Annotated in this window: 45 protein-coding genes and 2 pseudogenes (1 of these 47 running past the window's edge); 34 read left to right on the plus strand and 13 right to left on the minus strand. The window is 39.8% G+C overall.

The window, feature by feature from the left end; all coding sequences use genetic code 11:
* The first annotated feature begins 386 nt into the window (after positions 1–386).
* The 14 genes and pseudogenes from H7J92_RS14540 to H7J92_RS14610 all read left to right on the plus strand — a co-directional run bounded on the left by H7J92_RS14540 (position 387) and on the right by H7J92_RS14610 (position 16,945).
* On the plus strand, positions 387–1,193 hold the full coding sequence (locus tag H7J92_RS14540) for a YihY/virulence factor BrkB family protein (RefSeq protein ID WP_221837617.1): 807 nt from the start codon (positions 387–389) through the stop codon (positions 1,191–1,193).
* Complete coding sequence (locus H7J92_RS14545) at positions 1,190–1,861, plus strand: response regulator transcription factor (RefSeq protein WP_078817679.1); 672 nt, start codon at positions 1,190–1,192, stop codon at positions 1,859–1,861. Before H7J92_RS14540 ends, H7J92_RS14545 begins: the two co-directional genes overlap by 4 nt.
* Positions 1,858–3,237: a sensor histidine kinase gene (locus tag H7J92_RS14550; RefSeq protein ID WP_078817678.1), complete on the plus strand. Its 1,380-nt coding sequence runs from the start codon at positions 1,858–1,860 to the stop codon at positions 3,235–3,237. The genes H7J92_RS14545 and H7J92_RS14550 overlap by 4 nt, the downstream gene beginning before the upstream one ends.
* Before the next feature lie 74 nt (positions 3,238–3,311).
* Positions 3,312–3,713, plus strand: coding sequence for a hypothetical protein (locus H7J92_RS14555; RefSeq protein ID WP_078817677.1), 402 nt, complete (start codon positions 3,312–3,314; stop codon positions 3,711–3,713).
* 174 nt (positions 3,714–3,887) lie between these two features.
* Complete coding sequence (locus tag H7J92_RS14560; protein ID WP_078817676.1) at positions 3,888–4,541, plus strand: hypothetical protein; 654 nt, start codon at positions 3,888–3,890, stop codon at positions 4,539–4,541.
* Between the two features lie 393 nt (positions 4,542–4,934).
* Positions 4,935–5,261 carry a hypothetical protein gene (locus tag H7J92_RS14565; protein ID WP_139365980.1) on the plus strand — a complete coding sequence of 109 codons (327 nt, stop codon included), beginning with the start codon at positions 4,935–4,937 and terminating at the stop codon, positions 5,259–5,261.
* Between the two features lie 118 nt (positions 5,262–5,379).
* Positions 5,380–5,718: an LPXTG cell wall anchor domain-containing protein gene (locus H7J92_RS14570; protein ID WP_221837619.1), complete on the plus strand. Its 339-nt coding sequence runs from the start codon at positions 5,380–5,382 to the stop codon at positions 5,716–5,718.
* A 242-nt stretch (positions 5,719–5,960) separates the two neighbouring features.
* Positions 5,961–6,869 carry a sensor domain-containing diguanylate cyclase gene (locus H7J92_RS14575; RefSeq protein ID WP_078817673.1) on the plus strand — a complete coding sequence of 303 codons (909 nt, stop codon included), beginning with the start codon at positions 5,961–5,963 and terminating at the stop codon, positions 6,867–6,869.
* Positions 6,870–6,893: 24 nt separating this feature from the next.
* Positions 6,894–7,967: a glycosyl hydrolase family 8 gene (locus H7J92_RS14580; protein WP_221837622.1), complete on the plus strand. Its 1,074-nt coding sequence runs from the start codon at positions 6,894–6,896 to the stop codon at positions 7,965–7,967.
* Positions 7,951–8,802, plus strand: a complete 852-nt coding sequence (locus H7J92_RS14585) for a diguanylate cyclase domain-containing protein (RefSeq protein ID WP_221837625.1) — start codon at positions 7,951–7,953, stop codon at positions 8,800–8,802. The genes H7J92_RS14580 and H7J92_RS14585 overlap by 17 nt, the downstream gene beginning before the upstream one ends.
* A 292-nt stretch (positions 8,803–9,094) precedes the next feature.
* Positions 9,095–10,488 (plus strand): annotated as a pseudogene (locus tag H7J92_RS17725) (DUF2334 domain-containing protein).
* Entirely contained in the window at positions 10,481–11,749 is a 1,269-nt protein-coding gene (locus tag H7J92_RS14600; RefSeq protein ID WP_221837631.1) for a glycosyltransferase family 2 protein, read from the plus strand. Before H7J92_RS17725 ends, H7J92_RS14600 begins: the two are co-directional and overlap by 8 nt.
* Positions 11,750–13,861, plus strand: a complete 2,112-nt coding sequence (locus H7J92_RS14605; RefSeq protein ID WP_221837634.1) for a cellulose biosynthesis cyclic di-GMP-binding regulatory protein BcsB — start codon at positions 11,750–11,752, stop codon at positions 13,859–13,861. It abuts the gene before it with no gap.
* A gap of 39 nt (positions 13,862–13,900) precedes the next feature.
* Entirely contained in the window at positions 13,901–16,945 is a 3,045-nt protein-coding gene (locus H7J92_RS14610; protein WP_078817668.1) for an ATP-binding protein, read from the plus strand.
* 29 nt (positions 16,946–16,974) lie between these two features.
* Here H7J92_RS14610 and H7J92_RS14615 read toward each other — a convergent pair whose 3' ends face one another.
* From H7J92_RS14615 to H7J92_RS14625, 3 genes are all read right to left on the minus strand, one after another.
* Positions 16,975–18,108: a response regulator gene (locus H7J92_RS14615; protein ID WP_221837637.1), complete on the minus strand. Its 1,134-nt coding sequence runs from the start codon at positions 18,106–18,108 to the stop codon at positions 16,975–16,977.
* A 485-nt stretch (positions 18,109–18,593) separates the two neighbouring features.
* Positions 18,594–19,856, minus strand: coding sequence for a DUF5068 domain-containing protein (locus tag H7J92_RS14620; protein WP_078817666.1), 1,263 nt, complete (start codon positions 19,854–19,856; stop codon positions 18,594–18,596).
* A 307-nt stretch (positions 19,857–20,163) separates the two neighbouring features.
* A complete protein-coding gene (locus H7J92_RS14625; RefSeq protein WP_078817665.1) occupies positions 20,164–21,630 on the minus strand; it encodes an MDR family MFS transporter in 1,467 nt (488 codons plus the stop codon).
* Positions 21,631–21,875: 245 nt separating this feature from the next.
* On the opposite strand from H7J92_RS14625, the gene H7J92_RS14630 reads away from it, so the two are divergent.
* Complete coding sequence (locus H7J92_RS14630; RefSeq protein WP_078817664.1) at positions 21,876–22,478, plus strand: class I SAM-dependent methyltransferase; 603 nt, start codon at positions 21,876–21,878, stop codon at positions 22,476–22,478.
* Positions 22,479–22,574: 96 nt separating this feature from the next.
* Here the strand turns inward: H7J92_RS14630 and H7J92_RS14635 are convergent, their stop codons facing one another.
* Positions 22,575–24,725 carry a type IA DNA topoisomerase gene (locus tag H7J92_RS14635; RefSeq protein ID WP_078817663.1) on the minus strand — a complete coding sequence of 717 codons (2,151 nt, stop codon included), beginning with the start codon at positions 24,723–24,725 and terminating at the stop codon, positions 22,575–22,577.
* Positions 24,726–24,941: 216 nt separating this feature from the next.
* Between H7J92_RS14635 and H7J92_RS14640 the strand changes: the two genes are divergently transcribed.
* Positions 24,942–26,003 carry a flavin-containing monooxygenase gene (locus tag H7J92_RS14640; protein WP_078817662.1) on the plus strand — a complete coding sequence of 354 codons (1,062 nt, stop codon included), beginning with the start codon at positions 24,942–24,944 and terminating at the stop codon, positions 26,001–26,003.
* 306 nt (positions 26,004–26,309) lie between these two features.
* On the opposite strand, the gene H7J92_RS14645 is transcribed toward H7J92_RS14640, so the two are convergent.
* From H7J92_RS14645 to H7J92_RS14665, 5 genes are all read right to left on the minus strand, one after another.
* Positions 26,310–27,746: a flavin monoamine oxidase family protein gene (locus H7J92_RS14645; RefSeq protein ID WP_245799493.1), complete on the minus strand. Its 1,437-nt coding sequence runs from the start codon at positions 27,744–27,746 to the stop codon at positions 26,310–26,312.
* Between the two features lie 276 nt (positions 27,747–28,022).
* A complete protein-coding gene (locus H7J92_RS14650; RefSeq protein WP_078817661.1) occupies positions 28,023–28,610 on the minus strand; it encodes a LysE family transporter in 588 nt (195 codons plus the stop codon).
* Between the two features lie 148 nt (positions 28,611–28,758).
* Positions 28,759–29,664 carry a LysR family transcriptional regulator gene (locus H7J92_RS14655; protein WP_078817702.1) on the minus strand — a complete coding sequence of 302 codons (906 nt, stop codon included), beginning with the start codon at positions 29,662–29,664 and terminating at the stop codon, positions 28,759–28,761.
* Positions 29,665–30,203: 539 nt separating this feature from the next.
* Entirely contained in the window at positions 30,204–30,674 is a 471-nt protein-coding gene (yiaA, locus tag H7J92_RS14660; protein WP_078817660.1) for an inner membrane protein YiaA, read from the minus strand.
* A 265-nt stretch (positions 30,675–30,939) separates the two neighbouring features.
* On the minus strand, positions 30,940–31,521 hold the full coding sequence (locus tag H7J92_RS14665) for a TetR/AcrR family transcriptional regulator (protein ID WP_078817659.1): 582 nt from the start codon (positions 31,519–31,521) through the stop codon (positions 30,940–30,942).
* Between the two features lie 599 nt (positions 31,522–32,120).
* Here H7J92_RS14665 and H7J92_RS14670 point away from each other — a divergent pair.
* Together H7J92_RS14670 and H7J92_RS14675 are read left to right on the plus strand one after the other, a co-directional pair.
* Positions 32,121–33,044: a DsbA family protein gene (locus H7J92_RS14670; protein ID WP_245799490.1), complete on the plus strand. Its 924-nt coding sequence runs from the start codon at positions 32,121–32,123 to the stop codon at positions 33,042–33,044.
* A gap of 16 nt (positions 33,045–33,060) precedes the next feature.
* Entirely contained in the window at positions 33,061–33,369 is a 309-nt protein-coding gene (locus tag H7J92_RS14675) for a monooxygenase (RefSeq protein WP_221837640.1), read from the plus strand.
* A 366-nt stretch (positions 33,370–33,735) separates the two neighbouring features.
* Here the strand turns inward: H7J92_RS14675 and H7J92_RS14680 are convergent, their stop codons facing one another.
* The gene (locus H7J92_RS14680; protein ID WP_221837643.1) at positions 33,736–35,172 is read right to left on the minus strand and encodes an S-layer homology domain-containing protein; all 1,437 of its coding nucleotides are present in this window, start codon (positions 35,170–35,172) and stop codon (positions 33,736–33,738) included.
* Positions 35,173–35,465: 293 nt separating this feature from the next.
* Here H7J92_RS14680 and H7J92_RS14685 point away from each other — a divergent pair, with 293 nt between their 5' ends.
* The 9 genes and pseudogenes from H7J92_RS14685 to H7J92_RS14725 all read left to right on the plus strand — a co-directional run bounded on the left by H7J92_RS14685 (position 35,466) and on the right by H7J92_RS14725 (position 46,617).
* Complete coding sequence (locus H7J92_RS14685; protein ID WP_246603031.1) at positions 35,466–38,552, plus strand: hybrid sensor histidine kinase/response regulator; 3,087 nt, start codon at positions 35,466–35,468, stop codon at positions 38,550–38,552.
* 533 nt (positions 38,553–39,085) lie between these two features.
* Positions 39,086–39,838: an ABC transporter ATP-binding protein gene (locus tag H7J92_RS14690; RefSeq protein ID WP_221837647.1), complete on the plus strand. Its 753-nt coding sequence runs from the start codon at positions 39,086–39,088 to the stop codon at positions 39,836–39,838.
* On the plus strand, positions 39,831–41,450 hold the full coding sequence (locus H7J92_RS14695) for an ABC transporter permease subunit (protein ID WP_221837648.1): 1,620 nt from the start codon (positions 39,831–39,833) through the stop codon (positions 41,448–41,450). Before H7J92_RS14690 ends, H7J92_RS14695 begins: the two co-directional genes overlap by 8 nt.
* Positions 41,451–41,467: 17 nt before the next feature.
* A complete protein-coding gene (locus H7J92_RS14700; protein ID WP_246603032.1) occupies positions 41,468–42,457 on the plus strand; it encodes an extracellular solute-binding protein in 990 nt (329 codons plus the stop codon).
* Between the two features lie 19 nt (positions 42,458–42,476).
* Entirely contained in the window at positions 42,477–43,571 is a 1,095-nt protein-coding gene (phnW, locus tag H7J92_RS14705; RefSeq protein WP_221837650.1) for a 2-aminoethylphosphonate--pyruvate transaminase, read from the plus strand.
* Positions 43,568–44,395 (plus strand): phosphonoacetaldehyde hydrolase, encoded by an 828-nt coding sequence (gene phnX / locus H7J92_RS14710; protein WP_221837652.1) that lies wholly within the window; start codon positions 43,568–43,570, stop codon positions 44,393–44,395. The genes phnW and phnX overlap by 4 nt, the downstream gene beginning before the upstream one ends.
* A gap of 804 nt (positions 44,396–45,199) precedes the next feature.
* Positions 45,200–45,532, plus strand: coding sequence for a hypothetical protein (locus H7J92_RS14715; RefSeq protein WP_221837654.1), 333 nt, complete (start codon positions 45,200–45,202; stop codon positions 45,530–45,532).
* Entirely contained in the window at positions 45,516–46,154 is a 639-nt protein-coding gene (locus H7J92_RS14720) for an O-methyltransferase (protein ID WP_221837656.1), read from the plus strand. Before H7J92_RS14715 ends, H7J92_RS14720 begins: the two co-directional genes overlap by 17 nt.
* Positions 46,155–46,309: 155 nt before the next feature.
* A pseudogene (locus tag H7J92_RS14725) lies at positions 46,310–46,617 on the plus strand (tRNA-binding protein).
* Between the two features lie 280 nt (positions 46,618–46,897).
* Here the strand turns inward: H7J92_RS14725 and madM are convergent.
* Together madM and madL are read right to left on the minus strand one after the other, a co-directional pair.
* On the minus strand, positions 46,898–47,662 hold the full coding sequence (gene madM, locus H7J92_RS14730) for a malonate transporter subunit MadM (RefSeq protein WP_078817653.1): 765 nt from the start codon (positions 47,660–47,662) through the stop codon (positions 46,898–46,900).
* Between the two features lies 1 nt (position 47,663).
* Positions 47,664–48,074 (minus strand): malonate transporter subunit MadL, encoded by a 411-nt coding sequence (gene madL / locus H7J92_RS14735; protein ID WP_078817652.1) that lies wholly within the window; start codon positions 48,072–48,074, stop codon positions 47,664–47,666.
* A gap of 189 nt (positions 48,075–48,263) precedes the next feature.
* Here madL and H7J92_RS14740 point away from each other — a divergent pair, with 189 nt between their 5' ends.
* The 7 genes from H7J92_RS14740 to H7J92_RS14770 are packed head-to-tail and all read left to right on the plus strand — an operon-like array spanning position 48,264 to position 54,897.
* Complete coding sequence (locus H7J92_RS14740; protein WP_221837659.1) at positions 48,264–48,914, plus strand: GntR family transcriptional regulator; 651 nt, start codon at positions 48,264–48,266, stop codon at positions 48,912–48,914.
* A 9-nt stretch (positions 48,915–48,923) separates the two neighbouring features.
* Positions 48,924–49,850 carry an ACP S-malonyltransferase gene (locus H7J92_RS14745; protein ID WP_221837664.1) on the plus strand — a complete coding sequence of 309 codons (927 nt, stop codon included), beginning with the start codon at positions 48,924–48,926 and terminating at the stop codon, positions 49,848–49,850.
* A 2-nt stretch (positions 49,851–49,852) separates the two neighbouring features.
* The gene (mdcA, locus tag H7J92_RS14750; protein WP_221837667.1) at positions 49,853–51,499 is read left to right on the plus strand and encodes a malonate decarboxylase subunit alpha; all 1,647 of its coding nucleotides are present in this window, start codon (positions 49,853–49,855) and stop codon (positions 51,497–51,499) included.
* A 13-nt stretch (positions 51,500–51,512) separates the two neighbouring features.
* Positions 51,513–52,382, plus strand: a complete 870-nt coding sequence (locus H7J92_RS14755; protein WP_343228094.1) for a triphosphoribosyl-dephospho-CoA synthase — start codon at positions 51,513–51,515, stop codon at positions 52,380–52,382.
* On the plus strand, positions 52,333–52,629 hold the full coding sequence (locus tag H7J92_RS14760) for a malonate decarboxylase subunit delta (RefSeq protein ID WP_078817649.1): 297 nt from the start codon (positions 52,333–52,335) through the stop codon (positions 52,627–52,629). Before H7J92_RS14755 ends, H7J92_RS14760 begins: the two co-directional genes overlap by 50 nt.
* Positions 52,622–54,304, plus strand: a complete 1,683-nt coding sequence (locus tag H7J92_RS14765; RefSeq protein WP_221837671.1) for a biotin-independent malonate decarboxylase subunit beta — start codon at positions 52,622–52,624, stop codon at positions 54,302–54,304. Before H7J92_RS14760 ends, H7J92_RS14765 begins: the two co-directional genes overlap by 8 nt.
* Before the next feature lie 2 nt (positions 54,305–54,306).
* Positions 54,307–54,897 carry a malonate decarboxylase holo-ACP synthase gene (locus tag H7J92_RS14770; RefSeq protein ID WP_221837673.1) on the plus strand — a complete coding sequence of 197 codons (591 nt, stop codon included), beginning with the start codon at positions 54,307–54,309 and terminating at the stop codon, positions 54,895–54,897.
* 82 nt (positions 54,898–54,979) lie between these two features.
* On the opposite strand, the gene H7J92_RS14775 is transcribed toward H7J92_RS14770, so the two are convergent.
* Positions 54,980–57,671: the 3' portion of an efflux RND transporter permease subunit gene (locus tag H7J92_RS14775; protein ID WP_221837675.1), read on the minus strand. It continues 395 nt past the right edge of the window; 2,692 of the gene's 3,087 nt are visible here — the last part of the coding sequence; its start codon lies off the right edge, out of view — the gene reads right to left on this strand; it ends in the stop codon at positions 54,980–54,982.

Consider the following 57,671-nt stretch of genomic DNA (forward strand, 5'->3'; position numbering starts at 1 on the left):
ATGGTCATCATAGTGAGTGGCTTTTTTGTGTTTTTATATAATTAAAATAAATTAGTAAAAAGGCTGTTAATGGATACAGTAAAAATTAGGAAGAAGATGTGTCAGTTGCGCTCATCACCCCTTCCAGAGTCTCAACGCAGTAATGCCCGGTGAGGTAGTCGAGTCTTCCCCCAAGACGGCCGGACGTTGCTACGTATACAAAGCCATTCACTATGGTCCTCATAGCAAACGGCTTTTCTGTGTTTTCATTAATTCGCATAATGAATAATCAAATGACTGTCTCATAAGATAACCAATAGAGCCCATCGAAATGAGACCAATAATATTTAATTTATATTAATTGAGAGGGCTTCATTAGGGTATATTGGTAGTAAGGGGAGAGTGTTATGATCATTACTATCGTACAGCGCTTTTTTAAAGAACGCTTTTTTGATCAAGCTGCACAGAATGCATATTACTTGCTGTTATCCGTTTTGCCTTTTTTACTGGTCGTGTTATCTCTAGTTCAATTTTTGCCGGTTCAAGAGGCAAGTATATTGGCGTTGCTACGACCCTTTGTTCCTGAGGAGTCATTTCAACTAATCGAGCAAAGTGTCCAGTCGATGATTTATAAAAGCCATGGGAAGCTACTTCTATTAAGTGTGCTGGCTGCACTATGGACATCATCTATTGCGGTTCAGTCATTTGCCCGGTCATTGGATCTAACGAACGAAAAAAGGCCACGGCAGCTCTTCTGGATTAGTTTAATACGGAATATAGGTGTGACGGTTCTTTTTATGTTGGTCGTGCCGTTGTCCTTATTTTTGCCGTTACTGGAGAAGTTGCTGCATACGGTGATTGCGTATTATGACGTGTTAGAAGATTGGCAGGGCTGGCTATATATTTGGCCGAATATTAAGTGGGGACTCGGAACAATTTTTTTGCTGCTATTTTTCTTGTTATTTTATCAACTTGTTCCGACGGGTAAAATGAAATGGAAAGAGGCGCTGCCAGGTGCTGTTTTTTCAGCTTTCGGGTGGCAGTTGGTTTCTTTGCTGTTTGGTGATTATGTATCCAGGGTGGATTATTCTAGATTGTATGGTCAATTGGCAGGTATCATTATGCTTGTGTTATGGTTTTATTTGACGGCGGTTATTATTTTACTATCGGGATTGTTGAATGCTGAATGGAAAAGGAGAGGGCGTTTCAGATGAAGATTTTAGTGGTCGATGATGATATACATATCCTAGAGCTGGTAAGCATTCATTTGAGACAGGCGGGATATATCGTGGTGAAGGCGATGAATGGACAACAAGCCTTAGAGTTGGTTACAGAGGAGTGGCCGGACTTGGCGGTAGTGGATGTCATGATGCCGGGGATGGATGGCTATACGTTGACGAAGAGGCTGAGAGAGGATACGGAAATCCCAGTATTGCTCCTGACGGCGAAAGGTGAGTTGGAGGATAAGGAGCGTGGTTTTTTGGCAGGTTCCGATGATTATCTTGTAAAACCATTCGAGCCAAAGGAATTGTTGTTTCGTATTCATGCAATTTTGCGGCGCTATGATAAAGCGGTTGATCGAATGATTCAAATCGGTCCTTTGCTGATCAATCGTCAAAGTTATGAAGTAGTGCTTGGAAAGAAGTCTTTATTATTGCCTCTGAAGGAGTTTGAGTTACTGTCGGTGCTGGCATCCCGGCGCAATCAAGTATTTACACGCGAAGTATTGGTGGAGCGTGTATGGGGATTTGATTATGAGGGTGATGAACAGACGTTAAGCGTTCATATTAAGCGCTTGCGAGACAAGCTTGGAAAGCTGACAGAACAAGTGAAAATTGTGACTGTGCGTGGTGTAGGGTATAAGCTAGAGGTTTCAGAATGAAGTCGCTCTATGGAAAATTTCTTGTGATGACGGTCGGAATTATGCTGACGAGTGCGTTGGTCGCGTTTTTAGCGGTTAATACGTATTATCATCGCTATTTGAAAGAACAGAATGATACGAAGAATGTTGCTGTTGCCGAGCAGATCGCATCGTTTATTGAAGAGGAAAACGGACTTGATTTGACGGCTTATTTTGACATGCTTGCCGCAGCAGGTTACAAGCTAATGATTATTTCGCCTGACAACACCCCTACTTTGTACGGTGAAGCGTTCCGGGTAAATAATTTGGAGATAGAGGCAATTGAACAGGTAAGGAACGGACAAGTGTACCATGGTATGCGGGATTTAAAGGCAGAAACATTTGTGACGGGGTATTTTTCGAATGAATCTGCGAATACAGTCGGAGTGCCCTTTAGCCGTGAAGGCGATACATATGCGCTATTTTTGCGTCCTGATATTAAAATGCTATTCACCGAAATTCATTACTTATTAGGCGGCATGGTAATTGTTATGGCCATTATCAGTTTACTGGCTATGCTCGTTGTTGCGAGAAAGCTGATTGAGCCAATTGTCGTGCTGACAAGAGCAACAAAACGGGTTGGAGAAGAGCAATTCAGCGGCGATATGGCAATTGACCGAAAAGATGAGATTGGTCAATTGGCGAAAAGCTTTCAACAAATGATCAATCGATTGAGTGAGAACGATCAGATACGAAAGGCTTTCATTAGTGATGTGTCGCATGATTTTCAGTCCCCTTTATTAAATATTAAAGGCTATGCAGACTTGCTGTCAGATGAAAATTTACCTGCGAATGAACGCAAGCATTATGCAAACATTATCCAATCGGAGACAGAGCGCTTATCGACGCTGACGAAACAGTTGCTTCTATTGACTTCACTTGATCAGCTAGTTTCCCCATTACAGAAGAGAGTGTTCCGTGTCGATCAGCAAGTGAAGGAGACGGTACGCAAATCACAATGGCTTTTGCAGGAGAAAGAGATGTCGCTTATGCTGGAGATTGATGAAGTGACATATGAAGGGGATCCAGCTTTCCTAGAGAAAGTATGGGAGAATTTATTGTCGAATGCGTTGAAATACACACCTGACGGAGGAACAATTGATATTCAGCTGACAGAACGAGAGAATGAAGTATATTTTTCTATTGAGGATTCAGGAGTCGGTATGTCGGAGGATACGAAAGCACGCGTATTTGATCGCTTTTATCGGGCAGATCACTCCCGAACGCGCGAAGTTGAGGGAACTGGTCTAGGTCTCTCAATTGTAGAACAAGTAGTGCGCCTTCATGACGGCAGGATAGAAGTGATTAGTGAACTTGAGGCTGGTACGACATTTATTGTGCATTTGCCAAAACTGTAATCAGTTGTTCATCTTCCGTTCATCTTGCTCAGGTAGTATAAAGATAATAGAAAGACGATGGGAGGAAATATAAAATGCAAGATAAATGGAGTTTACGTTTGATACGCGTTGCTGCAATTTTTGGTTTAATTGGTACGGTGCTTGGTTCTCATATGGCGGGGGCTGGTTCGTATGCATTTCGTCCAATTCATGCGCATATTTTGTTAGTGGGTTGGCTGTCCGTATTTTCATGGGGCGTATTCTACAAAATTTACCGAGTGCGTGCAAAGAAGCTTCTGACAGTCCAAGGTTGGACAGGAATCGTCGGGGCGATTGGATTGACTGCCGGTATGTGGTTGCAATTCATGCAGCCGTTTAATATTAATGAGACATTTTCGCTGATTTTCTATATTGTCGGTGGAACAGTTCTGCTCGTCAGCTTTGCGCTATTTGTCATCGTGACTTTTATGGTAGAGAAAACAAAAGCAGTTCGTTAATTAGTCGAGAGTCCAAGAAAGCGGTTATTCCGTGTTCTTGGGCTTTTTGTGTTTTGGGGGGAGTGTCTGTCGAAACGTAAAGAACGTTTTTTCTCGATAGTCAGTGTTTTCAACAAAAAAAACAGTTGGGTTATGGCATACTGGATGGACTTATAGCATAAAGGGGCCATGACAATGACAGGAAATAATCGCTTTACACTGACGATGATTTGCTTTGGGTTAGTGATCGCCGCAAGTGTGCTGATCAAGCAGTCGGCTAGTTCGGAGCAGAATGAGCCGAAGCCGGAACTTACAGTGCACGATTATGCGCAGATGAACGTGGCAGTTGAAGACGTGCTGAAGGAGATGCCGGAAATTACAGAGGAGTTGGAACGGATTCATTTGGGGCATATTGAAGATGGGATGGAAGAGCTGCTTTCTGTGAAGAAGGCGGAATTCCGTATACGTGTGGAAAATAATTTAACGAAGCAGGAACATTCAACAGAGTTCATGCGGGCGATGGCAGAGAAAGAGACAGGTCGATACGTGGATGCGCTTCGTGTTGCGAAAGAGGAATATGGAATTCGTGTAGCAGAGGAGGAAGTGACGGAATTCATTAAAAAAAATGTAGCCAATGTTCGCAGTAAGGAGAAGAAGAACTATGCGGAAGCGCTCGGTTTGACGCTTTACCAACTAGATTACCAATTCGATCGGGACTTTTATGTGATGGATGTGCTGTGGGAGAAATTGACGCCACTTGTGATGGAGAAGATTCCGAAGCAGGATGGAGAAAGTGAGAAAGCGTATGGTGAACGGTTGAAGGTCGAGTTTTTAGATCAAGAGGAATGAATACTATAAGGCTAGTGATGCTATGTTTTTTAAAATCTCACTTTAACTAGTGGGGCTGATGAATAGACGGGTAAGAGGATATTACAGGCAGTAGCAATCATGTAAAGTATGGTGTTTATACTCAAACTGATTTTATCGTATGAAAAGGAGCTCACTTAATAGACTCTAGTTTAATTAAGACAAAGATAACATACGTTCTTGTTGTTGGAGACTAAAGATAAGAGAGTGTTAAGTTACTAATTACTATACTAGTTCTGCAAAAAAATAGGAGACTAAGACCGATTTTCATTTGGTTTCAGTCTTTTTTTCTTAGTTTTTTTCTTTAAGAGTTTTGTAAGAGCTGATTTCTACAATAGATTAGTACTGAACTTTTATTGGAGAGTGGATGGTATCGTGCGTAATTCGCTAGGGTGGATACTTGTCATTGCTGGATTGCTACTAATTGGCTATCCATTTTACGAAAAAATCACATATGACCGACAGCAACAGGAACTTCTTGCCGCTTTCGATCAGTTGGGCGAAATGGGTGGCATGTCGTTTCCGGCTCAGCAAAAAAGTGTAAAAGCATCCACAATTCCCAATGAAAAAAATAGTTCTCTATTAAACGGAACTCGCGGTATTATCAAGACGGATGTTTCAGTACTTGAAGACAAAGAAACACCGCAGCTAATACTCGTCACGTGTACACTGCTTGAAGCTGGCAACCGTCCGACCGGCTGATTGTGCAAGTAGAACTAATCGGCACATCGCCGTATTAAATTTGTTATTTATTATTTTATATAAATAAAGTTGCAAAGTACTATTCGTTTGATGAATCGGCAAACAGCGAACCAACGGAATGCATTCAGAAGAGTCTGATAATCCCGGCACCCCAGGTAATCCAGAAGATCCGAGCAACCCGGATGAACCAGGAATACCGGGCAAACCAGATGATTCAAACAACGCGAGTAAGCCTAGCACGCCAGGCAACTCAGGTAATTTGAACAAGCCGGACAATACGAAAAAGCCGTCTGACATTGGTTCTGCTAACATTTCAGACAAAAACGAAGTTGCTAAGGTGGCGGGAGGAAAGAATCTTCCACAAACAGGCGAGGCATATCCAATTGTTTCACTAGCTGCAGGCTTTGTGTTGATACTTGCTGGCTTTTGGATGATACGTAGAAAAAGGCACGCATAAGGAATTACTGAAGAATAGCGCATTTTAAATATTGAATGAAAGCAGCGAGGAATATTTCTATATTCTTCTGCTGCTTTTTTTGGCAAATTTTTATAATTACCAAATATCAACACTATATGCAGGATATTTATGCGAAAGGAATGATTTATTAGACTTATAAGTTTAAGAGTTTTGTAAGAACAATCTCATATACTATTTATACCAATACATGACATTGATACTAAGTGAAGGAGGAATAATAAATGCCTAGCCCTTTTCCTATTAAAAATTCTCAAGTAAGTAATAAAAAATTTATAAATATGATAAAAGAAAGGTTGAATTCGTCTTTTATCTTAGCTATGGCAGATTCGGAAGGGACTATTTTAGAACTAAATGAAAACTTCCAGAACATATTTGGATATGAACCGTCAGAGCTCCATCTATCTGACTTCCAAGTATTAGAATCGGACCTTCCAACAAAAGCTGCGTGGAATGAATTGTTGGACAGAGCCAGCCATGAAGGTCAATGGAATGGGTTATTAATTTTACAGGCAAAAAGTGAGGAATTTTTATGGTTGCAAGCAACTGTTATTCCGTTCACTGAAGGTGCAGACACCATTACAGGTATTTTAATTATTTTTAACGATATAACCTCGAGAGATGAAAGAGACACATGGAGACAAATTGCATGCCGCCATGACCTGACCAATTTACCTAACAGGAGGTCTTTCTATTTAACCATTGCTTCTTATTTGCAGAAGGCGGATCAATTAAAAACCAAACTCGCTATTCTTTATGTAGATCTAGACCAGTTTAAACATATCAACGATACGTACGGACATATGACGGGGGATGAGGTGTTAAAAGGGTTGGCTCATCGTTTTAAGGAACTTTCCTTCATGCAAGACAGGATTTTTCATTTTAGTGGGGATGAGTTTATTATCTTGCTAGATTATCTGGATGACTGTACTGACCAGATTGAAGCCGTTCAAGCAGTATGCGACGAACCGTTTCAAACAAAAAAGGGAAATATTCAAGTTCATCTCAGTATCGGCGCAAGTGTTTATCCGGCTCATAGCTCGGACATATCCATGCTGTTAGAGTACGCAGATTCAGCGATGTTTTTGGCGAAACAACAATCAGGTTCATCATTTAAATTGTATACCTCATAAATGAGTAAGAAAAGGATATGGCATATGAAGAAAAGAACACTATTCATCATAATAATTGTAGCATCCCTGGGGATCTATGGTGTATGGATTCCAGTAGAGAGCAGGGACAGTAGTAAACCTAAAGAAAATTTAGCAGCTGAACAATTTATCCAAAAGTATTTAGTAAAAGGAGATGGGCGCATACAGACCGACTTACTGGATCAGAAGGATATCTATTTGTCAGAAACAGTTGGTCTTTTGATGGACTATTTGTTAGAGAAAAACGATAATGCACAGTTCCGCGATACAGTAGATACACTTAAAAAGTACTTTTTAACGAAACACTATCTAGTTGCTTGGGAGTTGCGTGGTAATGAAAAAGCGCCAGCCAACGCGTTTATTGATGACTTACGAATTATGGCGGCATTGTACAGAGCGGGTGAGAAGTGGAATCATCCTGTTTATACGAAACTAGCTGAGAATATGGAAGCTTCTCTTCTTCGTTACCAGACCCGTAATAGGTGGTTTGTAGATCATATTGACTTGGAGAGTAAGTACCAAGGGGATACGATCACCCTCAGCTATATCATTCCAGATGGTTTTGAGCAGATGCAGTCATTGCCGGAAGAATGGAAGAGCCAAACAAAGCAATTGCTTGTTGGTGCTCCGGCAAGTTCTCGCGGTTTTTACCCAAAATCCTATAATACGCTGTCCGATAAATTCTCATTTGATACGGAAGTCAATTTAATTGACCAGTTTTACGTTGGCTATCATCGTGCCCAATGGAATGGGGATGTGGAGCCTCTTCTGAAATTTGCTAAATCAGCGTTCGCCAAGGAAGGAAAATTATATGGTCGATATAGTTTGAACAGTGGGGAGCCAGTCGTCGCATTCGAAGCAGCTGCTGTTTATGCACTTGCCATCCTTATGTGCTTGGAGTTGGGAGAGCATGATTTTGCAAGACAACTATATCATTCTATGAAAGAAATGCAGCAGTTGGATGAAGGATTGCCTTACTATGGGGGATACACCGATGTTTATTCCGAAGATACCCATACGTTTGACAACTTATTGGCACTACTTGCCGAAAGGAAAGGAATCGATGAAACCATTTTTTAATGTAGAAACGAAAACACTGATGTTCATTTCTTTATTAGTAATTTGCTTGCAAGGTGCAGTATTCGTTTTGATTCAACAACATACACAGGGTATATTGCTCGCGGTTCTGTTGTCATTGTTGACCGTGCTGACCTTATTGGCAGGGTCGCTGGTTGGGCTGCTTTGTAGTTTGGGCATTATATTTCTGGTCGGTTCGTTCTTGCTTTTTCTTTCATTCAGTTCGACTGCCGCCTTGATTCTACCATTGCCGCTTTTACTGGTGTATGGATTTGTTTTATTGTTTGCAGTTCTGACGGCTGGAAAACTGCAGGAATCTATCGTCAATCAAGGCCGTTTGAACCGAAAGCTGCAAGAAGAGATCAATCAGTTGGTTGCCGTAGATGCGTCTACCGGCTTTGATAACAGGAATCGACTGATGTTGGAACTGGAGTTGGAAATGAAGCGAGTTCAACGTTATGGCGGTAGTTTTACCCTTGTGTTGATTCAAATGGAGTACTATAAAGATTTTCAAAAGCTGTATGGAGAGGAGGAGAGACTTCATCTTCTCTCGTCGATTGCCAATAAAGTGCGGCAAGCAGTCCGAATAACCGATCGTAAGTTTCGCTATTCCGCTGATCGACTCGCCCTTTTACTAACACAAACGGATGATACGTCAATTGAGGTAGTTTATGACAAATTGGCACAGTCGCTAAAAGATCATCAACTATTGAATCAAAAGTTTGTGACATTGGCATTCCGTACGGCCTATAGCGTTTACGGAAAACAAACGGAATTACTGGATTGCGAGGACTTCATTTCACAAATGGAAAGTGAGATGGTTGCGCGTGAATTATAAACTGTTGGTCCAAGTATTGATCCTATTCTCCGCGTACATTTTTTCCCCTTTCTATACAGCTGCAACTAGTGAGGAAGAAAAGAATGATATTGCGCTTATTTATATGACGGCGGATGGTGAACTCAACGAGCATGTCTATTTCATAGAAGCAACATTGGCGGGGTTCTCGGAAGCAATCGATCTATATTCAGTGAAAGACGTTATGCCCAATTCATTGCAGGCATATAACCACCTGGTTTTCGTAGGAGATGAGGAAGGAAGGTTGCCGGAAGTTGCTTTAAAGGAAATGGAGATGTTTCCTGGTCAACTTCTTGTCTTTGGATGGAACGCAGATCAATTGGAACGATTTGGGGAATGGGGCTTTTTGGGAGAGGACTCCATACGGAGCGTTGACGGACATTCATTGAAGGAGATTAAGTCCGTGGTCCATGCAATTCCTCCTGGGGATTGCGAAATTTTATCGGAGGGTAGAACAGTAGACAAAAACCTTCCGCTAATTATCAAAAGCGGAAATACAGCATACGTGGCTACGACTGCTTTTGGAACGGAAGAGAAACTTGCTCTTTCTCGCTCGCTATATGTGCTTTTGGATGTGCCAACGTCTGTCCCGCACCCTGCATATATTCGTTTGGAAGATATTTCGCCATTTTCGGATCCCAAGCTTGTTCGGGAAACGGGGAATTATTTAGCCGACCGCAATATCCCGTTTTTTATGGCTGTTATTCCAGTATACGTCAACAGTGAGACGGGAGAACAAATGCCGCTTTCATCCAATAAAGAATTAGTGGAGGTTTTGCTTGACTTGCAGTCTAAGGGAGGGATGGTTATACGCATTCTTACCGTTTTGATGAGACGGGAGAGGGATTTGAGTTTTGGGATGTGCAACTGAACCAGCCGATCACAACCGAAAAGACTGACGAGTTACCCACGCCTATTCTCTCACGTGATGCATTTTCATCCGACAGGGATTATCAGGAGTATCAAAGTGAATTACTGGAAGTTGAAACAAAGTATGTGCAACGTAAGCATACCAAGTCAATTGAAGATTTAACAGAATTAGGGCTCTATCCCATTGCGTTTGAAGCACCCCACTACACGATGAGCTCAAACGGATACGAAGTGACATCTGACTACTATTCATCTCTCTTTGGGCAGATTCAATTGAGCGACTTAAATTGGAGTGTTATGGATGCCCCTTTATTTATATCAAAACCCGCTATTTTATCGGGTATGACACTATATCCAGAAACGATAGGATACATCGACCCTGCACTTCCTGATCCATTTCAAGAAATGGAGAATTCGGTAACCAAACTGCAGGAGGTTCCGGGTTCTGTGATCGGTGGATTTTATCACCCATACTTGGGAGTGGAGTATCTGGCTGAAGTCATTCGGTTAATGGAATCGGTGCCCAATATGGAGTGGCTAGACTATTCCACTACGAATCAACACGTTACAAGTGAACGTGTGACTATTATACAAAATGCAAAAGGTATAGAAGTGCAATCAACGATTACGGAATTTGGTCAGTTGTTTGAAAATGTTAAAGAAAATCCGTTTCAATCCATGCTTTGGCTAATAGTTTTCATTGTGACAGGGTTTCTCACCGTCTTTTTTACCTATGTAGTGAATCTACGTTTTCGCTTGAAAAAACGTTTGTTTAAGGAGAGACCGAATAGTGGCTAATATATTATTTTACAGCGCACTCAGTTTGATTTGGCTCATGTTGCTGTACCACATGTTTTTAATGCAGGGGGGGTATCGGCATTTTAAGACGTACGAACGGGTGATTACCAAGTGGGAGAGAAAGATGGACCATTTACCGACCGTTAGCGTGTTCATACCCGCACATAATGAAGAAATGGTTATCAGCCAAACATTGAAAGCGATGGCACGCCTTCACTACCCAAAAGATAAGCTGGACATTATCGTAATTAATGACAATTCATCAGATCAAACGGGAGAAATTGCACAAGGGTTTGCTGAAAAACACCCTTTTATTCGAGTGATTGAAACATCTACACCTAATCGTGGGATTGGAAAGTCCTCAGCGTTAAATGAAGCACTTGCCCAATCGGATGGAGAAATCATTGTCGTATATGATGCAGACAACACACCTGAACGAATGGCGGTTTGGCACTTGGTGATGGGGCTTCTTAACGATCCGCTTGCAGGCGCGATGGTCGGTAAGTTTCGCGTCAGTAATGCGGAACGCACATGGTTGACCCGCTTTATCAATATCGAGACAATCTGTTTTCAGTGGATGGCACAAGCAGGACGCTGGAATTGGTTCAAAGTTGCGACGATCCCGGGAACTAATTTTGCGATTCATAGGCATATCATGGAACAGCTTGGCGGCTGGGATGTGAAAGCTCTTGCCGAAGATACGGAATTAACAGTCCGAGTCTATGATCTAGGTTACTATATCAGGTTCTTTCCAGCAGCGATTACGTGGGAACAGGAACCCGAGACACTTGGCGTTTGGTGGAAACAACGAACGAGATGGGCACGTGGCAATCAATATGTAGTCATTAAGTTTCTGACTCAGTTTTTTAAATTGAAGCGAAAGCGGATTATCTTTGATTTGTTTTACTTCTTTTTTACCTATTTTCTATTTTTCTTTGGTGTAATCATCTCAAACATGCTTTTCGTTGTGAACTTGTTTTACGATCTTCATTTGCAGATCGGCAATGTAGCATTGATTCTTTGGGGTTTAGCTTTCCTGTTGTTTGTGGCGGAAGTTGCGATTGCGCTAAGTATTGAACGAACAGAGATGACTCGCAAAAATTTTCTATATATTCTTCTCATGTATTTTACGTATTCACAAATGTGGATTCTCCTTGTCATGTATTCACTATTTTTAGAGATCAAACGAGTGTTATTAGGGCAAGAGGTAACTTGGTATAAAACGGAACGCTTTTCAGAAAAGAAAGTGGAGGGAAACTAAATGAGAAGCCTTTTCATAACAGCTTTTACATTATTGGGAATCATGGGATGGCAGACCTTAAGTGCGGATGCACAAATAACCAGACAGCTTCATGTAACGGAAATCGAGCTGGATACGAATAAAAATACATCAAATAACCAGCCAATCACCAATCAGCCAATTGAACTTATTGGCCCAGAACAGGAAACATCCTTCTATTACGAACTTCAGGAAGATCAAAAGAGGACTGACCAGGCACTTGTTTTGAATTTGAGCCATTCAGAGTTGCTGATTGCACCTTCCTCTGTCTCTGTGCGTATAGATGGGAAAACATTGCTTTCTAAATCGTTGACAGGTGAAAAAATGACAAAAAAACTCGTCATACCTTTAGAGGAAGAGGCATTAAAAAAAGGTTTTCATGAAGTGACTGTTTCTTATTACGGAGTGGTTAAAGAAGGAATATGTGTAGAACAGGGAACTACAGGAAACTGGATGACCATCCATATCGATTCATATTTTAATCTGGAGCGAGAATTATTGGAGAAACGTTCATTAAAGAATTATCCCGATGCCTTTACTGGATCGGAAAAAAATCCAATTACCATTATCCTTCCTGAGAATGCCTCAACGGCTACTCTTAATAGTGGTTTGAAGGTAGGAGCTTTTTTATCGAAAGTAGGAAATGAAGATAAATCAGTTCGCATATTGAGAGAGTCTGAAGTCAGGAAAATAACGAATAATGTCTTGTTTTTAGGAAGTGAAGATGAATTTATAAGCTCCTTTATGAAGGATTTGTTCCAACAGACAAAGTTCCCGCTAACGGATGATGCAACTACGTTTTCATTTGAGATCTTAACAGATGGAAAGCATGAAGTGAATGCACTTTTTGCGATCGCTAATTCTCCAGAAGAACTGGAGAATAGAGTATCTATTCTAACTGAACCTCGTTTAATAGAACAATTATCCGGAGAACAATTAGTATTATCTACAATCCCAACGTTACCAGTAGCCCAGGATACGCAGATTGTCTCTTTAAAACATTTTGGTCTATCCAATATGACACTGGACAGTCTGAACCGGGAAAGTCAGCAATTTTTTTACCATCTGCCATATACGTTGGATAAAGAACAGTCACCGATATTGGAGTTACACTTAAAACATACGGCCCTTGCTCCTGATAAGAAGGAGGAGATAGCAACAGAGGAATTGCTTGAGGGAGATATTGAATTAATTGCATGGATCAACAAAGTGCCGCACTCCATTAATATTCAACAGTTAAAAGAGGAGCGTAATGGAGTATATACGGTCCAACTACCGATTGACCACAATACGCTTAAAGACAACCGGACAATCAGTCTACAATTCACTACGAGTGGTTTATTGACAAGGAATCCTTGTATCACGACGGATCAAAGTCGTTGGCTCTATATTGAAGAAGACAGTTTCTTCATACTTCCGAAGGCGGAGAAACAGAAAAAGCATTCGATAGCGGAATTTCCATTCCCATTCGTTGATCAAGGAGAAGATATATTAATTGTTTTACCTTCATCTGAGAGCGTTGATGACAATGAATTGCTGTATTTATACGAAAAACTTCTCGTCAATACACGTTCCATGAATTGGCAGCTAGTGCTTGCGGATGAAGTTTCAGAAGATAGCCTAAAAAAACATCAGTTGCTTTTTATTGGGGGGCCAAATGTTCAACCGGCCCTTCAGAAACAGGTTTCGGAGTTGTTAGTATCACATGAAAAAGGGAAACCCGATTTGGCTTCTGCTGGCTTTTTACCTGAAACCGTCGAAACAGTCAATTGGATTCAACCAAGCGTATGGAGTGAAAAGAAACATACAATGATGGTTTGGGAAAATGTCGATGGAGGAGCATCCATTGATCGGAAAGTAATTGAATTTCTAAGCACAACGGAAGAGTTTGCAACGATGGTCGTTAAGTCGGAAAATGGTAAAATGTATACCAATGCATCCACCATTCAATTAGAATCACCTAGCTCAGAAGTAAAGAGCGATCGGGTGGAAGAACAGTTATCCGGCGTGTGGATTGGAGGACTTGTGGCACTTCTGATTATTTCCTTATCGGGTATTATTTATATCATCCGAAAGAGGCGCCTCAATATATAAAGAGAGGAATTAGTCGAGATCATGTCGAAATAACTCTTTATGAAACCAAAAAAATTACTTTTATTCATTATAACACTCTTGCTGATTCTCACTTCTTTCCGATTGGTGTGGATCGAGTCGAATTATAGCGAAAATACACCGAAGGCAAAAAATGGAGTATTGGATTTGAGAGGGACTCCAGCTCTTTCTGAAGGAATGCTTCCATTGAACGGGGAATGGGAGTTTTACAAAGAGGAGTTTCTTGAGCCGGGCGAACATCCGGAAAATCAACCAATAGAAATTGAAGTGCCAGGTAACTGGAAGAATCACCTCTCAGATAATAACGACCCATTTGGCTATGGAACCTATCGCTTAATGATTCAATTAGATGCAGAGGAAGCTGACACTTATCGACTTTATACAAAAGATCTCGTGTCGGCTTCCCGTTTTTTTATAAACGGTAAAGAAGAAGCGACTCTTGGAAGAACCGCCATAAATAAGCAGGAGGAAGTACCGGATTACCGTCCGCGCACACTGCAGCTTAATGGTCACGTAGAAGAATTAGAAATTCTTATTCATGTCTCGAACTTTCACTCAATGCGTAAAGGAGGCATAATCCAGCCAATGGGGCTGGGGGAATGGTCAGCAACGGAGCAGTCTGTGTTTCAGGACTATGTTTGGCAAATCGTTATAGCGGCTATAGTTTTGCTGCACAGTATCTATTCTTTACTGACCTATCTTTTATTTTCCAGAAAGAAAGAAATGTTATTCTTAGCTCTGGCTCTTTTATCAATGGGTCTATCGATTACTATAGATGATGACAAGTTGCTGCTTTATTTTTTCCCGCACATCCCATTTGATTGGTGGAAAAAAATTATTTATCTTGCATACACAAGCAGTGCCTACTTTTCAGTACTTTTCATCAAGTCGTTAGTGAAGGCAGAAGGCAAACCATTTGGTAAGTGGGCAACCTATTACTTTCGTTTTGTGAATACTTTATATATTCTTTTTGTCATTATTACATTGTTGCCTGTAGAAATATATATGTATATAGTTTACACATTTATCATGCTGATTCCGCTACCGCTACCTGTTCTAATTTATCGTTCAACACTGCCTAAGAAAGATGATTTTTTATACTTTATACTCGCAGTAGTCAGCATATTATCTAGTCTTATATGGGGTTCCTATAAAAGTCGAATTGCCCCTGATCTACCGTATTATCCGTTTGATATGCTAATTGGCATTTTGCTATTTGGTTTGTTTGGGTTTAAAAGATTTTTCATGGAAACCAAAAAAAGCCAAAGATTGACGATGTCTTTGCAGAAAGAGATCCAGCAAAAAGACAACTTTTTGGCAAACACCTCTCATGAGCTGCGGAACCCCCTCCATGGAATATTGAATATTTCACAGACAATTTACGATAGTGGCAAGGGCACAATGACAAAAGACATGAAACGGAATCTGGAAACTCTTATGTCGGTGGGTCGTCGGATGTCCATGATCTTGAATGATTTGTTAGATAGAGAACAGTTGCAAGGAGAAAAAATTCGTCTAGATCAGCAGGCAATTCGTTTGGCGCCTGTTATAACCAATGTCTTTGATACGTTGAAGTTTATGAAGGAAGGAAAATCAATTACATTAGAACATACAATTACTGATAACTTTCCACTGGTGAGAGCAGATGAAAATCGCTTATTTCAAGTTCTTTTTAATTTAGTACACAATGCAATGAAATTTACTGATCACGGCCGTATCAGGATTTCGGCGGAAGTATATCAAGAGATGGCAGTGATTCATGTCAAGGATGAGGGTATTGGTATAGACCAAGAAATCGCAAACACGATATTTTCACCTTACACACAGGACGAACGAGGCATTATGTTCACAGGTGGTGGAGGAATTGGACTTGGATTGAGCATTTGCCGTCAACTTATTGAGTTGCATGGAGGGACTATACAAGTAGAATCTGAAGAAGGAAGAGGTTCTACCTTCACCTTTACATTACCTATTGCTGCTGTACAAGATGATGGCGAAAGTATACCGCTGATTGAACTGGCTGAAGCGGAGTCGTCTGGCTATGCTGACTTTTTGGACAGAACATTGTACAGCACAGCCGAACGAATACTAGTTGTGGACGATGATCCGATGAACTTAACGATTATCAAGCGAATGCTCGTGGCGGAAGGATATGAGGTCGTTGCTTGTACGACTGGTAAAGAGGCTTTGTGGCAGTTGGATGCTGGCAATTGGGATCTCATCATATCGGATGTCATGATGCCGTATATGTCGGGCTACGAGTTGACGCGTAGTATACGAGAAAGGTTTTCAGTAGCAGAACTACCTATTTTATTATTAACCGCCCGAACACAGCTGATCGACATTCAGATGGGATTTGAAGCTGGCGCAAATGACTACGTCAGGAAACCGGTTGAAAAACTGGAACTGATGACGCGTGTACGAGCACTTACCACGTTGAACAATACAATAGCCGAACGAGTACAAATGGAAGCGGCCTGGCTACAAGCACAAATCCAGCCGCATTTCCTTTTCAATACACTCAATACGATAAGTGCATTAAGTGAAATTGACCCAGAGAAAATGATCAAGCTACTAGAAGAATTCGGAAACTATTTACAGGGGAGTTTCACGGCGCAAAATTTAGAGCAGACAGTTCCGTTAGAAAAAGAATTAGCACTCGTTGAATCTTATATTTTCATTGAACAGCAACGTTTTGGCGAACGTTTGAATGTTGAAATGAATATCGACTCAGTATATGGGGCGCAAGTTCCGCCGTTGTCGATTCAAACCTTGGTTGAAAACGCAATAGAACATGGCGTATTGAAACGTCCGGAAGGCGGTACCGTTCATATTGAAGTTATGGAAAATGGTGATTTCGTGGATATTGCCATTTCTGACAACGGACTTGGAATGAAGGAAGAGGAGATAGAGGCTATCTTCGAGGATTCTAGTAATAAAAGACAAGGGGTCGGTCTACCAAATACGAATAAACGGTTGCGTCAGTTGGGCAATCAGGGCTTGACCATCGAGAGTACTCCGCAAGTTGGCACTATTGTCCAATTTTCCACGCCTAAACAAAAATAGGGAGAAATTCCTGCCGGTTTCCTCCCATTCTACAATTGATCACTAAAAAGAACTTGTTTATACAAAGCATCTGTGGAGTGGTTGGGCGAAATGCCCAGCTCCTCCATAACACGTGCTTTAAAATCATGATAGACTTTTATAGCTTCTGTTCGATTCCCGCTCTGTATATAGTGTTCTAGAAGCTTTTGCAAGACTTGCTCTGAGTATGGATCTAGCTGAAATAATCGTGTGAGATGGAATAGTTTGTTCTTTGCCTCTCCGATTAAGTCATAGTAATCAATAGTGCGTTCAATTAGCTGATACAACGACTGACGCATGTTCATGGAATGAATATGCGACCATTCGTAGCCTTCCTGCTCCATATAATCGCCTTTGTACTGATTTATAGCTTCTTCAAAAAGCTGAACATTATCGGGGGTTATTTTAGAATGCTTAATGAGCAAATGTTCGATATTGATTGCATCACACTGAAAATTTGAGAGGTCCAAACAATAACTTTGATTGGCAAAAGTGATGACTTTTGGATGTCCAATAGTTGCAAGTGTTTTTCGCAGATGAGAAAGGGCAGTATGCAATTGAATTTTAGCCTTGTCATATTCCGTATCCGGCCAGAGAATATCGATCAAAACATCTCGGTTGATAAATGTACGATGATGTGTGATAAAGAAAGCAAATAACTCTTTTACTTTAGCCGTTTTCCACTTCACCGGCTGGCCATTAGAATACACTGTAAACTCAGCGAAACATTGGATTTTCAACTCTTCATACGGAACCAGACCTGGCTGCTGAGCGGGTGTAGCCAGAAGATGCTGTCGTAAACGCAAAATGGTTTTTTGCAATCTTTCGTCCGTTAAAGGCTTTAAAATATAGTCAATCGAATTCAACTCAAACGCCTCTATCGCATAATCTCTATAAGCAGAAACGAAAACGATGCAAACAGATGGATGAACAGATAAAATATGCTCAGCTAAATCAATTCCATTGATTCCTGGCATTTCAATGTCTAAAAATGCAACGTTAAATGAGAGCTGTTGCAGACCTTCCAGTAAAAGAAGCGGGTTAGCGAATGTTTTAATGACCTCAAGATCTTCGAAAGTACGAAGCTTGTGCGAAAACAACTGCAATGCTAATGGTTCGTCATCGACTAGGATTGCCCGAATCATCCTTACTCCCCCTTTTAGGACATAACCAATGTATCCATTGTATTCTATTTCTTGTAAAATTTACAGAGTTGAAAAAGAAAGCTTGAAAATTTCATTTACTAATAAATAGCGCCAGTAATATTTAATAATGAGTAATCTTTTGAGAAAAGGGATTTGTAGCAGTTCAAAATAAATTGCATGCTATGCGGTAGTGGTACTTATGAAACTGTGATGAAACAGCAAAGTGACGATCTTCTACTAGTGTATGTAGAGGAAATGTATCTGTCATCTACAGTGCTCATCAAAAAAATTATCAATGTACAGATGGAAAGATGTTCTGTTCGTGAATGAAGTTTACAAGAGGAATTTAAAAGAGCCGTGAACCCAGTATATCGAAGCTCGTAGTATGGAAGAAAACTGGTCGACCATTAAACTAGTTTAAGACGATTAGAAGAAATAAAAAGCGACATCCAATAGGTCAAAACCTATCGGACATCGCTTTTTTATTACTTCATAGGCAAGTCGAATGTGACCGACTTTTCTTTAAATAACCTTTTGGCATTGCTGTCAGATAACGGACCGAATTGAATCTTCAGTTCCTTCAATAAATCGAACTCGTCTTTACGGAAAAGGAAGACGGCCAAAATTTCTTCCTTTTCACCAGGCTGCAAGTCACCATAGAGAGTAGGTTCTAGCATACCTTCTGATAACATGGTACCTCGGTTTTGGTCTAAAATTAACCGTTTTTGAATCAATGATTTCGTGATGGCTTCTCCGCTATCGTTCTTCACTTGGAACTTTGCCGTTAATGCAACGAGCGGGCCATCGCCGAAATTGCGGAATCGCTCAGCATGAGCTGTTGTCGGCTTAATATTGGCAAATTGTATGCCGTCAAGTGTAATGGTAACTTTATCAATTTTCTGTGTTTCATTCATATCTTCCTTTGCGAAGAACAAGTCTTTATCTGCAATGGTGTCCGTTACCATTTTATCGGCGTAAAGATCAGAACTTTTCGATGCTTTTTCTGCTCCATCTTCGTTGAATGGAATTTTAAAAATGGCTTCCTTGCCGATTCGCTTGTCAAAATCATCTTCCAGCAAGGGAATATCAACAGTGAACGTTGGGGCTACCAAGCGCTCATACTGATCCTTTGTCATGGTGTACGCTTGCATTCCAGTATATTTTCCAGGAGCGTATTGACGAACGGTATTATCTTCATTACCTTTTAGCCAATCATCCCGATCCACAAGGCTGCTTCGCATATATAAGTTTTCAGTACCATCATCGGAAAGCATCATCGTACTTGCATTGTAAAATACATCTTCATCCAAATTGTTTTCGAATCCTAGTTTATATGTAATAACATATCCTTCGTCTTCATCATCAAAATTATGCTTGGCCGATTCATTCATGTTCGTGACATGGGCAATTTGGTACTCTTCAATGGCGAGTGACACTTTTTCCGAATATGCGTGTTTCAGATTGGGATCGGTATTCGTGTAAACGATTTCTACGTCGCCGCCCGTCTCTTCTTCCAGATACGGATTTATGTTTTCTGCGGATTCGCTGTCACCGCGTTCATCAGATTCTTTGTTTTTTTCTGTTTCAGCTGTTTCGCTATCATTATTTTGATTGCCTTTTACTTCAGTTTCATTTTCAGGTAGTTCAGTAGCGGATACTTCATCTTCCTTTTCTTGCGCTTTTCCACAAGCACCGAGGATGAGAACTGCCGCCAAGATGCTGCCGATCACACTTCGTTTCATATTCATATTATTGGGCCCCCTTCATTTACGAGTCATCTACCATATTATTGTAGCAGGTTATATATTGGTAAAAAGAAGCATTTTTAGAAATAGTCCTTAAGGTTTCATATAAAGGTAATTAATACAGGTAGTCCTAAAAAAGCGACAATAAAAAAACTCTCTTCACCTAGTGAACAGGCGAAAAGAGGGAGGAGATAGTATAAACGGTATCTATCATTGAAAATCAATCAGTTATTATAAGAAGTATCTTGTACATATTCAAACTCCTTTTGGGTTATTTAAATCCTTTCAAATCTCTAAATAACCAAAGTAGTCATGGTTTTGAAATCTCTTGATCCTCTCTTGGCGTCGCGCGATACACAATAAACGATAAAATCAGTGCTACGATCGACATCGCAAACGCAATAAAGTAGACCAATTCCACGCCCGCTACGAGTGCAAGATTCATTGTTGCAGGATCTTTCGGTGTTTCAGACTGCTGCAACACATGTAATTGGCGAGCATTCATTATACTAATGAAGACGGATACGCCAATCGCTCCTGCAACCGGCTGTAGTGTCGACATGACAGCTGTACCGTGTGGATAAAGCCGCTTCGGCAATTGATTCAGTCCATTCGTTTCGGCAGGCATCATAATGGCGGAAACCGATAGCATGATCAAGATATAGCCAACGACGACTATCCATACTGGGGTATCTACTGTCAATTGGCTCATCATGAACATCGTACCGCTCAATACCAGTGTCGCTGGAATCATCAGCACACGAGGACCAAATTTATCGAATAGAGAGCCCATGAATGGAGACATAATCCCATTTAAAATACTACCTGGCAAAAGCACCAATCCAGCCGTCGCAGCTGTAAGCGCAAGAGGACCCTGCATATAAATTGGCAAAATAATTTCTGACGCGAACATAGCCATGATGATAATTAAAAACATGAACACGGCATGTGTAAACATTGGGTAACGAAATACTCGCAAGTCCATTATCGGCTCTTTTAGCTTTAATTGCCTCCACGCAAAAAGGAAGATTCCGATGACTCCAATCCCGATGAATAGCCAAACACTTGGAGTTTGAAATCCATTCGCACTCTCTCCAACGGAACTAAATCCATATACTATTGAACCAAATCCGATAGTTGAAAGGATTAACGAAGTAAAATCAATTTTTGGCTTGGTTACTTCAGAGACATTGATTAAATATCTATACGCAAAGGCAATTGAAAATAATGCAAATGGAATGACAATGATGAACAAATAACGCCAGCCTAAATATTCAACAATCACGCCTGATAATGTAGGTCCAATTGCAGGCGCAAACATAATGACAAGTCCGATGAGCCCCATTATTTTTCCCCGGCGTTCTGGTGGGTAAATCAATAAAAATACATTGAAAATGATGGGCATTAATAGTCCTGTACCGACCGCTTGAATCAATCGTCCTGTTAATAGTACAGGGAAGTTAGGGGCACTTGCACAGATGATCGTGCCGATTGTAAATACTGTCATTGTTCCCAGAAACAATTGACGCGTTGTGAACCACTGCAAGAGCAGGGCAGAAATCGGGATGACAATCGCCATGACGAGCAGGAAGCCTGTCGCCATCCATTGCACTGTTGCCAACTTAATCGAAAACTCATCCATTAGTGTAATGAGCGCAATATTCAATAACGTTTCGTTCAAAATAGCAAAAAAAGCGCCAATAATTAGCGATAACATGAGCGGCAATACTTTCACATTTGGATTATCCGCTAAGTACTCATATTGTTTGTTTTCCATTACACAACCTCTTTCATTATTACTAAAGCATTATAATTATAATCGACTACCCGGTGAGTGCAAGTTTTACGGATCATTATACGTATATAGCAGAACCGTTTGTTCCAACTCAAGTGTTTTTTCAAGGATATTCTAATGAATGTCTGCTTGCATTATACATGAAAAGACCCTTTTTCTATGGTACGTTGGGATTACTACTTTTCAAATGAGTACTTGAGTGAAAATATGGAAGGAGAGAGCGAATAATGAACCATTGGAATACACGTTTTCAATCCGAGAATTACGTTTACGGCAAGGAACCAAATGTTTTTTTGAAGGAATTTCAAAAGAAAATAGAAGTTTCAGGTGATGCACTGACCATAGCAGAAGGAGAAGGGCGCAATGCTGTTTACTTAGCAGAGCAGGGAATGAACGTCACTACATGGGATTATGCCGAATCGGGTCTTATAAAAACCAGGAAACTTGCAGAAGAACGGGATGTCAAGATCTCGACAGAGCTGGTTGATTTAAACGAAGCAAGCTGGGAGAAAGACAAATGGGATGAAATCGTGTGCGTTTTTGGTCATTTTCCGACAGAGCTTAGGCAAAAAACTCTTCAAAGTGTAAAAGAAGCCATAAAGCCAGGCGGTTATTTTCTGACGGAGGTTTATTCAAAATATCAGCTCCCTTATAAAAGTGGCGGACCACAAGATATCAATTTTTTATATAAACCCGAAGAATTTTTGGAACTCTTCGAGGAATGGCACATTGTTCACTTTTTCATGGGAGAGGTTTCGCGCCACGAAGGAGAGCTTCACAATGGACTATCCCATGTTATTCAATTTGTTGGTCAAAAACCGCTGGAGTAAAAGAATTACATCCAAGAAATATACTATGTGTAAGTCATTTCATTCTATCTGAATTCAATTGATATCCCCCACTTATATAAGTGGGGGATGAATCTGTTATTTTTCCTGCCTTATGTTAAAATCCAAACTCAACTTCCCATCTATTAATGCGAGCGCTGCATTAAATGTGCTACCATTTTGAGCGGTAAAACCTTTGATCACATTGGTTTTCCCTTTCGTACATAGCAGTTTCACTTGACTTGGGGTCAGTTTTTTCTTGAGAAATAAACCGGGGAATGTTTGCTTACAACCATTTTTATAATTACTGCAGCCATAGAAGCTTTTGCGAGCTACGATCGTTCCTTGTTTGCATGTTGGACAAGGGGCGATCTCTTGCGGCGTGTAAGAAGATCTCGATTTTTTAGTGCAAGCCGGCAGTGTCACCGTGACCGTTTGGTCTTCCAGTTGTTCCGGGACTTCATTCAACAGCTTTTGAATGAACTTGGCGATTGTATCTAAGAAATGTTGTGCCGATCCTTCACCCGTCCCAATTTTACGCAAATAACTTTCCCATTTCGCTGTCATGGAAGGACTGGCAAGTAAGTTTCCTTCAATTGCTTGGCAGAGTACGCGTCCTTTATCGGTTATCGATACTACGTTCTTCGAAACGCTGATATAGCCATGTTTCTTGATCGTTTCGATGATGTTACTTCGGGTCGCTTCCGTACCGAGTCCTTCTACTTCCTTCAAAATTTCCGTTTCCTCTTTATCCTCAATTAATTTTCCGCATGTTTTCATCATGGCAATTAACTGGCCCTCTGTGTAAGGTTTTGGTGGCTGTGTTTTGCCTTCCTTAATAGCAATCTCACTGGTAACCGGTTCGTTAAGTTGAAGCGGCGGTAAAGCTTTCTCTTCCTTTTTCTCTTCCTTTGAGGTGCCGAAAAGTGCCTTCCAGCCAAGGTCACGTTCTGTTTTCCCGACTGTGAAAAATGGCAATCCGTTAACATTCGTCGTTACTTTCGTTTCGGTATACAAATAATCCATATGAAACATAGCGAGCGTCGTGCGAACCACTTCTTCATAGAGATTACGCTCAATTCCCGATAATTTAGCAAGAGCCGCTTCAGTAGGAATCTTTTTTGTCGGGATGATGGCGTAATGTTCCTGAACCTTTGAGCTGTCCACATAGCGTTTTTTAGGTGTCAGAGACGCCGTGAATGGATGGTGAATGAGCTGTTGATATGCATTGACTTGGTCGCGCAAATAGGCAAATTCATTCGGTGTAATATGCCGTGTATCGGTACGCGGATAGGAGACAAGTTTCTTTTCATACAGTGTCTGCATCGTTTTCAGTACATTGGCAGGGCTTGTCTTCCAACGTCGATTAGCCGTCGCCTGCAAAGTAGACAATGAATGAAGCTGTGGCGGCGGCATCCGTTTGTCTGTATTTATAACAGACGTGACAACACCAGGAGTATCTAGCTGAATTTGATGTTTCGCTAACAGTTCTTGCACAATTTCGCGCATTGGTTCTTTTACCTTTGCCTTGCCTTTATACTTGCCATGTTCAGACGTGAAAAGTGCTTCCACTTCAAAGAAGGGTTCTGATACAAACGTTTCGATTTCCTGTTGTCGCTGATAGATTAAGTATACCGTCGGGGACTGAACGCGGCCGATCGGAAAGACTTCTTGAATACCTTTTGCCTTTAATAAAAGTGTGTACAACCGAGAACCGTTCATACCGACAAGCCAGTCACTGATCTGTCGTGCTTTAGCCTCTTCATAGAGCAGCAAATCTTGCCGATTGTCCCGCAAGTTCGCAAAACCTTTTCGTACTTCATCTACTTCCAAGGAATTGATCCAAAGTCGCTTAATCGTTTGATTGCGTGCGCCAGTCATGTTGTAAATGGAATAAAAGATGTTGGATCCTTCACGGTCCACATCACAAGCATTAATGACGACGTCGGTCGCGCGCATCAATCTCTTCACCGCTTGAAATTGTTCATACTTTCCCTTCGCAATTTGAAATTCATAACGTTCCGGTAGTATCGGCAAACTCCCAAGCGTCCAGCGATTCCAGCGATTGTCGTACGCTTTTGGTTCTTTTAATTCGACGAGGTGCCCGATGCCCCATGTGATGATTGCGCCTTGCGGAAAAAGCTGACTTTGCGCTAGTTCGATATGTGTTTTTTGTCGATTTTTTACATTAAAGGCTTCTGCATAGGCTTTTGCCTGGGATGGTTTTTCGGCTAAAATGACTGGTTTCATAGAAACACCTCTTTCACGTATGAGATGAAACGTTAGTTCTTATAGTTGTATTATCGCATAAATGAGTCAGGTCATCTAATATTTGGCTAGAAGCTGAAATTAATATTTAAAGAAATAATCATAACTAATTGATTGCTAAAATAATATATAATAAACTTAGTTCAAATGATCGTTTGAATGAAAGGGGCTTGGAAAATAAAATTAGGGGTGGAATAAATGGAGCGTTATGATGTAATTATAGTTGGGGCAGGACAAGCGGGGATTGCTATGGGTTATTATTTGAAGCAAGAAGGGCTTTCCTTCTTATTGATAGATTCTAAAGAAAGAATTGGAGACACATGGAGACAAAGGTACGATTCATTAGTTTTATTTACTACAAGAAAATATAGCTCCTTACCAGAAATGCAAATGGACGGCCCACCGGAAGGATTTCCAACAAAAGACGAAATTGCAGATTACCTAGAGCAATACGTCAGTCGTTACGATTTGCCAGTGCATCTTAATACGAAAGTTACAACTATAAAAAAAGAGCGTGGAGTGTTTTATATAGAAACGAGTCGAGGAATTTTAGAAGCTAAACAAGTTGTAATTGCCTCAGGTGCATTCCAGAAACCTTTTGTTCCGCAAGTTGCAGTTAATAAGACGGGAGGACCATTCCAAATTCATTCTTCTCTTTATCGTTCGCCTAAGCAACTATTGAAAGGCTCAGTACTGGTTGTTGGTGGTGGTAATTCGGGAGCACAAATTGCGGTTGAGTTAGCCCATGAGAATCCTGTAACTTTGGCTGTAAGCCGTCCATTTAAATTTTTACCTCTTCACTTTTTAGGGAAAAGTATATTTTATTGGCTGGATCTAATAGGGTTATTGCATGCTGGTATCAATACCAAAAGAGGAAAGTGGTTCAGCAAACAACATGACCCTATCTTTGGAAGTGAATTAAAGGCTTTGATGAAAGAAGGACGAGCCTGCGTCAAGCCTAGGGTAGTCAAAGTGGAAGGCAATGAAGTCTCGTTTGAAGATCATAGTGTCCAAAACTTCGAAAATATCATATGGTCAACCGGGTTTATTCCATTTTATGATTGGATTCAAATAGATGGTGCTATCTCAGAAAATAGAAAACCTGTCCATAAAAGAGGTATAAGTCCGATAAGAGGTCTATATTTCATAGGATTACCTTGGCAACATCAACGCGGATCAGCGTTGATCTGTGGGGTTAGCCAAGATGCAAAGTACTTAGTTTCTCATATTGCAGAATTTGTGAAAGAGAATACACTCTAAAACGATGCAGAATTCAATAAAACCAAGAAAATTTAAAGTACAGAATTAAAAATCTGACATAATAAGATGACAGGCTCCATAACGGCATCTCTTTAAAAATATAATGGAAACATTTGTTCTTTTATTATCGCATAGATTGGTGAGGTTTTCTAATTTGGATTAATACGGAAGAGAAAGTAGACACAAGTCAGATAATAATTCAGAGTGTTGGCTTTACATTTTCCATATCTGCAGTGAAATAATAATAGATTAAGAGACCGAGTGTATCAACACTCAGTCACGAGGATACTGATTTATCTGGGCTTTCTACAATGTCGTCAATTCATTGACTTCCTTAGCTACCCGTATTCCCGATTCAATTGCCCCTTGTATCCAACCATGTTGAGTAGAGGCATGTTCACCGGCAAAGTGGACCCTTCCTTCCGGAGATGAGATATAGGGAGATAACTCTTTTATTTGTTCGGGTTTAAACATCGTAAAGGCACCGCCAGAATACGGATTTCGTGTCCAACTAAAACTTGCACCTGTTACAAACTCATGATAGACCCGTTCACCATGAATTGCAGCTAAATTTTTCAGTGTATATTCCAAACGATCTTGGGAGTTCAAACTATCCCAAACGAGAGCATCATCCCCCCAGGTATAGCTGGCTAATATGATGCCAGATCCAGAAGTGCCAAGTCTTGTGCTCGGATATTGCGTGTAAGCAATGGGGAGATCCGTAACCGTTTGACCTCCAAATATCCCTTCTTTTTCCCAAAACCTATTTTTGAATTGAATCCCGCTTTTTGTTGAGCCTACGTAATGCAGTTCGCGTATGGCTTTCCATTTGTTTTCTGAAAAAGAGTTCCTTGGTTCAATCTCAACAAATTGTAGAACCGAAAAAGGAATGGTCACGATGGCCAGGTCACCGGTTATTTGAAATGGCCTTGAGATTTTTGTATGAGTAGCATCAATTGTAACTTGATTGTTGGATTGAGTGATTTTGGTTACTTTTAATCCGAACATGATGTCGTCTTTTAATTGTGGAACGAATGCTTTTGGAAGTTGATCATTTCCACCGGTAATCTCGAAAAATTTAATATTCGGGGTAAACAGAACCATGAATTCACGCAGTAGTTCAAGAAAAGAGAGTTCTGGGAATCCTTCTAATGAAAGAGTTACTTTTATCATTTCGATTGCGCCTGAAGTCAATCTAGTTCCAAATGGATTATGCCTTAAGTACGCATCCATTGAATATTTATCGAATTCCTGGATGATCCACGGCCAATACAACTGTGGGTTTTGATTTATTAAATCAATGACCGGTTTTATTGCGAATTGGATTAATTCGACAGCCGTTTTCCCTCTTTCATGTGGCGCAACTGGAAAGCCGAAAATTGCAGGATATTGTTCGTAAACCTTTAATCGGCTTTTAATGTTTTTTACAAATAGGATATCATCAGGAGTGCTGTTGATAAATGGATTAAGCGGGAGATTAAACTTTTTTATATATTCTAATGTCAGGAGGTGGGTGTTGGGAATTCTCATGGCACCTGCTTCAAAATACAATTCATCTGTAAAATCTGATTGTATTGTGTAGATACGTCCGCCAACCCGATCAGAAGCTTCAAGGATTGTGACACGATGTCCAGCTTCTTTAAGTAAAGAAGCTGCAACCAAACCAGCCATCCCTGCACCGATCAAAATGATTTTCTTAGGGTTTTGTGTTTTCTTTAGTCCCTCTTTAATAATTGAAATCATTTGCTGGGAAGGTATTTGCGGGAATACGTAATTGTATGTTTGCAAGACATTCCTCCTTCTCATCCAAAGTTTTACATACAATGCTCTGCGATGGGACACTGCCATTTTATTTAAATAAAACTTCGGTGAACACATCTCTTTGTCGATATAGACTGAACACACTTTGTACTATAATTTGAAATACATTTAATAGCTCGGAGTGTTTGGTTGATAGGAGCTGTATAATAAATATGTAAAGATTGGCGGAGGTATGCTAGCTAGATGTTTTCCTGTACTTCACTGCAATAAAAGTCCAACTGCACATTGCAATAGTAATAACGCCAATATAATATTTATTACTCGGAAGTATTTGAAATATGTCTTTTGGAATAATGCTCCAAAAAGTATCCAAGTCAAGGTAGCAATTGTACCTATTGTAGCAATGATTAAAACAAAAAATAAAAGCCACCCAAATGACGAGTAATATGGAACAACATATCCTGTTAGAGAAGTTATACCAAATAAGAATATTTTCACATTAAAAATTTGCAAAACAAAACCAGTCAAAAATGAAGGTTTTTTCCCAGCAGTTTTATTGTCAGGCTTACTAATGGAAATTTGGTATGCTAGCCATAAAATATAAATAGCACCTGCATATTTAAGGACAAACATTATCGGGTTTATTAAGTTCTCTAATCCAAAGATAAATACTGCGCATATTGTTTGTACAAAAAGATAACCGATAAAGATGCCGATGAATAAAGGTTTTCCCCTTTTCCATCCATAGTTAGTCATCGTATTTAATGCTAGGATATTACCAGGTCCTGGCGTGAAGGCATTTATTAGAACGTAAATAACAAATGAAGATAATGCTTGAACTCCCATATCTTAATTCACTCTACTTTCCATTATTCAACTTATTTCTTTAATTGAATATAGTATAATGAAAAGTTTCGATATAATATAATACCAAAAATATATAGCTTGATATAGATAATAACTATACCAAGCTGAGAGTTAACTTCACTTTCAGTTATAAATCCTGCGCAATCTTTTGTAATGCATCCAAATATATTTCACCAAGCTTCGTTAGTGTGACATCTCTATGCTTTATTGTTCCAACCCGTATGACCTCATCTACATTAAGAGGAACTGCAATAATTTCATTACCATGAAGAAATTTAGGGAAAACTCCAGAAGAAATGGTATAACCATTAAGACCGATCATGAAATTAACGATAGCTGCTCTGTCGCTTACTTTGATGCTTTTCTTTACACTTCGTGTACTTAAAATTTCTTCCGAAAAGTAAAATGAATTATGTTCTCCTTGTTCAAAAGAAAGGCATGGATAATCATCTAATTCATCCAAATCAATAGATTCTTTGTCGGATAATGGATGATTTTCACTAATAAATACATGGGGTTTTGTAGTAAATAGTTCAGAAAAAGTTATATTTCTTTCTCTTAACAATTTTAATATTACGGATTCATTGTAATTACTTAAATAGATAATCCCTAACTCACTTCGTAAATTCTTTACATCTTCAATTATTTCATATGTCTTCGTTTCACGAAGTGTAAACTCATATTCAGAAGCCCCAAACTCCTTTACAAGTTCCACAAAAGCATTCGCTGAAAAAGTATAATGCTGTGTTGAAATACAAAAATGTTGCTTGGCTGGTTTCTCGCCCATATATTTTTCTTCAAGCATGCTATACTGCTGTAATACCTGCCTAGCATAACCAAGAAACTTGGCTCCTTCATTAGAAATCGTAACCCCTCTATTCGTTCTAATGAATATGGTGATTTTTATTTCTTTCTCTAATTCCTTAATTGCATTCGATAAACTCGGTTGGGAGATGAATAAACTTTTTGCTGCCTCATTCATAGATCCCTTACTTGCTACCTCCACTGCATACTTTAATTGTTGTAAAGTCAGACTGAACGCCACCTTTTTAAAGACCCGAATAAATTCATAATCAAACGTTCGGGTGTTCTTCTTATACATATCCATTGCCCGCCTAAGGAAATAATTCGTGACTCATTATTAGCAAGCATCTTTTTATTCTCTTCTATTCCGTTTGAAAAGTCTAACGTAAATATAGCCTTCGATCCTTACTAAACAAGGCTTTTCATAATGTCTTGGAAGTTATACTGTAGCTTTGATCCTTGTCATTCACATAATAAGATGACAGGTGTCATAACGGCACATCTTTCAATAAAAAGATACATTAGTTCTTATTATGTAGGAACCATGAATGAAATACCACTGTTTTTCCATTGTGATTTTTCGAGAAAGTATATTGGGTGGGGGAGGGGAAATGAAAGTGAATCGGGTATTAATGGTTAGTGGAATAGTGTCTAAATTATATGGGTGATTAGTGCCTTTTTAACAAGCATACCCCCATTCTAGATTTAGAATGAGGGTGAAATAGTATTGTTTAATCAGTCGAAATCATCAAATTAACGGTAAGTGACTCAGTCTATTTCTCTTGCTTTCTGTGAATCTCTAACGTTCTTCTGAACTGTTATCGCAGCAAATATACTAAGAACAAAAGCCATACCATAAAACCCTTTTTCGCTTAAAACAATACTTCCTGCATTGTATAAACCGATGGCCATTAATAAAATAGCTATAATAAGTGCAAACCAGCTAATACCATAATAAATATTCGTAACTGGTATACCTTCTTCTTTATCTCTTACTGCTTTCTGTAAAGATACAGATGAATAGAGTCCAAATATTAAAATTGCAAAATAATATCCTTTTTCGTTCAGTTCCATAACAGCATTATACAAACCTAAGAGGTAAGCTGATACTCCTATTAGTAGTGCTGCTAAAGAAGCTCCTTTGAAAGCTGAAGTGGGTTCCCCGTCTTTTCTTTCTACTTTCCTTTTCGGATCAATACTTTTTTCCTTATCAAATAAATTTTCATTATCCGTAGTCATTGAATGTTCCCCCTTCTCTTTAGACAATCATATCCAAACGAATATAAATCGGCAACTTTTTTTGTAATATTCCATCTCTTCTTTAAATTATGCGGTCAACGTCACAAGGGTTAATGAAGGCTGAAAGTATCAACTGCTTGATGACTTGATATCGCGCATATTTTATTTTGCAAATTGAATACATAGGGTTCAGGCGATATTAGTGTAAACGATAATCATTGCAATAACAGCTATTATTGCCTTTGCGATTAATTTCAAATTGTGTTCATTCTTTTGTTTCGTTAGTAGATCCAACATCAATTCTAGAAATTATATAAGGAATGGCGGGTTTAATAAACTCTTCCGGCTTTACCCCCACACTATTTCTTCTCCATTCTACAGAAGCCCCATAAAGCCCCCAGCTTAACATGACAGCAGTAATCTTTAGGGCCTGCATATCTCCGGTTAGACCTTGTTTTAACAATACTTTATAAAAAATGATTTCAAGTTGTTCTCTAATAATACGGGCAATGGTATCTTCGTATCCGCGATGGCACCGATTGGATAATGACATTTGAAAATTTGTGACCGCCTTGAAAATATTAACTAGCATTTCTTCATTTAGTTCAATGTTTTGGTAGTGATTACAATCGAGGTTAATTAACAATACTTCCGATAATGCCTTATCCAATAAGTCATATATATCTTCAAAATGATAATAGAACGTGGCACGGTTAATCATAGCCTCGGCTGTAATATCCTTAACGGTAATATCCTTAAATTCCTTCTCACTTGAAAGTTCAATGAAGGAATCCATGATTAATTTGCGTGTGCGTAGAACTCGTGGATCCGTCTTCGATCCGGTCATTGTTATCCCTCCTACTTTTTAGACAATTTATTAAATGTGTTGTATAAACGACAAATCCAATGAATTATTGGTGTTGATTTAGATCATTAGGGCTTAGAATTTAAATGTAAGAAAAATATTATATCGTGCCCTTGAAGAATAAAGAAATATAAGATATTCAAATAAACCATATTAGGGGGGATGAATGCAATTGGCATTGTCACTTTGGAGCACGGTAGATGCAGAATAAATATAACAGAGCGATTACGGATACTATCAATTAGTTATATGTTGAACGGAACAATAGGAACGTCAAAATTGTAATTCATGGTTATACTCTTGGGGTGATAGCAGCTAGCAACTTGCGGTTAATTCTAACTGTATCAAAAGTTGCAACAGTAAGCACTCAACCGGAACTAAATCTTTTCACTGGCTTTTGAGGAAATGATCCCCTTTAAGCTAGCACTATTTCATGAAGAAACGGTTTAAATAATGTTAAATGAAGTTCTAACTTGGTTGGCTGCATAGAAAAAGATTAGAAAGTAAATACAATGAATGGTTCACGCAAGGTCAAAGATTTTGTTGCCTTTTCTCAATTATTCAAAAGGGAGGAAAACGAATTGAAAAATAATATGATTTGTGATTTAGAAACAGGTGTATGTGGAGTGACTGGGGAAGAAGAAATAGAAGTGACTGATTTCAATCAAGTAAAAAAATCGGTTAATTTCTATTACGTCACGGACCCCATTTGTTCTCATTGTTGGGCCATTGAACCTGAGCTTCGTCGTTTTGTAGAGCAATACGGGGATTATTTTAACTTTCACACGGTTATGGGCGGTTTGCTGGAGAGATGGCATGACGGGCCGATCGATCCTGCAAACGGTATATATAAGCCTGCCGATGTTGCAGGGCACTGGAGAGAAGTTGGAGAACACTCAAGGATGCCAATTGACGGTACTTTAATGATTGATAATCCAGTCCAGTCCTCTTACCCGCCTTCTCGTGTATTCAAGATGATCCAAAAATACCATGATGATAAGTTAGCATATGAATATTTGCGACGTACGAGAGAAGCCCTTTTCTTATTCAACCAAAATATTTCAGATATTTCCGTGTTGATTGAAATTGTAAATAAACTTGGTCTAGATGGGGAAGCTATTGTTAATGAAGCTGAACAACCAATCGGACAAAAGTTATTAAACGAAGATTTTGGTCTGACTAGAAGCCTGGGTGCCAGAGGTTTTCCTACAATTATCATGGTCAATGAGGAAAATAAAGGTGTAAAAATTGTAGGTGGTCGTCCGTTTGAATCCTATGTTAACGGATTGAAACAAGTACTAAATACGGAAGAACTGGAACCTAAAAAACAGTCACCTCTTTCTAGTTTGCTTGGGAAGGAAAAACTTCTGCTTTCTAAAGAAATTGAAGCGATGTACGATGTTGAACGACCAGACGTTCACTCTTTTATTGAAAAAGAACTTTCGCCTGATCAATATCAAGCAAAGGAAATTCTAGGGGAATCCTATTTTACAACTACTAAATAAACAAAGGAGAGTAATTATGGCATACGTTTTACAAGTGGATTTTAAAATGAATGGCCCATTCGGGGATGAAATGGCGGAGGCCCTTACCGATTTAGCCAAAAGCATCAATGAAGAAGACGGGGTCATGTGGAAAATCTGGACGGAGAATCCGGAGATGAAAGAAGCCGGTGGAATTTACATGTTTGAAACAAGAGAAACTGCTGAAAAGTATTTAGATATGCATTCCAAACGATTAACTGGCTTTGGAGTTACGGACATCAACGCAAAAATATTTGCTGTTAATTCGAAATTAACTGAGGTTACTAAAGGGCCGATAAATAACTAGAAGTCTTTATGTAAAAATTTCGGAAGATGCTTATTAGACAAATGAAACCCTCAGTGAAACGTATATGTAGGTAGAACCGTCATAATAAAATCGACTTCCTTTTAGGCAGTCGATTTTATTACGTGCTACGAAAAAGTAGGGGGTTGTATTGTTAAAAAAAAAATTGAATCGAATGATCACGTAAAGTAGTTCAGAGGTCCATTACAAATAAATATAAACCATATAATGTTTGTGGGAATAAAGCTGTTAATATTGTATTTGGCCGGTAGCTATCATTTGTACCAAAAAAGTTAACCGTCCATTCCTTTGATGAGGATTCTCTTTAATTTAATATCTGTTGGACTTGCCAACCGACTCTTTACTCCACTACATATCCGTAATGTACCCATCCGACCAAATCGAAACATTCCATATAGAACCGATTCTCTTAACATCTACCTGAAAGCCTGATTGATGGTAAAACTCTGTACGTATAGGCTTCTCATATTCAACCACAATCGTACCTTCCTTCTTACCAATCAGATGTGCAGTGAACAAGTTAGTGCTGGTATCTCTTTTGATTTCTACAATTTGCTCATAGCCTTTCGTAACAATATTGTGCTTCCCTATATCATATGCCGTCCCTTGCTCATACCTTGCAGAAAGTTTTTCTCTTAACGAATTCACTTCATAATAAAAATGTGTTTTCTTCAATTTCGCTTCAATTCCGTAACGTGTTTCTTTGCCGTCAGCGAAATGCACAGTGGCAATATACTGGCCGGGCTTGTCGATATCAAAGCAGATATTTACATAATCACACGATTTAAACGTTACATCATCAGTCAGCTTCTTTCCGTCCATCGTCGAAAGTGAAATAATTTGGACATCTTGCTTTTCGGGAATTTCAAGCTTTACTGCGGTCGGCAGAAAATCGTTCGTCTCCTTCATCGTCAATTTCAACTCGCCATTCTCTTTTTTTACATGTACATAATATTTTTTGTAATTCTCTGCTTCAAAGAAATGCTTGTCCGATACGATGAATGTGCCTGAACCTTCTTTTTTCGGAATCAATTGAATTTTATCGTCTCGGTAACCTTTCTTCCCTTCTACGTAAATTATATCGAATAGCCCTGGGTTCACTTCTGTTTCTGTCGTAAAGAAACGATTCCAGCCAAAATCATCCGCTCCGAGCGTCACCATATTCGTCGGTTTCGCCTCTTCCGTCGCTTTCATCATTTTGGCTGCTTGTCCTCTCGTGATGGAGAGATTTGGACTAAATATATTGGAAGCCGTTCCCGTCGTAATGCCGAGGTGGTAGATGATTAGAATATTCTTGTAATGCGACGAATTGCCATTCCAACCGATATCTTTGAAAGGATTCTCTCCGGACTGACGTGGCAAGTCAAACGCCTTGACCAAAATTGAAGCCATCTGTCCTCGCTTGATCGGATCATTCGGTCCGTAACGCCCGTCCGGATAACCACCAATAATACCTTCTTGCGCCATTGCGGCAATCGCCTTGTAATAGCCATTCACCGTTGAAACATCCTTAAATTCAGGATTTTTGACATTTTTCGTATCCAATTTGATCATCTTCGCAATGATTGCGGCCGCCTGTCCTCTCGTAATAGAATTCCCCGGCTTGAATGTGCCATCCGGATAGCCTCCGATTATATTGCGTTCCGCCAGATCATTGACTGCTTCTGCAAAGTGCTTTGTTGGCGGTACGTCTTCAAATAATTGTTTGCTTGCTGCGTTGCCGGATAATGGCAAGCTACATGCAAGCAACAATGCACCGAATATGGTGATAAATCTTTTATTCATTTGGTTTCTTCCTTTCTATATTTATTTATGAATCTTTGCTGATAGGTGAGCAACCTACAGACGTAGATAATCATAGAAGATTTCAAAATATATTAATGTCCTCTAAAATAAGTTTTTGTGTGAGAAACACACCCCTACTACGTCGTGGTCTAGATTTGTATAGGGATTCCTCTATTTACATAATATGATACTGTGGTGTATTATCCGAGTTGTCCTAATATGAGCAAACGTCAAAAAAGGAGGGGGAGCGGAGGATTTCCGTGAATACATAAATGAAAAAAAGACATGTGATAATGATGATCGGTTTACTGCTTGTTTTATCAGGTTCTCGTATTCTATGGATGGATACATTTCGCAACCTCTCAGATACACAAATAAAAAATGGTCAATTGGATTTACGTGATTGGCATGCACAAGAGGGCGAAGTTTTGCTTCTTGACGGAGAGTGGGAGTTTTATCCATCACAATTGATGAAGGATCCGGAGCGGATGACGAATGCAAGTGATGGACCGAAGAAACTTGTTCAAGTCCCTGGTAGGTGGAATGAGGATTTTCAAGATGGGAAATCGACTCCATATGGATATGGCTCCTACCGCTTGCTTCTCTATGTGAATAAAAGTGAGGTGCTTAATTATAGTATATATGTGCCTAGCGTTCGCAGCTCTTCGCAAGTCTTCGTCAATGGACGGCTTTTGGCTGGATCGGGACAAGTCGGAAAAACAAAAGACGAATACATAGCAAAAAATTTGCCATATTTATCAACCTTTACTGCAGATGAAAACGGTGTGATCGACATTGTCATTCAAGCAGCGAATTTCAAAGATGTTCGTCGCAGCGGCATTATCCGGTCAGTTAAATTTGGTTCCGAAGCAGCAATATCTAAAGAAAGAAATTTGTCCTTATCCTTGCAAGTGTTGGCTTCAGTCATATTCTTTCTACATTCTATCTATGCCCTTGTGCTATATTTCTTGGGAAATCGAGAGAAAAAACTACTCTATTTTTCTTTGCTCTTATTTTGCATAACGTTAATGAACTTAATAAGCAATGATGAAAAATTATTTCACTTATTATTTGACGTTGGATATGAGTGGGATTTCAGTCTGGCGAATATCCTCATTCCGGTCGCTGGTCTTGCGTTGGTTCAGTGCATGGATCATCGCAGTCTTCCATACTGGCGACTGATGAACCCAGTGTACTCGGTTATTGCTATGGGAACAGCCATGGTTACGCTGTTTTTATCTTCGAGTCAAATTATAATGTTGTTTCCAGTTTATTATCTGTTGGCGGGATTTGCTGTTGCTGTCTCCCTGATAACTATTTTCAAGAAAATATATAGAAATTTCACAGGGAATGTTTTATTGTTACTTTCCTTACTAATAGTTGCCCACCATTTTGCTTGGATGATCTTTTGGAGAGAAACCGGCGTAAGTGTTGTTCATTATCCATTCGACTTGATTTTGTCAATTGGTTGTTTTACATCAATTTGGTTTAAGGATTATTTTACAATGCATGCAGAAACGGCGAAGCTCGCAGTTCAATTACAAAAAGTGAATGAGCATAAGGATCAATTTTTGACGAACACCTCTCATGAGTTTAAAAATCCTCTTCATGGGATCATTAATATGTCTCAATCTGTATTAATGAGAGAAAGGAATTTATTAAAGACTAAAAGTGTCCATGAGCTTGAAACAATTTTAACAGTCGGTCGGCGAATGTCATTATTATTAAATGATTTACTTGATTTAGCCAGCCTTAGAGAAGGCCATCCACGCCTCCATACAAAATCGATAGCGATTCAGCCAATCGTAAGTGGAGTGATGGATATGCTGCAATTTCTCGTTGAAGTTAAGCCGATTCACATAATCAATGAAATCTCAGAAGATTTTCCTTCGGTCATTGCAGACGAAAACCGGGTCATTCAAATCATCTACAACTTACTTCATAATGCGATCAAATACACAGATGAGGGCGAAATCTACATTCGATCGAAAGTAAAGGGTGAAAGGGCGCTTATTATGATATCTGACACCGGAATGGGGATAGATGAGGATTTTCTACGACACTTGTTCCGTCCCTATGAGCAAGCGGTCGACGCAGCAATGACGGAAGGGGGAATCGGACTAGGTTTAAATATAAGTAAACAGTTGGTTGAGCTTCATGGTGGACAGTTAGAAGTATCCTCAACGCCAGGAAAAGGATCAACTTTTACGTTTTCGCTGGAGTTGGACCCATTGGATCAATACAGCAAAACCGAAAACGCTTCATCAATGGAAGCCCAGCACGCCGTATTGTACGAAATGCCCTCTAATTATTTGAAGGAGACCTCGTTTGATTTGACGGATGCTGAAATCTCAGCCGCAACATATCAAATGGCGTTAGTGGAGGGTAGGGCAGGGCGGTTGCCTATATTGATCGTGGACGATGATCCCATCAACCTACAGGTACTTCAATCGATTTTGTCAGTTGACCAATATGATGTCACAACTGCGACAAGCGGCAAAGAAGCTCTTGATCAATTAAACAAAAAGGAATACAACTTAGTTATTACGGATGTTATGATGCCGCGGATGTCCGGCTATGAGTTAACCAATATGATTCGTAAAAGGTTTTCACTCACAGAACTTCCAATCTTACTGCTTACAGCAAGGAGCGACTTGAAGGATATACAAGCAGGGTTTTTGGCGGGCGCGAACGACTATGTAACGAAACCTGTTGAAATGTTGGAATTACGAGCCAGAGTCCGGGCGCTTGCGGAGATAAAAGAAGTCGCACGCGAACAATTGCAATTAGAGGCTGCATGGTTACAATCTCAAATCCAACCTCACTTTTTATTCAACACATTAAATTCCGTTATCGCACTGAGTGAAATTGACTTGAATAAGATGAAAGAGTTGCTAATGGAACTAAGCGAATTCTTAAGAAGTAAATACCAATTCCAACACATAGATGAATTGATACCCATACAAGAGGAATTAAATATTGTACGATCATATCTGAATATCGAACAGGTACGTTTCGGAGATCGATTGAATGTTGTGTGGGAGATGGATGGATGTAAGGATCTTAAAATACCCTTCCTGTCAATCCAACCCTTAGTTGAAAATGCAGTCAGACACGGAGTTATGAAGCGTATCAGTGGGGGAACAATCACAATTTATTGCACACTCTATGAGGATTACGTTGAGATTTCAATTAAAGATGACGGCATTGGAATGGATGGAGCCCAGTTGCACAGCTTATTAGAAAGAAAGAAAGGCAGTCAGACAAGTATAGGTTTAATTAATACAAACCAACGTCTAACAAGACAGTTCGGCACAGGGCTTCAAATCAAAAGCACTCCAAATCAAGGAACAATCGTATCCTTTCAGGTGAGAAGATAGTGTTCAAATGTTTTCGAGAATCACACCTTAGCCGATGATGTAAGGTGGTTCTAGACTATATAGGCAGTATCATTGCCTACAGACGAATAGATTGGCAAAGCACTTGCAGAAATACATGAATGACAGGAAATCATTAGCGGCTTGTAAATTCTCCGGTTTTCGATTACTAAATATAAGTGAAAAGGGATAGAGGGGCAGGATGGATTTCTGCTCTCTCTATCCTTTTATTTTCATAATTTCAAAATTGTAATGATAAACAGTTGAGAATTTAAATGTAATAACATGATTAGCATTTTTTATATAAGAACTATTAATAGATTTGAAAATCGATCGCTAACGAACATCACATGGCAAGAGCCATTATGGAACATGATAAAATAACTGGTTTTATTACAATTTGAGTTGACGGAATAGTTCGTCGTATTAAGAACGCACAAGTAAAATTTTCTATTGATTTACACACCCTTTACATAAATCATCATGGAAATTAACATTCGGTTGCTACAATGAAATTACTTTGGGAGGTGATCCGTTTGCTGGAAATGCAAAACATAGGCAAAAAATATGATCAAAAAGTAGTTTTAGAAAATATAGATCTTGAAATTAAAACTGGAGAAATTGTCTCACTACTTGGACCAAGCGGCAGTGGAAAAACTACATTATTGAATATTATTTTGGGTTTGACTCAAATGGACCAAGGAAAAATCATTTTTAACGGAAAGGATATGAGCACGGTACCGATGAAGAAACGAGGCTTTAATATTGTCTTCCAGGACTATGCCCTTTTTCCTCATTTAAATGCCTATGAAAATATTATATACGGTTTAAAAAATAAGAAAGAACTGGTTACGAAGAAGGAGCTTCAGGAGTACATTGATTTTTTAGGTTTGAATCCTCACTTGAATAAGAAGATAGGCGAGCTGTCGGGTGGTCAGAAGCAAAGAGTTGCTCTTGCCCGAACGTTAGTGACAAAGCCGGAAGTATTATTGTTGGATGAACCATTAAGTGCGTTAGATGGTGTGATTAAGGAATCCATAAAAGAACGAATTAAGTCTATTGCGAAGGAATTCGATCTAACCACAATTATTGTCACACATGATCCGGAAGAAGCATTAACCTTATCGGATAAAATTCTCATTATTAATCAAGGAAATATTTCGCAGTTTGGCACACCATTTGAAATAATTAACCGGCCAAGTAATGAATTTGTGAAGAATTTTATTCTGAAACAATTGGAGATTAAAAGGCAAAATATTTATAACTTGTTCAGTGAAAAGTATGCTTAAAGTAAAGCTGGAAATCCGTGCTATTTACACAATCATAGTATGCTTATTTGCAATTTTTCTCATCTTGCCTTTGGTCGTCCTATTTATCCGTTCCTTTGAAACGAGTCAAGGATTTACGATCTCAAATTACCTTTCCATTCTAACCAACAATGACTTGATGGTATCCATTTGGAACAGCATAAAAATATCCAGCCTGACCGCTGTCATTACAACAATTTTAGCATTTTTGTTATCCTATACAATTAATTTTACGAGGGTTACTCGTCCTCTAAAGGGCGCTATTCAGATTGGAATCCTGATTCCGATGCTGCTCCCTACTATTACATATGGATTTGCGATTATGTATTCTTTTGGAAACCAAGGATTGCTGACAAAGCTCTTTGGTCGAAGTTTTTTTGAGATTTATGGATTTAACGGTTTGTTGATAGGTTATTGTCTGTATACATTACCGCCAGCATTTCTGCTGATTAATAACTCTTTTAAGTATATTGATAAGAAATTTATCATTGTTTCAAAGTTGATGGGCGATAGAACGCTGCGGAGTTTTATGAATACGATTATTCGTCCATTATGGGGAACTCTGGGGGGAGCATTTGTACTTTCTTTCATATTGAGCTTTACAGACTTTGGCATACCGGCTTCTATAGGAGGGTCTTATTCTGTTGTAGCAACGCAACTGTACCAAGTGATGCTTGGTTCTATTCCGGATTTCAATAATGGAGCAGCAATTGCCGTATTCATGCTAATTCCGGCAGTGTTTGCAGTATTCCTATTACAATACCTTGAAAAGTTCAATTTTCATTATGACAAACTTAGTGAGGTTGAGTTGCTTCAAAACAGAGCCAGGGACGTCGTATTGGGAATTCTTTCATCCAGTGTTTTACTAAGCATATTCGCCATCTTTGCCATCATGTTTGTCGCACCATTGGTCAATAGTTATCCTTATGATCTAACTTTTACCTTTAAGCATTTCACAGATGTCTTCCAGTCTAGTGATTTAGTGAATGTGTATAAAAACTCGGTAATTGTTGCGCTCCTAACCGCATTATTCGGTACATTAACCGCTTTTTGCGCAGCACTCTTAAATGTGCGCACACCTATTAAAGGAAAAGAAGCATTAGATATATTTTCAATGATTACAAACACCGTGCCGGGTATGGTTTTAGGGATTTCCTATTTACTTCTTTTTAATAATAGCAGTTTAAAAGGGACATTCGCCATTATCGTCTTATGTACTATTATTCACTACTTTACCACGCCGTATCTAATGGCAAAGAATTCACTTTCTAAAATGAATTTGTCATGGGAAATGACTGGAGAATTATTGGGAGATAGCTGGTTTAAGACAATTCGCCGAGTGGTTATTCCAAACTCGTTTTCCACTGTACTGGAGATGTTCAGTTACTATTTCATGAATGCAATGGTAACAATTAGCGGCATTATTTTCTTAGTGACGGCTACAACCTCGGTAGTTGCAAGCAAAATTAAGGAATTGCAGCACTTCGCTAAGTTTAATAAAGTTTTTGTTTTATCTATACTCATCTTTTTTACAAATCTATTCGTTAAGTTGCTTTGTGATTATTTTCAGAAAAGGCGACTTAAACACAATTAAAGTGAGGAGGAAACATATTGAAGAAAGGATATATCTTAACGTTAGCAATACTCAGTTCAATCTTGTTACTAGTTGGATGCATTGCAAAAGGCGCAACTTCGGACGGATCTGAAAAAGTTGTTATTTTGACAAATGGCGATGAAGAAGCCGTAACGTCTATGGAAGTAGCATTAAAAAATGCAGGATACGAAGGGCAATATGTATTTCAATCTTTAGGTACGTCTGAATTAGGAGGAAAGCTGATAGCTGAGGGGAAGCAGATAGACGCTGATATTATCACGATGAGTTCTTACTTTATCGACAGTGCTCAAGGTAAACATGGGATGTTCGCAGATTTGACATTTGCCACGAATGCTTTAGAAACGTATCCATCATACTATACGCCCGTGCTGGCAAATACAGGTTCTATTTTTGTGAATACGCAAGTTCTTATGGAAAAAGGTTTACCTACGCCATCTTCTATTGAAGACTTGACGAAACCAGAATTTAAAGGACTCGTTTCCATTCCTAATATAATGGATTCCTCAACGGGCTGGCTATTAGTGCAAGCGATTATTTCTCAATACGGTGAAGAGGAAGGAAAAACAATTCTTCGAGATTTAATTGCAAATGTGGGTCCACATCTTGAAAGTTCAGGCTCGGGGCCTATAAAGAAAGTAACAGCTGGAGAGGTGGCAGCAGGTTTCGGGCTCCGTCACCAAGCAGTCATCGCAAGTGGACAGGGTGCACCAATTGATTTCATTGATCCTACTGAGGGGAATTTCACACTTACCGAATCAATTGCAGTTGTAGAAAAAGACGATGCACAGACTGAACTTTCGATGAAAATGGCAGAAGTCATTATTAATGATGGCAGAGAAGGGATATTACAAGACTATCCAGTGGCTCTTTATGGCGGTGAAGTGATTAGTGACGATCATCAGCCTGCCCATACAAAGAAGTTTGGAGACACATTGACGGTTGAACTATTGAAGCAACACCAAGACTATTTTAATTCTGCAAAATAAAGATAGGGGAGTAATAGATATGAACCATTACAAGCTTTTAACGCCTGGCCCACTGACAACATCAAGTACGGTAAAAGAGGAAATGCTTTTTGACCGTTGTACTTGGGATCATGATTATAAAGCGATCACACAAAAAATAAGACGCCAGCTCCTTGACCTGGCACATGCCAATGAGGAAGAGTATACCGTTGTCCTTATGCAGGGAAGCGGCACATTCGCAGTGGAATCCGTCATGAATACAGCTATGTCGAATTCGGATAAGGCATTAATTATCACGAATGGCGCGTATGGAGAAAGAATTGTAAAAATGGCCAAATACATAGGCCTGAACTACACGGAGTATCGTGTACCTTATAACGAGCACCCAGATGAAAATGAAATCGGCCGAATTTTACAAAATGACCAAATTATCACACATATAGTGATGGTACATTGTGAAACGACTACGGGTATTTTGAACCCGATAGAAATGGTTTCGAACCTATCAAAAAAGTTTGGCAAAACGGTAATTGTAGATGCCATGAGTAGCTTTGGCGGTATGGAAATAGATCTGCCGTCACTTGGAATTGACTATTTAATAAGCAGTGCTAATAAATGTATTCAAGGAGTGCCAGGATTCGGCTTTGTCATTGCTAAACTGGACAAATTATTGGCATGTGAAGAAAATTCCCGGAGTTTATCTTTAGATTTATATGATCAATGGAAAGAAATGCACGAAGACGGAAAATGGCGTTACACTTCACCGACACATGTTGTAGCTGCATTCTCTAAAGCGATTGATGAACTGATAGAGGAGGGTGGGATCAGCGCTAGACAGCAACGCTATGAGACTAATAATCAACTGCTAAGAGTGGAACTGGAAAAAGCGGGTATTCACGCCTATATTACAGCAGAAAAACAATCACCGATCATTACTACATTTTTATTCCCAAATGATCAGTTCAGTTTTAACGAATTTTATTCATATATGAAAGAAAGAGGATTTGTTATTTATCCAGGCAAACTGACAGAGGTAGATACATTCCGAATTGGAAATATCGGTGAAATTTATGAAGAAGATATTGCCGCACTATGCATGATTATAGAAGAATATATGGGAGTGTTGTCAAATTGAGAAAGGTAGAAGGAATCATCTTCGATTGGGCTGGAACAACGGTGGACTTTGGTTGTTTTGCACCCGTAAATGTATTTATAGATATTTTTAAAAATGCGGGCATTGAAGTAACAATGGCTGAAGCAAGAGAACCAATGGGGATGCTGAAAATTGATCATATCCGCGCCATGCTGTCCATGCCTCGGATTTCCGCATTGTGGAGAGAAAAATACGGAAGATCATTTAATGAACAAGACGTAGAGCGTTTATATGGCGAATTTGAATCCGCACTCATGTCATCCTTAATTGAGTATACAGACCCTCTTCCAGAGGTATTGGAAACTGTAGTAGTATTGAGGAGTCAAGGTTTGAAAATTGGTTCGACAACAGGATACACCGAAACGATGATGGAGGTAGTAGTCCCGAATGCTTTTAAAAAAGGATATAAGCCAGACTTTTATATTACACCAGACGGAACAAACTCATTAGGAAGACCGTATCCTTATATGATTTACAGAAACATGGAAGCATTAAAATTGTCAGCATCATGGAAAGTGGTAAAAGTCGGGGACACAGTTTCAGATATTCGTGAAGCAGTAAATGCGGGTGTTTGGTCGGTAGGTGTCGTTATTGGCAGCTCAGAAATGGGACTCAGTTTAGATGAATACCATGCACTTTCCGAAGTAGAACAGGCCGAGGTCATCACGAAAACGCAAGAAATATTTCTCCGTAATGGTGCGGACTTCACAATTAATTCAATGAGTGAACTGCCTCTATTAATTGAGAAAATCGATCTTCTCATTTCGGAAGATAAGTTGCCTTCTAAATGGCTGTCAATGAAGTAATTATACAACCCTCAAAGTGGATATAGGTTGTAGAAAACAATTGTGTTTAGTTAAACTCTCATGTTTCATGGGGGCAAAACAAAAAATGATTAGTAATAAGAGAGCAGGCCGTTAAATGGTTTTGCTCTTTTATTGATCTGATGATTATGTGTCTTTTACTTGGCAGAGTTGGCGAGAACGCTTCGTCTTGGTTTCCTCAATTCAACTAAATGTCCAACTTCCCATGTATGAACTTACGGAGCAGTGCAAGTCACGTCGGGCTATTGAACTATTCTTCAAATGATCAAGCGGCTATACTTAGTGGAGCGGTGACGTCTCGGGAGAACGATTAAAACAGTTCAATGTTGTATGATTCAAAAAGAGATTTTCAATAAACGGAAAAATCACGCTACAGTTTTATACAATAAATTTCGAAGTACAATACAGATAGTGGATGAAAGTATTTTAGATGCCCAAAAAAGGATAGAGAAGCAGGAGCGATATCTGCTTTCCTATCCTTTTTTTATACTAAATAATAAATCTTGAAAATATGGAGATAAAGTGTGGACTACTAAATTAGACTGGAAAGGGGTGACGGGTGATAGCTATTTTTCGAGTGCTTAAAAATTGAATTGATTTGTCAGCATACAAGGTCTTGAAATAGTACAATTCTCGCTAGTCGCTGTGCGTATAACAGAGTGGATTTAGTGTCAGCATTACCTAAGCATTGTAAGCAGTGATTGAAGAACAGATCGTTGTATACAAATGTATACAATTAGTGGTATCATAGATTGTATACAATTGCATACAGTGGAGGGGTTACTAATGAGAGAAGAACACACAAGAAGAGAAGGGCGTCATCACGGTAGACGCCATGGTAGGGAAGAGGGGACGCGCGGTCCCAAAACATTTCGTCGTGGAAGGGCTCTTACTTTTTTAGAGCGCATGCATCTGAAGCGTGCAACGATCAAACAGCAACTTGAGCAGCCTGAGTTTCATTCCATTCAGCCTGTTTTAGTCGGAGAATTAAAAGCTATTGATATGGTCATTAATGAGTTTGTTCAACTCTTTGAAATCAATGAGGATGAGATGACGGATAGCAAACCATCCGAAGATACGACTGAGAAAGGGATTGAGTTAAATGAGGAAAATCAATGATTATATCGATACAGTATTTACGAAACAAGATGCATTGTTAGAGGAAGTGATTGCTTCGATTGAAGAAAACGGCATGCCCGCTATATCGGTGTCACCTTCTTCAGGAAAACTACTGACCATGCTGGTAACAATTTCAGGTGCAAAAAATATCTTGGAAATTGGCGCGCTTGGTGGCTACAGTGGGATTTGTCTTGCGAGAGGGTTTGGGAACGAAGGAACTTTGACATCCCTAGAATTAGAAGAGCGGTATGCAAAGTTAGCGGCAAACAATTTAGCAAATGCAGGCTTTGGTGATCAAGTGTTGTACCGAACGGGACCTGCCTTGGACAGCCTTGCGCAATTAGAGGAAGAAGAACAGCAATTTGATTTTTTCTTTATTGATGCGGATAAAGAAAACTATGCAAATTATCTAGAAGCTTGCATTCAGCTTGCAGAGCCAGGGGCGTTAATTGTACTCGATAATGTACTGGCTAGAGGAAGTGTGGCGGATCCGGAAGTGCAACCAAAACGCTATACTTCATTCATGCAATCATTCAATGAAACAGTAGCGAATCATCCACAATTGGAGTCACTTCTGATTCCGCTTGGTGATGGGATGACGGTTGCAGAAGTGAAGAAGTAAGAATAGCGTACCGGGTTCTCGTTGTATGAGAACCTATTTTTTGTATGAGCAGCAGCACTATGTTTGCAAATTAGTTTACTTTAAAGTGGTTTTTTAAATATTTGAAACAGATCTGATGCGAGAGGTTGATTAATTTGGCGACAATAGACGACTAATTGAAATTGGATATACGAGTGGGGACCGTAGTAGAAGCAGAACCATTTGACAAAGCACGGGTCCCAGCGATCAAGATGCGAATCAATTTTGGTGAATTTGGCATGAAATACTCTTCAGCGCAAATTACAAAGAGATATGTCCCAGAACAACTGATTGGACAACAAGTAATGGCAGTGGTCAATTTCCTGGGGAGACGAATTGCGGGTTTTAAATCGGAAGTTTGGTTATTGGTGGTATTCCAGAAGAGGTTGATGTTGTTCTGTTAAAACCAGACAAAGTGGTTGAAAACGGGACGCCAATTGCCTAACCACCTTTAAAAGAATAGATTCAGTCGTTGTTGATTGTGATTTAACTTTAACTTTCAATTTACTATACGAATAATTCATTTTATGATCTACAATTATTAATGAAAACAACTATATTCGTATACTATGAAATTTGGTATTATAATAAATTTGCAGGAATAAAGCCCTTCACTATACCTGTTGGTAGTGAGGGGCGGTATATTCATTATTATAAAACTTTGTTTGTCAGTTAGTAGATTGAATTCTCATCATTATTTTACTAAAATAAAAAATAACATATTATTACCATACTAAACCTGTTAGAATATAAAGTAGGGTTGGGCATAATAAGCATCCCAAACCTGTATAGAAGGTAGCTGTGACGGCTCCATACGGCACCAATCGTACATCCGTCGCAGCTAACCCACCTGTTACACCAGAAGTTGTTCCCATCAATCCTCCATATACCATTGCAGATAACGGATTATCAAGTCCAATATATTTTGCGACAAATGGCGTTCCTACCATAACTAAAACCGACTTGATCAAACCAGCGGCAATACTGATAGCAATTACTTCAGAACTGGCATTTAACGCAGCTCCTGTTATGGGTCCGACAATATAAGTAACTGCACCTGCTCCAATTGTAGTTAAGCTTACTGCATCGTTATAGCCAAATAGTAAAGCGATCAATACGCCTACAACAAATGAAAGCCCCACTCCGATGAATAAAGAAGAAACACCTCGTGCACCTGCTTTTTTAATTTCGTCGAAGTTTGCTCCAAATGATGTAGCAACAATTGCAAAATCCCGAAGCATGCTTCCTCCTAGCAAACCAATCCCCGCAAACAAGGAGACATCCGCCAGTCCTTTAGTTCCTTCAGTATAAACACCTCCGAAGTAAGCTAAAACCAAACCTAGTACAATAGCAATTGCAGATCCGTGTACGATACCCCTTGTAAGTTTTCCTGAAATAAGATACGCAACATACATGGTAACACCGACAATGACAAAGCCAGTAATCAACCCGTTTCCTTCAAGTACATTTGTAATCGCTTCCAAAAACATGTTACTTCACCTCCTGTGTCTTCAGTGGATGGCTTTGATTGAACTCTACCGCTGATTCCCTTGCCTTCTTCCCGCTAAGTAAAGGGACAACTGTCCAACTAATAACTACTGCTGCCACCCCTGCGATAATAGCCAAGGGACCTCCCGTTAAAGCGCCAAGTACATTTTGGCTCGCTGCCATTGCTATGACAATTGGGATGTACATAGCATTCCAAAAAGCGAGACCCGATTGAGCTGGCATGCTTAACATTCCTTTTTTCTGTAGCTTATCTACAACGACAATGAGTAAAAGCATTGCAATTCCTACTCCGCCAACGTTTGAATCTACGCCCATAATCGTTCCGATAATCTCACCGAAGAACATCCCAACTACAAAACAGCCTGCCAGTATTGCCACACCGTAAATCGCCATTTAAACACTCCATTTCTTTTTTATTTAGTCGACTGTATTCTAGACTTAAGAATAAGCAAAGTCACAAAGATAATCAAGCTAAATATTAAATATTTTAGAATATTCATAGTTTTGTATTGAAAATGGTTGGTAAAGTGTTTAATATGTTTAGTATACAGTCGACTAAAATTCATAATCTGAGGTGAAGGGATGGAGTATTTCGAAAAGTCTTTAGACAATGCTTTATCAAAAAAGGTGGCAAATCAATTATTAAAGCAAGTGTTGAGCAGCGAGCTAAAGCCTGGAGATCAGGTTGTAGAAAATAATTACGCAGAACAGTTTAACATCAGCAGATCGCCGGTAAGGGAAGCTATTTACTTGCTCACTATGGAAGGGATTATTGAACGTGTCCCTAGGAAAGGCGCTTTTATCAAGGGGTACACGATTGATGAGATGAAGGACTTGCTCGATGTTCGAAATTCTATAGAAATGCTGGCTGTCGAGCGTTTGATAAAACCGAGTGAAGAGAAAAAGTTATTAGAAGAGATGAGATTAGTCGTTCATAAAATGATGAAGGTAGAAAACTATACGGAATATACACATTTGAATTACCAATTTCACTATCTCATATTGAAACTGAGTAAAAGTAAGGTTTTGATTGATATGTACAGTAAGATATCTCTGCCTCTGCTGCGGATACAAATTATTCATTTCTCTAGCAATAAAGTGATTGAGAAGTCGGTAAAGGAACATAAGGAGATCTATAGTTGCTTAGTGAAAGATGATATTAGCCAATTGAAAACAATTTTGCGCAAACATACTGAAGATGTAATATACAGCGTAAAAAGCAAATTGTTATAGGTGATTGAAATGAAAAGTGCATGGTTATTCCCTGGTCAAGGCTCACAATACCCTAACTTTTTGAATGAACTTCCTCAGCATTCCATCATAAGCGATACATTGGAAACTGCATCGGAAATAATTAAAGAACCTATAGAAATGTTACAAACAGAAGAAGCGTTGATTAGTACAAGAAATGTGCAACTTACAATGTTAACTGCAAGCGTTGCAACGGCGCGATATTTCTTGAGCCTTGGAGTAAGCCCTCAATTCATTGCTGGTCACTCTGTCGGGGCTTTTGCTGCCGCAGTCATAGCAAATGTCTTAAGTTTTGAGGAAGCCTTATTGCTTGTGAAAAAACGTGGTGAACTAATGGAGGAACTTCAAGACGAGAACTATGGAATGGCGGTAATTGTTGGTCTGTCAGAAAATAGATTAGAAGAGATTGTTAGCGGTTTATATACAGATGAATATCCGGTTTATGTATCCAATCGAAATTCTCCGACGCAACTAACTTTATCAGGTCATAAACGAGCAATGCAAAAAGTTATTGATGAAGTAGACGGGAAGGGAGCCAGTTCAGCTAAAATGCTGAAAGTTACAACGCCATCTCACTCTCCTTTGTTTCTCCCCGTCCAGACTGTTTTAAAAGAAGAATTAGATTCTCTTGAACTTGGACGTCCTTCGATTCCTTTTATTGCAAACCGCAATGCCAGAGTATTACGGAGGTCAAAGGATATTGCACAAGATTTAGCGGAAAGTATCGCACTGCCTGTTCGTTGGCATGATGCCACAACAGTTTTATATGAATATGGCGTGCGTCAATTTATTGAGATGCCACCGGGAGACGTTTTGAAAAGGTTGGCTTCGAGTGCATTTCCTGAAATTCATAGTTATTCCGTCAGTAAAAATGGTATAGACGATTGTCTGTATGTAGAAAAAAATAAAGGAGTGTAGATATGGTTATTATTCAACAACGATCTTGGAAGCAAAAGCTTGAACAAAAACAACGAAGAGTTGAAAGTGTAAGTCATTTAGTCAATGGATCGATTATTCCTACAGAGAAAATTGTGGATGCGCTGGAGTTGCTGATTAAACCCGGGGACCGTGTTGTACTTGAAGGGAATAATCAGAAGCAAGCCTCATTTTTATCCCAGTCTTTGGTTCTTGTAGACCCAGAGAAGGTTCATGATCTTCATATGATTATGTCGAGTGTATCGAGACCCGAACATTTAGATCTATTTGATGAAGGAATCGCTAAGCGAATCGATCTGAGCTATGCAGGTCCGCAAAGTATGAGGATTGCCCAAATGATTGAAGATGGCCGCTTAGTACTGGGGGATCTCCATACATATATCGAACTCTATGGACGATTATTTGTTGATTTAACTCCCAATGTCGTGTTAGTTGCAGCAGACAAAGCGGATAGACATGGAAATTTATATACTGGTCCTAATACGGAAGAAACACCTACAATTGTTGAGGCTGCAGCTTTTAGCGATGGAATTGTAATCGCACAGGTAAATGAAATTGTAGATGAATTACCGCGGGTCGACATCCCAAATTCATGGGTGGATTTCATTGTTGAGGCAGATCATCCATATGAATTGGAGCCATTGTTTACGCGAGATCCGCGCCATATTACCGATATTCAAATTTTACAAGCGATGATGTGTATCCGCGGAATTTATGAAAAGCATAGTGTGCAATCATTAAATCATGGGATCGGTTTCAATACTGCAGCAATTGAGCTGTTACTGCCTTCTTACGGAGAAAAGCTCGGCCTTAAGGGAAAGATCTGCAAAAACTGGGTTTTGAACCCGCATCCAACACTTATCCCAGCCATAGAATCTGGTTGGGCAGAAAGTATTTACTGCTTCGGTGGAGAGTTGGGAATGGAAAAGTATGTAGAAGCAAGAAGGGATGTTTTCTTTACGGGTAAGGACGGAAGTATGCGCTCGAACCGGACATTGGCACAATTAGCGGGACAGTATGCTGCAGATCTCTTTATTGGATCAACTTTGCAAATGGATGCGTATGGAAATTCCTCAACTGTGACAAAGGGGCGTGTTGCCGGCTATGGCGGTGCACCGAATATGGGGCATAACCCGGGAGGCCGCCGTCATTCTACAGAGGCTTGGTATAACATGATGACTTCAACAGACGAGCTTGCAAGAGGAAAAAAACTAGTTGTACAGGTTGCTGAGACATATCAGGATGCGAATACACCTGTATTTGTAGAACGTTTGGATGCCGTTGATGTAAAAAAACAAGCCAATTTAGCTGTTGCCCCCGTTATGATTTATGCGGAAGATATTACGCACGTTGTGACGGAAGAAGGGATTGCTTATTTATACAAAACGGATAGCCCGACTGAACGAAGGGAAATGATTGCTTCGATTGCAGGAGTGACGCCACTTGGCATGGAGCATGATGTAAAGCAAACACAACAGTTACGTGACCGAGGGCTTGTTGCCTTACCTGAAGATTTAAATATTCAGAGGGGAGAAGCGAACCGTTCATTATTAGCGGCGAAGAATATCGATGAACTGGTCCAATGGTCGGGCGGTCTATATGAGCCTCCTGCGAAATTTAAAAGCTGGTAAGGAGAGGATTGAAGTGCGCCAAAAGAAATGTAAGGAAATAGCGGATGAAGCTGTGGCAGCACTGCTTGAAGAGGTAGAGTTAACACCTAAACCAGGTCTGGTTGATATGCGTAATAATGGCTCACATCTAGACTTGAATATTCCAGTGATGCGAGAATCTGCAATCTGTTTGCACGATACATTTTATAAGATGGCTGATCTTCATTATGATAAATCGCCGACAGTCCTTTTGCGTGAGCAATTTGGTGCAATTGGGCGTATAGGTGAAAAGAGGATGTATGCGGTTACAAATGGAGTCAACACACATAAAGGGGCTATTTGGTCAATCGGATTGCTGTGTACTGCGATAGCCCGTCGAAAAGGGGACATTTCATTTCCGCAAGTACTAGATGATGCTGCGGAGCTTGCTAAACTAACGGATCGGTTGATTCCCGTTCAACAAACGAATGGGGGAAACGTGAAGAAAAAGTATGGAATGCCCGGCGCAAGGGAGGAAGCTCAATCAGGCTTTCCGCATATTAAGAACTTTAGCTATCCTACTTATAAGAAGATGCGTGAAACGCGTACATCCACAGTGGCGAAACTGCTGACCTTGCTGGCACTGGTATCGAATTTGAACGATACTTGCTTAGCTCACAGGGGAGGATTGGAAGCATTAGACTATGCGCAGAAGGAAGCTGGTAAAGCAATTCAAAACTTCTCCGATGAAGCACTGTTTCGTCTAGACGATGAGTTTATAAAGCGATGGATCTCGCCTGGCGGTTCGGCGGATTTATTGGCAGCAACATTTTTTATTTCAAATTGGATCTCGAAAAATCAAAGGAGTGTGCGATATGGAGAAGTTGACTTATACATTTCCGGCAAATCGACCCATTCAACGTAAGACACATGTTGGAGTCGTAGGGTCAGGTGATTTGGAAATTTTGCTGGAACCAACCAAAGGCGAAGAAACGGTTGTTGAAATTCGTACTGGAATTACAGGTTATTCGGATACTTGGAAAAGAGTAATCGAACGTTTTATGGCCCAACAACAAATTCTTGCTTCTATAACAATTAATGATTTCGGAGCTACTCCCGGTGTAGTTTCAATTCGGTTAGCTCAAGCTGCGGAGGTGAGTATGAATGGTTAGTACATTGCCTGTTAGTCTTGTAGAAAGCAAAGCGAGAGAACGAGCGCAAGCCATATTGGATGAAGGGTCGGCAAGAGAATTGTTAGGACCGTTTGATCGATTTGAATCCCCGCACTTGGAAGCACAGAACATAGTACCTCAGAGTGATGACGGCATGGTTATCATGAAAGGGACAATTCACGGAAGACCTACATTAATTATTTCAATTGAGGGTAATTTTCAGGGGGGAGGGATCGGTGAAGTCTCAGGTGCTAAATTTGCAGGAGCATTGGAAAAGGCGCTTGAGGACTGCCAAAATGGTAACTTAATTTATCCGGTTATCATTTATGACACAGGCGGAGTTCGGCTGCAAGAAGCAAACTATGGATTGTTATCTATAGCTGAAATCAGCTCTGCTATAGTGGCTTTGAAAGAGTACGTTCCAGTGGTTGGCATTATTCCAGGTAAAATTGGTTCATTTGGCGGCATGTCTCTGACTGCAGGATTATGTTCTGCCCTTGTGATGACAAGAGAAGGACGATTAGGAATGAATGGACCTGAAGTGGTGGAGCAAGAAGCGGGAATTCAAGAGCTGAATTCAAAAAATAAACAATTCATTTGGGAAATGATTGGCGGTAAAGGTCGCTTGAAGAGTGGATTGGTGGATCGGGTTGTGGAGGACGATGTACCCAACTATATAGAAGCAATTGAATCTGTATGGAGTAACCCGACATTCGCCAATCGGACGTTGCAGTATGAAGAATTCTTAAGTATGTTGCATGAACTTTCTTTAGATGGAAAAATAGATCCTTCAGTATCCAGAACTCTATTGCAAAATCGTACCAAGGTTAATGAAATAAAGTATGACACGAGCAATGGAAAAACAGCAAGTCGAGGACGTACTTGGTTCAACGTTCTTACGGATCATGCGCCATCTATTTCACAGGCACCAACAGTATTGGTTGCTGATAAAGAGCAGGATGGAAAAAAGTTTCGATATATTGCTGTCGTTCCGGACGAAGGAAATAAATTTTATCGAGCAAGACATGGTGAATTTGGATTAGTGGAAGCTTGGACAGTCGCAAAGTATGTGCGCGAAGCCGTTGAAGAAGATGCTGGTTCTAAGGAAAAAAGAGTTATCGTACCAATAGTCGATGTACCGGGGCAAGCATTTGGTTACCATGAAGAACTATTCGGTATTTATTTAGCATGTTCTGCTAGTGTAGAGGCATATGCCACTGCCCGTCAGCAGGGTCACCCTATCGTAACGTTGGTTGTAGGCAAAGCAATTTCCGGAGCATTTCTATCACATGGTATGCAAGGTAATCGTATCCTTGCATTTGATGATGATCAAGTTCAAGTACATGTCATGTCGAAAAAGTCTGCTGCTTTAGTGACGATGCGCACGGTTGAAGAATTAGAAGAGTTTGCAAAAACTGTTCCATCTATGGCATATGATGTTCATTCTTTTAAATCGCTAGGTGCGATTCATGAATTGCTTCAAGGCATTAATGCCGATCTACCGTCCAATGAGCAATTGCAGCAGGTAAAGGAATCCATTCAATCAGCTACTAATGATATATTGCAAACCACTGACCGTTCATTGCGTATCCGTCTTCAATCTCCAGAAGCAATTGAGAAAGGTCGCAAAGCTTCAATTGCTGTACGGAATGCTATAAATTCACAATGGAAGTAAAAGTGCACGACATCGTATATTTGGAATCTGACCTTGCGATCGAAAGCAGCGAATCTATGCCTGAATGGGTGTTAACAGAAAAAACGGCAAAAAACATAGCGGTTGTCCGACGTATGAAAACACTCGAAAATGTTGTCCCCATTGGATTCAGGGGAAATGAACGCACCAAGCGATTTGCTGCCCTGACACCTTTAAATAATATACAAAAAGTAATAACACCAGAACAGGCGGCTTTTGGACAAATACCAAAAAGTCATGAACAGACAATTGTACATCTCAGACAATTATGTCGGGGTATCCGTTGGGGAATTGGAGGAAGTGTAGGTTTTACGATGGCAACAGGAATTCATGCTTGTACGGAAGAGAGTGATATCGATGTCATTCTTTACAAAGAGAGAATGGAATCGCTTAAACCGCTCCAACGCTTGCATGAACAAGTTCAACAATTGAATCATCAGGTAGATTTACAGGTCGAAGTTGCTAATTTTGGGGCTTGCCTGTTGAATGAACTTGTCACATCAACTACTGTCTTATTGCGTACAGGTACCGGTGTTTTTTTGGTACAAAGGGATAATTTGTTTCGCAGCAATTAAGCTACTCCTACTGTGATATGGTAACAGGCATTTTGTTGAAAAAGCCCTACAAGGAAGTACAACTCCTTGTAGGGCTTTTCAGTTAGTCTTCTTCTATTTCCATACGGTTTTTCTTGAAGAGCTTAGATAATATCTCATAAACGATTGGCACAACAATTAATGTTAACAAAGTTGAACTGATTAACCCACCGATTACTGTGATCCCAAGTCCTTTGGATATCAAACCGCCGCCACCGCCGGATCCAATTGCCAACGGAATGAGCGCACCGATTGTAGCGATTGCGGTCATTAAAATTGGACGTAGACGCGTTGCGCCCGCTTCAAGAACTGCTTCGCGCATTTTCATGCCAGTACGTTCCATACGGATAATCCGGTCCACCAGGACGATCGCGTTCGTTACAACGATACCAATTAACATCAATAGCCCCATCATGACAGAGATAGAGATGGTTTCGCCAGCAATTAATAAACCGACAAATGAACCAATTACTGCAAATGGTAACGAGAAGAGAATGGCAAACGGTGCAACCCCTTCACGGAATGTAACAACCAAGATGAAGTACACGATGGCAATAGCCGCTAGCATCGCCACAATTAGTTGTGTAAACGTTTCTGTCATATCTGCAGCAACACCTGCTACATCGACTGTTACACCTTTCGGTAAATCTAATTTATCAATTGCCTTATCGACTTCTGATGTAGCTTTTGAAATATCATCATCCAGAATTTTTCCTGAAACTGTTGCGTAGTATTCCCCTTGGCTTCGGGCAAGTTCATTGAGCGTTGTTCCTTGCTCAACTTCTACAAGTTCTGAAAGTTTCATTGTTGTACCAAGTGCCGTTGATACTTCTGTTTCTAATAAATCATCAATCGATTTTGGTTGAACAGCCTCTTCCTGTTGTACAATCACTTTTAATGAATTGCCTTCTTTTTCAATTGTCGTTAAGACATCTTGAGTTCTTGTTGGGTTTAACATCATGACAATTTGCCCTGTCGTTAGCCCGTACTGAAGCAATTCATCTTGCTCTACCTTGAGTTTGTACTCAACGTACGCGTCTTTTACACTTGAAGAAACATCTTCTAAACGGTTGTTATCATTCATAACGTCTTCTACCATTTTTACGGCTTCATTTAGTTTGTCTAAATTTTCACTGTAGAAAGTGTAGCTGACTTCATTTGTAGACGCGCCCATCGAAGTGAAATCTTGGCTCTTCCACTCTCCAGTTTGGCCAATGTCGAATACATAGTCTTCGATTTCTGAGCGAGCTTCAGGGAAGTTCTTCATGTCTGGATCAAAGATGAGGAACATTAGTGCACCATTCGAACCTCCGCCCATCATTGCAGACATTGGGTCTCCCGCATCCGTGACAGATAACTGGACAATATCAATATCGTCACGCTTTAATAACTCTTGTTCTACAACTTCAATATTCGCCAACGTATCTTCCATTAACTCGCCTGTCTCGGGTGTATACGTTAGGTACATCGTTTTCTCTTCTTCACTACCCATAAAGCTAAACCCAATTAATGGTGTCAACGCCACACTTCCAGCTAACAATACAATTGAGATGATAGAAGTGATGACTTTATGATTTAGCGTCCAGCTAAGGATGCCTTTATACCAATTGGCTAGTTTTCCAGCTTCCTTATGGTTACTTTCTGTTTTCTCACCATATAGCTTTTTCCTAAATAGGAAATGAGATAACGCAGGAACAATTGTAATGGCAACAATTAACGAGGCACCGAGTGCAAATGTCATCGTTAATGCGAATGGCATGAACAACTCACCAACCATCCCACCTACAAAAATAAGTGGTGCAAATACCGCAACTGTTACAAGAGTTGAGGACATAATTGGTTTGAACATTTCAATCGTCGCTTCACGTACAAGTGCGCGTCCTGATAACTTCTCTGTTTTCAAATGCAAGCGCCGATATATATTTTCCACGACGACAATTGAGTCATCAATTACCCGACCGATCGCCACGGTAATTGCGCCGAGCGTCATAATATTTAACGTAATATCCATCCAATTTAATAGCAGTAAAGCCATGAAAATTGATACCGGAATAGATACAATTGAAATAATCGTTGATTTAAAATCGCGTAGGAAGAGCAGGATGATTAATATTGCAATTGCTCCACCAAATAACGCCTTCTCAATCATTGTTGAAACAGATTTTTCAATTGGCTCTCCTTGATCGAGTGATACGTCGACGACAAGACCGTCAATTGACTTCTCTTCTTCTTTGATTAATTTTTTTACGGCATTGACAACATCCACCGTGTTGGCTTGTTGCCCTTTCAGAATTTGAATGGCAATGGCATCTTCGCCATTTGTTCTTGAAACGGATTCTACTTTACCGACAACTTCAATTGTCGCAATGTCACCAAGCTTCACAAAAGGTGATGGATTACTTTCGGATGGTGTTACAGGAATCAGCATACCCTTTAATTCAGTTGCTGTCATGAACTTGCCGTCTACCGCAACAGCCTGCTCACCTTCATCAAATTCATAAAGACCTAATGACACCGCCAAGTCACTCGCTTGGATCATTTCTTTCACTGTATCTGGCGTAATATCCAGTTCTGCCATCTTTTTATCATCGTACGTAAGTTGTACTTCTTCAATATGTTGGCCTGTAATCGTTGCAGATGCCACGCCATCGATTTTGTTGATCTTTGGAAGTAAAATATCTTCAACAGTAGATGTTAGATCCACAATATCTTCAGTCGTACTACTTACACTTAATGCAACGACTGGCATCATATTC

This window comes from Sporosarcina aquimarina, assembly GCF_019748715.1.
GTDB lineage: Bacteria > Bacillota > Bacilli > Bacillales_A > Planococcaceae > Sporosarcina > Sporosarcina newyorkensis.

Bases quoted from the DNA above. Each gene is read 5' to 3' on its own strand.
- H7J92_RS14540 (WP_221837617.1), top strand. From the start codon at position 387: ATGATCATTACTATCGTACAGCGCTTTTTTAAAGAACGCTTTTTTGAT.
- H7J92_RS14545 (WP_078817679.1), top strand. From the start codon at position 1,190: ATGAAGATTTTAGTGGTCGATGATGATATACATATCCTAGAGCTGGTA.
- H7J92_RS14550 (WP_078817678.1), top strand. From the start codon at position 1,858: ATGAAGTCGCTCTATGGAAAATTTCTTGTGATGACGGTCGGAATTATG.
- H7J92_RS14555 (WP_078817677.1), top strand. From the start codon at position 3,312: ATGCAAGATAAATGGAGTTTACGTTTGATACGCGTTGCTGCAATTTTT.
- H7J92_RS14560 (WP_078817676.1), top strand. From the start codon at position 3,888: ATGACAGGAAATAATCGCTTTACACTGACGATGATTTGCTTTGGGTTA.
- H7J92_RS14570 (WP_221837619.1), top strand. From the start codon at position 5,380: ATGCATTCAGAAGAGTCTGATAATCCCGGCACCCCAGGTAATCCAGAA.
- H7J92_RS14575 (WP_078817673.1), top strand. From the start codon at position 5,961: ATGCCTAGCCCTTTTCCTATTAAAAATTCTCAAGTAAGTAATAAAAAA.
- H7J92_RS14580 (WP_221837622.1), top strand. From the start codon at position 6,894: ATGAAGAAAAGAACACTATTCATCATAATAATTGTAGCATCCCTGGGG.
- H7J92_RS14585 (WP_221837625.1), top strand. From the start codon at position 7,951: ATGAAACCATTTTTTAATGTAGAAACGAAAACACTGATGTTCATTTCT.
- H7J92_RS14605 (WP_221837634.1), top strand. From the start codon at position 11,750: ATGAGAAGCCTTTTCATAACAGCTTTTACATTATTGGGAATCATGGGA.
- H7J92_RS14610 (WP_078817668.1), top strand. From the start codon at position 13,901: ATGAAACCAAAAAAATTACTTTTATTCATTATAACACTCTTGCTGATT.
- H7J92_RS14615 (WP_221837637.1), bottom strand. From the start codon at position 18,108: ATGATTCGGGCAATCCTAGTCGATGACGAACCATTAGCATTGCAGTTG.
- H7J92_RS14620 (WP_078817666.1), bottom strand. From the start codon at position 19,856: ATGAATATGAAACGAAGTGTGATCGGCAGCATCTTGGCGGCAGTTCTC.
- H7J92_RS14625 (WP_078817665.1), bottom strand. From the start codon at position 21,630: ATGGAAAACAAACAATATGAGTACTTAGCGGATAATCCAAATGTGAAA.
- H7J92_RS14630 (WP_078817664.1), top strand. From the start codon at position 21,876: ATGAACCATTGGAATACACGTTTTCAATCCGAGAATTACGTTTACGGC.
- H7J92_RS14635 (WP_078817663.1), bottom strand. From the start codon at position 24,725: ATGAAACCAGTCATTTTAGCCGAAAAACCATCCCAGGCAAAAGCCTAT.
- H7J92_RS14640 (WP_078817662.1), top strand. From the start codon at position 24,942: ATGGAGCGTTATGATGTAATTATAGTTGGGGCAGGACAAGCGGGGATT.
- H7J92_RS14645 (WP_245799493.1), bottom strand. From the start codon at position 27,746: ATGATTTCAATTATTAAAGAGGGACTAAAGAAAACACAAAACCCTAAG.
- H7J92_RS14650 (WP_078817661.1), bottom strand. From the start codon at position 28,610: ATGGGAGTTCAAGCATTATCTTCATTTGTTATTTACGTTCTAATAAAT.
- yiaA (WP_078817660.1), bottom strand. From the start codon at position 30,674: ATGACTACGGATAATGAAAATTTATTTGATAAGGAAAAAAGTATTGAT.
- H7J92_RS14665 (WP_078817659.1), bottom strand. From the start codon at position 31,521: ATGACCGGATCGAAGACGGATCCACGAGTTCTACGCACACGCAAATTA.
- H7J92_RS14675 (WP_221837640.1), top strand. From the start codon at position 33,061: ATGGCATACGTTTTACAAGTGGATTTTAAAATGAATGGCCCATTCGGG.
- H7J92_RS14680 (WP_221837643.1), bottom strand. From the start codon at position 35,172: ATGAATAAAAGATTTATCACCATATTCGGTGCATTGTTGCTTGCATGT.
- H7J92_RS14685 (WP_246603031.1), top strand. From the start codon at position 35,466: ATGATGATCGGTTTACTGCTTGTTTTATCAGGTTCTCGTATTCTATGG.
- H7J92_RS14695 (WP_221837648.1), top strand. From the start codon at position 39,831: ATGCTTAAAGTAAAGCTGGAAATCCGTGCTATTTACACAATCATAGTA.
- phnW (WP_221837650.1), top strand. From the start codon at position 42,477: ATGAACCATTACAAGCTTTTAACGCCTGGCCCACTGACAACATCAAGT.
- H7J92_RS14715 (WP_221837654.1), top strand. From the start codon at position 45,200: ATGAGAGAAGAACACACAAGAAGAGAAGGGCGTCATCACGGTAGACGC.
- H7J92_RS14720 (WP_221837656.1), top strand. From the start codon at position 45,516: ATGAGGAAAATCAATGATTATATCGATACAGTATTTACGAAACAAGAT.
- madM (WP_078817653.1), bottom strand. From the start codon at position 47,662: ATGTTTTTGGAAGCGATTACAAATGTACTTGAAGGAAACGGGTTGATT.
- madL (WP_078817652.1), bottom strand. From the start codon at position 48,074: ATGGCGATTTACGGTGTGGCAATACTGGCAGGCTGTTTTGTAGTTGGG.
- H7J92_RS14740 (WP_221837659.1), top strand. From the start codon at position 48,264: ATGGAGTATTTCGAAAAGTCTTTAGACAATGCTTTATCAAAAAAGGTG.
- H7J92_RS14745 (WP_221837664.1), top strand. From the start codon at position 48,924: ATGAAAAGTGCATGGTTATTCCCTGGTCAAGGCTCACAATACCCTAAC.
- mdcA (WP_221837667.1), top strand. From the start codon at position 49,853: ATGGTTATTATTCAACAACGATCTTGGAAGCAAAAGCTTGAACAAAAA.
- H7J92_RS14760 (WP_078817649.1), top strand. From the start codon at position 52,333: ATGGAGAAGTTGACTTATACATTTCCGGCAAATCGACCCATTCAACGT.
- H7J92_RS14765 (WP_221837671.1), top strand. From the start codon at position 52,622: ATGGTTAGTACATTGCCTGTTAGTCTTGTAGAAAGCAAAGCGAGAGAA.